Source organism: Streptomyces sp. NPDC040432, assembly GCF_055595445.1.
This window is the reverse complement of the sequence record NZ_JBVIVP010000001.1, coordinates 1-55,373: the sequence shown is the minus strand read 5'-3', so window position 1 is coordinate 55,373 and position 55,373 is coordinate 1. Positions and strand designations below refer to the sequence as shown.

Sequence of the window (55,373 nt, the reverse complement as noted above, 5' to 3'; positions counted from 1 at the left end):
GCGACCGTCCGCGCGGGTCGACCACCCTGCTGCTCGACCTCGTGGCGGACAAGGCGGCCTGGCCGCTGCTCAGGGAGCACGGCGGCCCGCCCGGCACACCCACCGTCGACGTGTACGGCGTCGTCCGCCCACCCGGAACCGTCGGCGGCGGCACCGCGGTGAGCAGCTACACGCGGAACTGGATCGACCAGCTCCACAGCAACCCCACCCGGCCGGACCACCTGCGCCTGCACACCCTCGCCGTGGGCGCCGCCGCGCTCCCGCCGGGTTCCCTCGTCCTGCCGACCGCCCGCGCGTTGGGCGCGCACCCCCGGCCGGCCGGACCGCCCGCGGCCGGGGCGCGCGGTACCGGTGCGGACGCGTGGGTTCCCGTACCGCCACCGGCGGCCGATCCCCCCGTACCCGAGCGGGATCCGCGCGCCCGGATCCACGCCCTGGCCACCTCCGGCCGGCACCCGGAGGCGGCCGACCTCGCCCTGCAATGGGAACAACACGTCCTGCGGACCCGCGGATCGACCTCCCACGAGGCACTCGAATGGCTGGAGATCCGCGCCGACCTCGCCCGGATGGCGGGCGACTTCCCGCTCGCCACCCGACTGTGGCTCACCGCGGGCCGCACCCGCCTGACCCGACAGCCCGCCGGCGCCCCCGAGGTCCGGGCCGCCGCCGCCGGGGCGCTCCACTGCTGGACCCGCCTCAAGGATCCGGACACGGCCACCGGAGCCGGACTCGAACTCCTCGACCTCCTGCGCTCCCTGCCGCACCCGAACCCCGACCACCTGCGCCTCGCGGAGCAGCGCATGCTGCTCCTGAACCGGCCGTCGAGCCGTACCGGGGCGGGTGGTTGACCCCCGTGGGAGCGGAGCCGGCGCCGGTCGCGGAGGGTGTGACGACGCCAACGGGGTGACCGGCGGGCGCGTCGACGCCGTGGCTACTGTGGGAATGCCGCGCAGTCGCGCAGGTATCGGCCCGCATTCGATTCAGGGGGAATGGAATGTCATCCCAGCCCACGGTCGTCGACCTGCTGGATCTCAGCCCGGACTTCGTCCGCGACCCCTACCCGGTCTACGCGAGCCTGCGCCGGCGCGGGCCGGTCCACCACGTCAGCACACCCGACCGACGGGACATGTGGCTGGTCGTCGGACACGACGCCTGCCGCACCGCCTTCACCGATCCGCGCCTGAGCCGTGATTGGCGCGGGTCCGGGGACCTCAGCCGGATCATCAACACCGCCCAGGACCAGCCTGGCCTCGCCCACATGCTGATGTCCGACCCGCCGGACCACACCCGGCTGCGTCGCCTGGTGGCAAGGGAGTTCACGACCCGCCGCATCGAAGCACTCGCGCCGCGCATCCAGCAGATCGCCGACGAACTGCTCGACGCCATGGAGGCGAACGAGCACCGCGGCGCCGACCTGGTGGCGTCGTTCGCCTTCCCGCTGCCGATGACCGTCATGTGCGAACTGCTCGGCGTCCCGGAACTGGACCGCGGCGCGTTCGGCGCGTGGTCCAACGAAATGGTCGCCCGCACCAGCCCCGAGGCCGAGGCGGCCGCCTACGAGGAAATGCCCCGCTACCTTGTCTCCCTCATCGACGCCAAGCGCGCCGCACCCGGGGACGACCTGCTCAGCGGCCTCATCCACACCGTCGACGAGGGCGGGGACAGCCTCTCGCCGGACGAGCTCATCGGGATGAGCCTGCTCCTGCTGATCGCCGGCCACGAGACCACCGTCCACATGATCGGCAACGGTATGCGGGCCCTGTTCGCGCACCCCGACCAGCTCGCCGACCTCCGGGCCGACCCGGGCCTGTTGGACGGCGCGATCGAGGAGATGCTCCGCTACGACGGCCCGGTCGAGACGTGCACCGAACGGCTCGCACTGGAGGACGTGGAGATGGGCGGGGTCGTGATTCCCGCCGGTTCGGCCGTCCTCATCGCCATGGCCGACGCCGACCGCGATCCCGCGCGCTTCCGGGAGCCGGACCGGTTCGACATCCGCCGCGACGCCCGCGGCCACATCGCCTTCGGGCACGGACTGCACCACTGTCTCGGCGCCCCGTTGGCCCGGATGGAGGGCCGCATCGCGCTGCGCTCCCTGCTGGCACGCTTCCCCGGACTCACCCGCGACACCCGGGCGATCGAACCGGACTGGCTGCCCGGCATGCTGCTCAGGGGAGTCAGGGAACTGCCCGTGCGCTGGTGAACCGCGCGCCCCCTGCCGTCCGGTCGGCCGGGGCGGGTACGCCCGTCGGCCGGCCGACGACGACGCCGGTGTCAGCCGCTCGGCTTCGCACGCACGTGCATGCGTTCCCCCTGCCGGCCGAACAGGCTGAGGAGCTCCACGGGCCGTTCGTCCGCGCTGCTGAACCAGTGGGGGAGCCGGGTGTCGAACTCGGCGGCCTCACCGGGCCCGAGGATCAGGTCGTGCTCGGCGAGGACGAGCCGCAGCCGACCGTCGAGCACGTACAGCCACTCGTAGCCCTCGTGCGTACGCAGCTCCGGTTCGCTTCCCCGGTGGGGGACGAGCATCTTGTACGCCTGGAGCGGACCCGGCGTGCGGGTCAGCGGAACGACCGTCCCGCCGTTCGGCAGCGGGCGGGGCGTCAACCGCACCCGGGGGTCACCGACCTCCGGGGCGCCGACCAGGTCGTCGAGCGGCACGTGGTAGGCGGAGGCCAGCGGGAGCAGCAGCTCCAGGCTCGGTCGGCGCTGCCCGGACTCCAGCCGGGACAGCGTGCTCTTGGAGATGCCCGTCTCCTCGGAGAGGGCGGCCAGGGTGAGGCCGCGCTGGGTGCGCAGCCGGCGGAGCCTGGGGGCGACCTCGTCGAGGACCGCGCGGTAGGGGGCTGGGTTGTCCATGAGGGCATTTCACTCCGCCGTCCCGAAAACAGCAACATTATTTGCCGTCGGGCTCCGGTGGGGTGCAGGCTCCGGCACATGAGCACCCACAGCGCTTCCGGACCCACCCACCGGCACGGCCACGGCCCCGGCCACGCCCCCGACCGGGGCCACGCCCACGGTCACGACCACGGCACCGACGTCGACTGGGCGGCCATGGCCGTCCAACTGGAGACCAACGGGGAGATCCAGCTCCCGGTCCTGCGCGGTACGGCGAACCGCCTCGGGGAACTGCTCGCCGACTCCGGGACGCGGGTCCGGCGCGTCCTGGACGTCGGCAGTGGCCCCGGCGTGATGACCTGCGTCCTCGCGGAGGCCTTCCCGGAGGCCGAGGTCGTCGCCGTGGACGCCACCCCCGCACTGCTCGACCACACGCTGGCCCGCGCCGAGCGGCTCGGGCTCGGCGGGCGGGTCACCGTCCGGCACGCCGAACTGCCCGAAGGCCTCGACGGCCTCGGCGCCGCCGACCTCATCTGGAGCAGCAAGGCCGTCCACCACCTCGGTGACCAGCAGGCGGCACTCGACGGGCTCGCGGCCCTGCTGCGGCCCGGTGGCGTGCTCGCCGTCGCGGAGGCCGGGCTGCCGATGCGCTTCCTGCCCCGCGACATCGGCCTCGGCGCACCGGGTCTCCAGGCCCGCCTCGACGCCGCCCTGGAGTACTGGTTCTCCGTCATGCGCGCCGAACTGCCCGGCAGCGCCGCCCTGATCGAGGACTGGCCGGCGATGCTCCGCCGCGCCGGCCTCGGCCCGGTGGGTGCCTTCACCACCCTCCTCGACCTCCCCGCCCCGCTGGCGGCCCCGGCCCGAGCCTTCCTCCAGGACCACCTGAGCCGACTGCGGGAGAAGATGCTGGACTCCCTGGACCCCGAGGACGGCAGGACGCTCGGCGTCCTGACCGACCCCGCCTCGGAGGCCGGGATCATGAGCCGCCCCGACGCCTTCCTGCTGTCCGCCGGGACGGTCTTCACCGGGGTGCGCCCGACCCGCTGACCGCGCCACCGGCCGGCTGCGCGCCCGGTGGGTCGGTCAGCCCGGTGCGGACCGCCGGACCGTGCCGATGCGGGCGGTGAGGAGGGCGATGTCGTCGTCGGCGGAGGCCGGCACCAGATGGGTGATCAACGTGTCGCACAGGTGGTCGAGCGGCTGCTCCGGTTCGGTGAGCAGCCGTGTCAGCTCGCCCAGCCGTTCGTCGATGTCGTGGTTGCGGGCCTCCACCAGGCCGTCCGTGTAGAGGACGAGGAGGCTGCCCAGGGGCACGGTGAAGTCGGTCGTCGTGAAGTCGACGCCCCCGACGCCCAGCGGCACCCCGGGCGGGGTCTCGACGAGGTAGACGGTGCCGTCGGGCTCCGCCACCGCCGGTGGCGGGTGCCCGGCCCGGGTGACACTGCAACGACCGGTGGCCGGATCGCACACCAGGTACAGGAACGTGGCCAGCATCGGCTCGGCGAGGTCCGCGAGCGTCGCCTCCAGCTGGTGGAGCAGTGCCGTCGGCTGCATGTCGAGGCGGGCCAGCGCACGGACCGTGGCCGACAGTCGCCCCATGACGGCCGCGGCGGCGATGCCGTGGCCCATGACGTCACCGATGAGGAGCGCGGCCCTCCCGCCGCTCAGCGGCAGGACGTCGTACCAGTCCCCGCCGACCTCGTTGACGTCGCTGGCCGCGAGGTAGCGGTGGGCCGTCTCGATGCCCAGCGGCGGGGAGACGTGCTGCGGCAGCATGCTGCGCTGCAGGACCACGGCCGTCTCGTGCTCGTGCCGGTACAGCCGCGCGTTGTCGATGCTGATGGCGGTCCGGGCGGCGAGCTCACCCGCGAGGGTGACGTCGTCCGACCCGAAGGGCCCCACCGGCCGGGTGCGGTAGAAGGTCGCGACCCCGAGGACCACGTCCCGGGCGGTGAGCGGCACCATCATGAAGGAGTGGACGCCCGCCTTGAGCAGCTGCTCGGGCTTGGGGGAGTGCCGCGCGGCCGGGGCGATGGACCGCTCGTCGAACCGGGCCACCAGGAACGGCTGCCGGGCCCCGAGGGCCTGCGTGTACGGGGCCGCCGAGGGGAAGGTGAGGGTCCTGCCCAGCGGGGCCAGGATGTTGGTGACCGCGGACGCGGTCAGTGGCGCCTTGCCCAGGCGTCGCAGGGCCACGCCCCCGGTCAGTCCCATGCCCGGCTCGTGGCCCCCGGCCAGTGCGTCCAGGACGTCGACGGTGACCGCGTCGGCCAGGTGCGGGACGGCCAGGTCGGCCAGCTCCTGGGTGGTGCGCTCCAGGTCCAGGCTGGCGCCGATGCGGGCGCTGGCCTCACTGAGCAGGGCGAGCCTGCGCCGCCCGGCCTCCGCCTCGGTGTGGTCGCGCTGCTGCTCGGTGATGTCGAGGAGGGACGCGATGACACCGATCGGCCGGCCACCGGGATCCTCCACCCGCACGTACGAGCACGACCAGACGTGGTCGTGCTCCGGGTCGGCCGGCGTACGACCCGTGCGGCGACGGTCCAGCACGGGTTCGCCCGTGGCCAGGACCCGGCGCATCGCGTCCTCCATGTCGCCCGCGTTCACCTCGGGCAGCACCTCGGCCAGCCGCCGGCCGACGTGCGCGGACTCCGCCAGCCCGTTCATCGCCTCCAGGGCCGGGTTGACCTGGAGGAACCGCAGCTGGGTGTCGAGCACGCCGATGCCGACCGGCGAGCGCGCGAACAGCCCGTCCCAGACGGCCGACGACCCCCTGATGCGGCGCGCTGCGTGCGCGTCGGCCGCGAACACGAGGACCGCCGAGGCGCCGTCACGCCGATCGGGCACGGGACAGGCCCAGATCTCCAACTCCAACGGATGACCGTCGCGGTGCCACGCGGTGACCGTCCCCATCACGCCGTGCCCGCCGGCCGCCGTCTCCCACAGGGAACGGCCCAGGCTGCGGTCGGCCCCCGGGTGCAGCAGATCGGCGATGTGCCGTCCCAACACCTGGGGCGGCAGGTATCCCAGCAGGTGCTGCGCCCCCTGGTTCCAGCGCACGATCGTCCCGTCGCCGCTGGTCGCCAGCAGGGCCACCTGCAGGGCACCGAGCCATCCGCCCGCGTCCTGGGCGGCGTGGCTGATCAGATCCGCCAGTGGCTCCTCGTGCATTCCGTACCCGCCCTCTCGGGCAGCCTCAGCCCCGTGTCGCACCGACCCCCTTCGATGGCGTGCCGCACCCCACCGCCCGGCCGGTCGCCGGATCCGGTCCCGCGGGCCGCGTCCTCCTTCACACTCCCCATGGTCGCGCCGACGGCCGGGGAACGCCCCTCGGCCGTCGGCGCGGCGGTCAGGCCTGCCGGACCGCCGACACGTCGAACTCCAGGACGACCTTGTCGCCGACGAGGACGCCGCCGCCTTCGAGCGCCGCGTTCCAGGTGATGCCGTAGTCCTTGCGGCTGATCGGTACGGAGCCCTCCAGACCGACGCGCTGGTTGCCCTGCGGGTCGGTCGCGCTGCCCTGGAACTCGAAGTCGATGTCGATCGACCGGGTGACGTCCTTGATGGTGAGGTCGCCGGTGACGCGGAAAGTGGTGTCGTCCAGCTGTTGCACCGCGGTGGACACGAAGGTGATGTGGGGGAAGGTCGGCGCGTCGAGGAAGTCGTTGGTGCGCAGGTGGCCGTCGCGCTGCTCGTTGCGGGTGTCGACGCTCGCCGTACTGATGGTGACGGACACCGAGGACCTGGACGGATCCCCGCCGTCGAGGTGGGCCTTGCCCTCGAACTCGTCGAACGAGCCGCGGACCTTGGTGACCATGGCGTGCCGGGCGACGAATCCGATCCGGCTGTGGACGGGATCCAACGCGTAGTCGCCCGTCAGGGACGTGAGGGAGGTGGCGGTGCTCATGAACCGGCTCCGGAGGTGGGGGGCTGGGGGCGGGCGGACGTCAGACCGTGGCGAGCTGCGGGATCAGGCGCAGCGCGTTGTCGTGGTAGATCCCCCGGAGTTGCTCGGGGGTGAACGCCGGATCGGCGTCGAGGGCCGGCAGCGCCAGGTCCGTGACGGTGTCGCCGGGCGCGGCCGGCCAGTCGGTGCCGAACAGGATCCGCTCGGGGGACACGTGCGCGAGGAGGGTCGCCGCACTCGCCATCGGGCCGGCCGTGTCGTAGTGGAAGCGGCCCAGGTAGTCGCGTACGGCACCCGGGTCGACGGGCGGGTCGCAGAACCGGCCGAGCGCCTGGAGCCGCGTCGCGATGTACGGCAGGAAGCCGCCCGCGTGCGGCAGGATCACCGAGATGTCCGGGAACCGGTCCAGCGTCCGCTTGCTGATCATGTTCACGGCAGCCCGGGTGGTGTCCAGCAGGAAGTCGCACATGAAGTTGGGGATCCCCGGCACGGTCGCCGGCCCGGGCGGGCCGTCCGGCAGGTTGTGCGGGTGGGTGTCGACGACCGCACCGAACTCGTTCAGCTCGGAGAACACCTTGTCGTAGGACGGGTCCCCGAGGTAGACGCCGCCGTAGTTCGCCGTCACGTTGACGCCGACGGCGCCGAGCTGCCCGAGTCCGCGCCGGATCGCCCACGAGGAGGCGTCCTGGTCGTCGAGGAAGAGCGGGACGTAGAAGGAGAACCGACCCGGATGGGAGGTCGCCACGTCGATCATCGACCGGAGCGTGATGGTGATGGCCTCGCGAAGCTGCGCGGACGAGTGGTAGCGGGCGGGCAGCATGGGCTTGAGGACGGCCGTCACGATCCCCGCGCGGTCCATGAAGGCGACGGCGGCTTCGGTGCCGAGCCGCGTCCACGGCGGGAGCCGCTTCGGGTCGACCAGCTCGTGGCGCACCGCCCACTCCAGCCACTCCGGCGCGCAGAAGTGGTGGTGCATGTCGATCTTCGACCGGTTCGCGTGGGGCGTCCCGGTACCCGGTGCGGAGAGTTCTCCGCCGGGGCCGGGGCGCACGTCCGAGGTCGCTCCCAGCAGGAGCGGCCCGGTGGTGCTCGCGGTTTCAGGCATGCCGATTCACCATCCGTTGAGGGGTCTGGTCAGTTGCCGGGTACGACGACGGCCGGCGCGATCGGCGTGATCGGCGTGCCGGCCACCTTCGGCGGGGCCCCGGCCGCGCGCTCCGTCGGGGACGCCGCGGGCTCCAGGACGAGCCGCAGCCTCTCCAGCCCGCGGAACGCCGCCACCGGACCCTTCAACCGGGCCGCCTGCGCCTCCTCCTCGGACTCGGCCAGTTCCATCTCCGGGAACTCCCGCAGCAGGCAGGACAACGCGATGTCGAGTTCGAGCCGCGCCAGGGGCGCGCCCAGGCAGTAGTGCGTGCCGTGGCCGAAGCCCAAGTGCATGCCCTGGATTCCCTCGCGGGTCACGTCCAGGACGTCGGGGGCGCCGAACTGCTCCGGGTCGCGGTTCGCCGACGAGATGGCGATCTGCACGAGGGAGCCCTTGGGGATGAGGGTGCCCCGGACCTCCGCGTCCTCGGCCGCGTACCGGAAGGTGGACGTCTCCACGGAACCCTCGAACCGGACGAGTTCCTCCACCGCGCCGGGAATCAGCGCCGGATTCAGCCGCAGCCTCTCCAATTGGTCGGGACGCAGCAGCAGGTCGAGGACGGAGTTCCCGATCTGGAAGGCGGTGGTCTTGTGCCCCGCGAAGAACAGCACCCACAGGGAGGAGACGAGCTCCGCGTCGTCCAGCCCGTCCTCGGCCCGGATGAGGTCGCTGAGGAAGGAGTCCGAGGGGTGGTGCCTGGTGTGTGCGATGAGGCGGTTCAGCCGGGCCTGGAGCCACTGCTCGGCAGCCCTCAGTTCCGCTTCCATCCGGGGATCGAAGCGGGCCCGGGTCACCACCGCGAACTGTCCGAGGATCTCCGGACGGTCCTCCTCCGCGATGCCCATCAGTTCGCACAGCACCGTGATGGGGAACGGGAACGCGAACGCGGGGATCAGGTCGACCGGATCCGTCTTCGGGCAGGCGCGGAGCAACCCCTCCGCGATCTCGGTGATCCTCGGCCGCATCCCCTCCACCCGCCGGGGACTGAAGGCGGTCCTCAGCGCGCGGCGCAGCCGCGTGTGGCGCGGCGGGTCCGAGTTGAGGACGTTGTCGTCGAGGTCGTCGAAGAAGCTGCCGTACACCGCGTGGTAGGTGTCCAGGGCCCCGCGCAGGTCCTTGCTGAAGCGGGGATCGGACAGCGCGTCACGGGCGTCGTCGTACCGGGTGATCAAATACGTGTCGACGCCGTGGGGCGGCGTCAGACGGCACACCGGGGCCTGCTCGCGCAGTGCCGCGTAGACGGCGTGCGGGCACGTCCGGTACTCCGGTGCGCCCCGGGACACGGACGCCACGATGTCGCCCAGCGGTTCGCCGCCGTTCGGTGCCGCATTCTCCTGCGCCATGTCCGATCACCCTCCGTGATGCTCGCGTTCGGCGACTCACGGGTTCCCTGCGGCGCCCCGCCGCGAAACGGGCCGTGGCTCGTTCGGGTGAGGCCGTCGCGCCCGCGCACGGGGCCGCCGGGGGCCGGGCCCGCCCCGCCCGGACGAGGGAGGGGGCCCGTCCGGTCGGGGCGCGCCGCCGCGGCCGGTGTCGGCCGACCGGCCGTCAGCCGTCCGATCGGACCCGGTGGGGGGACGCCCCGACCGGGGAAAGGCTGCTCGTGCAGCCGCCCGCCGCCGGGGCGCGCCGTCACGGCCCCGACCGGACGGCACTCCTCGGACGACGCCCCCAGGAGTTCCCACATGCCCCGAACCCTCACCCTGGCCCTCGCCTCGGCCGCCTCGCTCGCCACCCTGACGGCCTTCGCCGCGCCCGCCGCCACCGGCGTCGACACCGCCAGGGCGGCAGCCGACCGGGCCACCACCTACCGGGCCACCGCGCCGTTCCAGCGGCACGCGAGCGCCGTGAAGGCGGGCTACGTACCGGACAAGTACTGCGTGGAACGCGCCGGGGCCGGAGCCCTCGGCTACCCGCACTTCAACCACGGCCACGACAACTCCATCGACCCGGCGAAGCCCGCCGCGCTGTTCTACGAGGACGACGGGCGAGGCGGCAAGCGCCTCATCGGGGTCCAGTGGACGGTCTTCGACCGCGACCAGGACGTGACGACGGACGACGACCGCCCCACGCTGTTCGGCACCCCCTTCAAGGGCCCCCAGCGCGGGAACTTCCCCGGCCAGCCGGTCCACTACGCACTGCACCTGTGGCTGTGGAAGAAGAACCCCGCCGGTACCTTCGAGACCTTCAACCGGGCGGTCACCTGCCTGCCCGGCACCACCCGCCCCAAGCCGGCCGCCTGAGCCGGTCGGGCGACCCCGGGCACGGCGGACGGGGGGCGAGGACGGGCGCGCGGCCGACCGGGGCCGCGTCGCAGCCCTCCGCTTCAGGACCCTGACCGAGGTCCGACCGGATGGGGCCGCCCGGCGGCCCCGCCGCCGCGCCCGGTCCGCGCCCGCTCCACCAGCCGGTCGAGGACGGCCAGCGTCGCGGGGAAGCCCGCCGAAGTCTCCCGGAGCATCCCCGGCCCGGTCAGGAAACGGCCGTCGACCACCAGCGCCGGCACCCCCTGGATGTCGTACGCCCGCAGTGCCTCGTCGGCCTGGCGGGTGCGCGAATCCACCTCGGCCGAGGCGAACGCGGCGGCGAACGAGGCCGTGTCCATGCCCTGTTCCGACGCCCAGTCGAGGATCGCCTCGTCGGTGTTGAGGTACTCGCGCTCGCGGTGGATGGCGGTGAAGGCGCGTTCGTGCCAGCCGGGGGTGCCCAGGGCCTCCAGGGCGAAGTACAGACGTTGCTGCGGCTTGAAGTTCTGGCGGCTGCCCGCCGTGCGGTCGAAGTCGGCGGGGATCCACCGGAACGCGACGCGGTCGGCGTTCCCGCGCCGCCACGCGTCGAGGGCCGGCTGGAGCTCGAACGAATGCGAGTCCGCGTACCAGAAGAACGCCTCGACGGTGACCGGGCCCGTACCCGCACCGGCCGGCGCGGGGCCGCTCACGCGGGTGTGGTCCTGGCCTTCGACAGCCATGGGTGGCTCCTCCGTCTCGTTCGTGCCGGACCCCTGCCGCCCCGGCGTCGCGGTCGCCCGGCCGGGTGTACCTCGGGAGCGAACGCCGTGCCGGGACGGTCTCGTTCCGTCACCCGCCGGAGGTGCTCAGGACGGAACGTATGTGTCCGCCCAGCGGTCGCGGAACGCCGATCCAGGCCACCCCCTGGCCGGAAAACACCCATGGGTGGGGGCGGTTCGTCGGATGCCGCGTGTTACTTCCGGTACGTCTCCTCGCGCGGGGCCCTGCGCCCGTTCCCGCGGCCCACCGAGGGCCCGCCCGCAGCGCCTACGCTGGCGCCGTGAACAGAGCACAGCCCGGCCGTCGGCAGGTCCTGGGCGCGGGCGTCGGGGCTGTCGCCGCCGCGCTCGCCGGATGCGGGGCCGACTCCGGCCCGGAGCGGCGGCTCCGACTCGCGACGGGCCCGCCCGGCGGCCCGTACAACGCCTTCGGCGATGCCCTGGCCCGGGCCGTCGCCGCGAGCGGCACCGGGACGCGGATCGCGCCCGTGAGCACCGCCGCCAGCGTCGACAACCTGCGGAAACTGGAGGACGGCACCGTCGACCTGGCGCTGACCATGGCGGATGCCGCCGAGGACGCGGTCCTGGGGCGGGAGCCGTTCGCCCGGCCCGTCCCGGTGACCGCACTGGCCCGCGTCTACGTGAACTACACCCACCTCCTCGTTCCCGGCGACGGGCCCCTCCGCTCGGTGGAGCAGCTCGCCGGCCGCCCGGTCGCGGCCGGCGCGGCCGGGTCGGGTGTACGGGTGGTCGCGGGCCGGGTGCTCCGGGCGGCAGGCGTGGGCACGGACGTCCCCGGCGCGCGGGAACGGGAACTGGGCCTCGCCGCATCGGTGTCGGCGCTGCGCGAAGGCACGGTCGACGCGCTGTTCTGGTCCGGTGGCGTCCCCACCCCGGCCCTGTCGGAACTGAGTCGGCAGCGCCCCGTCCGGTTCCTGCCGCTGGACGGCCACGTCGGCGCGCTGCGGGAGCGCCACGGCCCCGTGTACACGACCGTCACCCTCCCGTCCGGGGCGTACGGACTGACGGAGCCGGTCGGGACCATCGGCGTCGGCAACTACCTCCTGGCCCGCGCCGACCTGCCGCCCGGTGCGGTCCGGGACGTTCTGCGGGTGGTGTTCGACCGGTGGCGGGACCTGCTGCGGGAGGTCACGGCCGGGGCCCGGTTGGAACCCCGCTTCGCCATCTCGACCGGAGCGGTTCCCCTCCACCCGGGCGCGGTGTCCTACTACCGCTCGGTGTACGGCTGAGCCGCCCGGCCGGGCGGCTCAGCCGGGCGGCAGCCGGAGCTCGGTCAGCAGCCCCCGCGGCACGTTGCCACCCACGTCGAGCCGGCCGCCGCTGATACGGGCGATCTCCTCGGCGATGGCCAGCCCCAGCCCGCTGCCCCGGACGTTCTGGTGTTCGGGGGACCGGCCGAAACGCCGCAGCAGCACGTCCTGTTGCCCGGGCGGCACCCCCGGGCCGTCGTCACGGACCCGGACGAGGACCGTGCCGTCGTCCTCCCGCGTGACGTCCACCTCGACCCGGCCGCCCGCCGGGACGAACTTCACGGCGTTGTCCAGGAGCGCGTCCAGGACCCGGCCCGCGGCATCGGGCAGCGCGCGGGCCCGCAACCCCTCCGAAAGGCAGACGCAACCCAGTTCCAGCCCGGCCCCCGCGAACACCGGGGTCCAGGACCGCACCCGGTCGCGCACCGAGGAGGCCACGTCCTGCTCGCGCAGCTCCGCCGTGCCGGACTCCACCCGGGCGAGGGCCAGCAACCCGTCGAGGAGTTCCTCCAGGCGCTCGGCCTCGTCCAGGGCCCGCGCGTGTTCGGCCAGACCGGGGCCCGGGGCGACGTACGGCTCCACGTTCTCCAACTGGAGCACCAGGGTGGCCAGCGGATTGCGCAGCTGGTGCGAGGCGTCGGCCACGAAGTCGCGCTGCCGGCCGATCGAGTCGGCCATCGCCTCCGCCATCGCGTTGAAGTGCATCCGCAGCCGGCGGAGTTCCGGCGGCCCCGCCGCGGAGACCGCCCTGGCGCGCAGGCTCCCCGCCGCGAGGCCCGCCACGGCCCGGTCCAGGTCGAGGACCGGCCGCAGCAACCACCGTGTGATCCCGACCGCGACCAGGGCCGCGGCGGTGAAGGCGGCCAGCGCCCCGGCGCCGATCAGCGCCCAGCGGACCGAGACGTCCCGCCGGGCCGTGTCGGTCGGCAGCGCCATCAGGACGGCGCCGCTGACCCGTTCGTCCCGGCCCACCGGCTCCGCCAGCACGACCCCGCCCGGTCCCCAGGGACGCAGCGTGGGGAGCCGGTCGGTGGACCGGCCGGTGAGCGCACGATCACGGGCTTCCACCGCCCCGGCGGCGGCGTCGGCCCGGGATCCGGCCCGGGCGACCGGCGTCCCGGCCGTGTCGACCACGACGACCCCGGCACCGTACAGCTGGGCGTACCGGCCGATCTCGGCGGACAGCTCCGCCCGGTCGGCTTCCGTCCGCATCCGCTCGGCGAGATCGGCGAACCGCACCGCCTCCGAGCGCCGTTGCAGGAGCAGGTGCTCGGTCCGGCCCCGGGCGTAGGCGTCGGCCTGCGGCACGCACAGCAGCAGGGCGGCGGCCCCCATGAGGACCATCAGCACCACCAGGAGCCGTCGCCTCATCGGGCGCCGCCGCCCGGACCGCCCGGGTCGGGCTCGACCGCGGCGGGAGGGGCGCCGAGCTGGTAGCCGAAGCCGCGGACGGTGCGGACCAGCAAGGAGCGGCCGGTCTTGGCCCGGATCCCCGCCACGTGGACGTCGAGGGAGCGGGACACCCCGAGGAAGGCGTCGCCCCAGATCCGGTCCAGGATCTCCTCGCGGGGGTGGACCTCGTCGGGGCGTTCGGCCAGGAAGGCGAGGACGTCGAACTCCCTGCGCGTCAGCCGGACCTCGGTGCCCGCCACGGTGACCGTGCGTCGCGCCAGGTCGACCTCCACGTCCCCGCTGCGGACGATCCGGTCACCGCCCGTGCCGAGAACCCCACCGGAGGGATACGAGGAGCCGGAACGGGCGGCCGAACGGCGCCGGACGCTGTCGACGCGGGCCATCAGCTCGGCCATCCGGAACGGCTTGACGACGTAGTCGTCGGCGCCCGCCCGCAGCCCCTGCACGATGTCCCGCTCCTCGCAGCGCGCCGTGACCACGATCAGCGGGGCGTCGCAGATCGTCCGCAGCCGGCGCAGGAGCTCCAGCCCGTCGAGGTCGGGAAGCCCCAGGTCGAGGAGGACGAACTCGGCCTCGTGCACGTGCCGCAGCGCGTCCAGGGCGCGCCCCACCCGGCGGACGCTGTGGCCGCGCCGGGCGAGGGCGGTCCCGAGGGCGTGGGCCATGCGGTCGTCGTCCTCGACGAGCAGAGCGTGCATGGACGGTTCCCTCGTGACGCGTGACCGGGGGCAGCAGCCTACGGGAGAGGCCGGCCCCGGTCACCGGGGCCGGTTCAGCGCGCGGCCGCGGCCGGGGCCGTCGCCGGTCGGGCCCCGCCCTCGGCGGCCGCGTCGGCATCGGCCTCCGCGCGGCTGAGCGCGGTGTTGCGGGTGTCCGGCATCAGCACGTAGGTGACGAGGGAGACCAGCGCGCATCCGGAGACGTACCAGAAGAACATGCTCTCGTGGCCACCGCTCTTGAACCACAGGGCGACGTACTCCGCGGTGCCGCCGAACAGCGCGTTGGCGATCGCGTAGGGCAGCGCCACCCCCAGGGCCCGCACCCGGGTGGGGAACAGCTCCGCCTTGACCGCCGCGTTGATGGAGGTGTAGCCGGTGACGATCACCAGGGCGAGCAGGGACAGTCCCAGCGCGGACCAGTACGACGACGCCGACCCCAGCGCGGTCATGATCGGGTAGGTGCCCACGGTGCAGCCCACCGCGAAGGTGATCAGCAGCGGCCGGCGGCCGATCCGGTCCGACAGCATGCCCGCGAAGGGTTGCAGGACCGCGAACGCGGCGAGCGCGGTGAAGCTGACCAGGGTCGCGGTCGTCTTCGGCATGCCGGCGCTGCCGACGAGGTACTTGGTGAGGTACGTGGTGTACGTGTAGTAGGCGACGGTCCCGCCGAGGGTGAGCGCCATGACGAGGCCGGCCTGCCGCCGGTGCTGCCACAGCACCTTCAGCGTCCCGCGCGCGCTGTCGTCGTGGCCGTCGTCGCCCGACGACTCCTCCTTGAACGCGTCCGTCTCCTGGAGCCGCCGCCGCAGCCAGAAGACGACCACGGCGAACAGGGCCCCGAGCAGGAACGGGATCCGCCAGCCCCAGCTCTCCAACTGGGCCGTGGTGAGGGTGTGCTGCATCGTGATCAGGATGCCCAGGCCGAGGAGTTGCCCGCACGTCATCGACACGTACTGGAACGACGAACCCAGCCCGCGCCGGTTCCGGGCCGACGCCTCCGTCAGATAGGTCGCGCTGGCCGCGTACTCGCCGCCGATGCTCATGCCCTGGAGCAGCCGGGCGAGCAGCAGCACCAGCGCGCCGAAGTATCCGGCCTGTCCGTAGGTCGGTGCCACGGCGATCAGCAGGGCGGCCACCGACATCATCGTGACCGTCAGGGTGAGCGCGCTCTTTCGGCCGTGCCGGTCGGCCGCGCGCCCGAGGATCCACCCGCCGACGGGACGCATCAGGAAGCCGACGGCGAAGATCCCGGCCGTGTTCATCAACTGCGTGGTCGGATTGTCGTTGGGGAAGAAGGAGTCGGCGAAGTAGATCGCGAAACTCGCGTAGACGAACCAGTCGTACCACTCGACGAGGTTGCCCAGGGACCCGCCGATCAGGGCGAGACGGCGCTTCTTGCGCTCGTCCGCGGACGAGGGCGGTTCGGGTACGGCGGCGGACGCGGACATGGCGGCTCCAAGGGGGAAGTCCCTGAGGGGGAGGGGGAACGCCCCGGTGGTGGGGGAGTGCCCAGAGCATGCGGTCGCCGTCATCCCCGGACAAGGTCCGCCGCGCAGATCTAACGTTCCGCTAAGGAAGGCGCACGCGAACGGGCCGCGCCGTCCGACGGAGGCCACATTCGGCCGGGCTCCCGGCGTCGCGCGGCCCCTGGAGCCCGGTGCGCGGCAGACTGGGCGCGTCAGCTGCCCCCGACGCGGAGGACCCGCCCCGTGCCCGTACCGATGATCATCGACTGCGACCCCGGCCACGACGACGCCCTCGCCATCATGCTGGCGGCCGCCGATCCCGCGGTGGACCTGCTCGCCATCACCACCGTGGCCGGCAACCAGACCCTGGACAAGACGACCCTCAACGCCCGTCGGGTGTGCACCCTCGCCGGGATCACCGACGTGCCCGTGGCCGCGGGCTGCGACCGGCCGCTCGTCGAGCCGCTGGCCGTCGCCGCCGACGTGCACGGCGAATCGGGCCTGGACGGACCGCGGTTCCCGACGCCCACGGTCGACGTGGTCCCCGAGCACGCCGTGGACCTCATCCACCGCGTCCTGCTGGAACACCCCGAGCCCGTCACGCTCGTGCCGACCGCCCCGCTGACGAACATCGCCCTGCTGCTCACCCGCCACCCCGACAGCGCCTCCCGGATCCGGGAGATCGTTCTGATGGGCGGCTCCACCGGGCGCGGCAACCGCACCCCGGCCGCCGAGTTCAACATCCACACCGACCCCGAGGCCGCGGCCGTCGTCCTCGGCAGCGGGGTACCCGTCACGATGTGCGGCCTCAACGTCACCCACCAGGCCCTCGCCACCCCCGAGGTACTGGCCCGCTTCGAGGCACTCGGCACCGAGTTGGGCCGCACCTGCGCCGAGCTGCTCGCCTACTTCGCCTCGGCCTACAACCGCCTGTGGGGCATGCCGCACCCGCCGCTGCACGACCCCGTCGCCGTGGCCCGCGTCATCGATCCGTCGATCGTGGACTGCGTCGAGGCGAACGTCACCGTCGAACTGCACGGCCGGCACACCCGCGGGGCCACGGTCGTGGACCTCCACCACTACCTGGGCCGCCCCGTCAACGCCCGGGTCGCGGTGGGGCTGGACACCGAACGCTTCTGGGACCGCATGGTCGGCGCCGTCGAGACCCTCGGCTCACGCCGGCCCTGAACCGGCGCGCGGGGGCGCCGGGCCGTCGTCCGGCCCCCTGCCGGCGCGCCCGGCAACCGCCCCGCCGATCGGTCTATTCGGTCCCGTACCGCATCCGCCCCAGGGCGGTCATCGGCCGGTCGTGTGCCGCGACCGGAGCCGGGAGACAGGTGGTGCCGGTCAGGTACCGGTCGACCGCCGCGGCCGCCGCCCGGCCCTCCGCGATGGCCCACACCACCAGGGACTGCCCCCGGCCCGCGTCGCCCGCGACGAACACCCCGGGGGCCCGCCCCCCGGCGGCCGCGAAACCGGCGTCGCGGGCGAAGTTGCCGCTCGCGTCCCACTCCAAACCCAACTGCTCCCGCAGGGCGCCCGCCCGCTCCGGACCGGAGAAGCCCAGCGCCAGTAGCACCAGCCCGGCGGGCAGCACCCGCTCCGTGCCGCTCAGTGGCGTGCGGCCGGCCGGTTCCACCGAGCTCAGGTGCAGGGCCCGTACCCGACCCGAGGCGTCCCCCTCGAAGCACAGGGTGGCGCTGGCGAAGAGCCGTGGGTCGTGACCGGCGAGCCCACGCGCCTCGGCGTGCGCGTGGGAGATCCGGTACACCTTCGGGTACGTCGGCCAGGGCTCACCGTCCGCACGGGCGGGCCCGGGTTCCGGATTGATGTCCAACTGCACCACGGAGAGGGCGCCCTGCCGCAACGCCGTGCCCAGGCAGTCCGAGGCGGTGTCGCCACCGCCGACGACCACCACGTGCCGACCTTCCGCGGTGACCCCCGGTACCGCGAGGTCGCCCTCCCGGACCCGGTTGGCGAGGGTCAGATAGTCCATCGCCTGATGGATCCCGTCCAGCTCCCGCCCCGGAACCGGCAGCTCCCTGCGCTCGCCGGCCCCGACGGCGACGACCAGCGCCTCGTACCCGCGCCGCAGGTCGCCGGCGCGCACGGCCCCGCCCACGTCCGATCCCGTCACGAAGGCCGTGCCCTCGCCCCGCATCTGCTCGATCCGCCGGTCCAGGTGCCGCTTCTCCATCTTGAACTCGGGGATGCCGTAACGCAGCAGCCCGCCGATCCGGTCGGCCCGCTCGTGGACGACGACGGAGTGACCGGCCCGTGTCAGCTGCTGCGCCGCGGCCAGGCCGGCCGGTCCGGAGCCTATGACGGCCACCTTCCGGCCGCTGTGCCGCTCCGGCGGGCGGGGCGCCATCCGGCCGCGGCGCAGCCCTTCGTCGGCTATCGCCTGCTCGACGTTCTTGATCGTCACCGGATCGGAGTTGATGGTCAGGACGCAGGCGTCCTCGCAGGGCGCCGGGCAGAGCCTGCCGGTGAACTCCGGGAAGTTGTTGGTGGCGTGCAGCCGCTCGTACGCCGCGGCCCAGTCGCCGTGCGCGGCGAAGGCGTTCCACTCCGGTACCAGGTTCCCCAGTGGGCAGCCGACGTGGCAGAAGGGGATCCCGCAGTCCATGCAGCGATCGGCCTGGCGGGAGACGAGCGGCAGCAACGCCTGTCCCGCGTGGACCTCGCGCCAATCACGCAGCCGCTCCTCGACGGGGCGCGCCGGGACGGGCTCGCGGGGCATCCTGAGGAAGCCGAACGGATCGGTCACGCACCGCCTCCCTGCATCGTGCGCGGCGTGCGCGCACCGCACGGGGTACCGGGTGTTCGTGGCGGGGCGGGTACCGGAGGCGTGAGGTGTGCGGCGTTCCATTCAGCGTACGCCGCACCGCGCGAGGCTTCCGCTCGGTGCCCTGGGCCCCGACGGCGGCGGGCCCCGGTCAGGGGGAGGGGCGAGGGGACGGCCCTCGGTCTCCCGGGGGGAAGTCCTCGCTCCCCAGGGCGGCGACGATCTCGTCCGTGGTGCTGACCTTGCCGATGCGCGGGAAGATCCGGCCGAAGCTGTGGGCGTGCGCCTCGGGGTCGGTGTCGGCGGTGGCGTCCTCGGCGAAGACGAGGCGGTAGCTGTGTTCCCAGGCCGTGCGGGCGGTGGATTCGACGCCGATGCTGGTCGAGATGCCGCCCAGAACGATGCGGTGGACGCCGCGGCGGCGCAACTGCAGGTCGAGCTCGGTCCCGGTGAAGGCGCCCCAGTGCCGCTTGGTGACGACGACGTCCGCCAGGGCGGCGAGCTCGGCGGGGATCTCGGAGAAGGCGGCGGGCGGTGCGGTCGCCGGGCCGGGGCGGTCCACTTCGAGGGTGGGCAGGTCGCCGCCGTCGGGCGACCACGCGACCTTGACCAGGACCACCGGAAGCCTGCGGGCCCGGAAGGCCTCGGCGAGCCGGATGCCCTTGCGCAGGACCTCGTCCGAGGGCCTGGTGGTGGGCAGGGCCAGGATGCCGTTCTGCAGGTCGATGAGGACCAGCGCGGTGTCGTCCTTGAGTGCCAGGGCGTCGCTCATGGGTGCGGGGTGTCCTTCCGGCGTCGGTCCGGGGAGGTGCGTGCGGGTGGGTGCGCGGGGTCGAGCCGGCTCGGGCTCAGGCTTCGGCGAGCCGTCGCAGGAGCGGGAGGGCCTCGGCGACGGTCCGCTGTTCGGCCGGGGCGAGGCGGCGGGCCATGAGGTCGGCCAGCCGGCCGCGGCCCGCCTCCTGGCGTTCCGCCACGGTGTGGCGGCCCCGGTCCGTCAGGGCGATCACCTTGCGACGACCGTCGGTGGGGTGTGCGGTGCGCTCCACGTATCCGCCGGCCTGGAGCGCACCGACCGTCGCGTTGAGGGACTGCGGGCGGACCTTCTCGGCACGGGCCAGATCGGTGATCGTACGGGGCCCTTCGCGGTCGAGGCGTTTGAGGACGGAAACCTGCCCCAAGGTCACCCCGCTGCCGACGGAGGCCATGCGCAGGTGCCGCCCCATCAGGCTCACCACCAGCTGGAGTTCTTCGGCGGTGTCCCGGAGCCGCTGCGCGGCATCGTCCGGGTCCGACGGTTCCGAAGGACCCAATATGTCCATGAATCGACGATAACGGCCGTTCGGAACGACTGCAAAGCAACCCTTCGTACCCCGGGCGCACCGGCAGCCGGGCCGTTGGATCACGTACCGCTGGGGTCGCCGGCCGGCCGCGCCGGCACGCTCCGCGGCGGTAGCAGTTGGGCGACGGCCGCCAGCAGAATCCCGGAGAGCAGCAGTGCGTTCCCGCCGAAGAAGCGGACCTCCCAGGACAGGCCCGGCAGCAGACCGAAGTGGTGGAGGCCATGGAGGAGCGGGGAGGCTCCCGCGAGGACGGCGCCGAGGCCGTGGAGCGAGGGCCGGGTGACGTGGGGACGTGCCATGGGGAGGACCCACCCCGTGCGGAGCGCCGCGATCCCCAGGAGGACCGAGGCCAGTCCCACCGCCATTCCCATCCCCACCAGCCACACCATGGGGCCACTCCACTTCCATCGGTCGAGGTCCGGACGTGGTCGACGTCCGGTTCACAGCCGTCCCATGGTCGTCGATCGTGATCGTCCCCGGTCATGCCGGAACCGGGCAGTCTCCACGCCTTGAAACTGCCGCCCCGGCGCCGGGGCGGCAGGTCGCGGGGCCGGATGTCAGGGGCGGTCGAGGCCCCAGGTCTGGAGCTCGTAGGGCCGGCCCTTCTCCTCACCCTTGATCAACGGGACGTCGAGGAGTCGGAATCCGGCCCGCGTGGCCACGCCGACGCTGGACGCGTTCTCGGCCTCCAGCTCCAGGATCACCTGCGCCACGTCCAACTGCTCGAAGGCGTACGCGGCCATCACCCGCACCGCCCGCGCGGCCAGACCCTGCCCCCGGTGGGCCGGGCCGACGGCGTAGCCGAGCTCGGTCCCCTCCGGGGCGCGCTTCAGCATGATCTCGCCGAGCGCGGCGCCGCCGTCGACGGTGATGGCGAGCAGGACGGCCGTGCCCTCCGTGCGCAGCTTCCGGGCCCGCTCCAGGCGGGTGCGGGCGGCCTCGTCGTCGAAGGGGGAGACGATCGGGGTCCAGTGGGCGATGTCGGGGTGGTCGAACAGCTCGGGCATCGAGGCCAGGTCGGCCTCCGTCCAGTCGCGCAGGACCAGACCCTCCCCAGTCAGCTCGATCCGATCGGGGAAGGACGGCGTGCTGCTCATGGTGGAGGACCTCCGTGGCCGGTGCGGGAGGAGGCAGGATATCCGGCGACCGCACATCGGATCACCGGATTATCCCGCCCGTGGTGACGCCGGTCGCGCCCTACCCGCGTCGGTCGGCGGGGGCGGTGGCCCGCAGGCGGGCCGCGGCTGCCTCCGCCTCCCGGACGACCCGTTCGGTGTCGACGTCGACGAGCCGGCCGGCGAGTTTGAGCGGCCGGCCGTCGACGAAGACCGCCTCGACGTTCTCCGGCCGGCCGTTGAAGACGATCTGGCCGACCGGGTCGAAGCGCGGGGCGAAGTTCAGCGTGCCGGGATCGAGCACGATGACGTCGGCCCGCTTGCCCGGGGTCAGCGACCCGACCCGGTCGGCCTCCCCGATCGCCTCTGCGCCACCGAGCGTCGCGGCCCGCAGCACGTCCTGGACCTGGGGGAACACCGACGCGTCCAGGGAACGTGCCCGCTGGAGGCCGATGGCGCTCTTCATCAGGGCGAAGAAGTCGCTGGAGTCGTTCGTGCCGCCGTCCTGCCCCAAGCCGACCTTCACGCCCCGACGCCCGAGGTCGGGAAGCCGCATCACCCCCGAGGCGAGCCGCATGTTGCTCAACGGGCAGTGCGCGGCGCGGACGTCGTGCGCCGCGACGGCGGCGACCTCGTCATCGGTGAGGTGGACCGCGTGGTTCATCAGCAGCCGGGGGCCGAAGGCCCCCATGTCGGTGAGGACTCCCAGCGGATCGTCCGCGCGCTGCTCGGCGCGCTCCAGGACGTGGCTGTTCAGCATGACGCCGAGCTCCTGGGCGATGTCCCAGTGGACCCGGTTGAGCCCCTCCAGGGCCCGCGCCGCGTGCGTGGCCACCTGTGCCGAGGCCAGTGGCAGCGGGTCGATGAGCTCCTTCTTCACCCGGGCCAGGAGCGCGGACCGCGGTTCCGCCTGGAACATGGCGTACGTGAAGCGCACCCCGGTGTCGGCCAGGGCCCGCACGTACCGCTCGACGGTGTCGTAGGGGAGGGCGTCCACCCAGTCCACCAGGGTGGTCACGCCCGACTGGACGGAGTCGAGGGCCGCCAGGCGAACGAACCGGTACATGTCGGCCGCCGGGATCCGGGAGAACGTCGGTCTGTTGCATTCGGCCAGCCAGCCGAAGAGGTCGCGGCCCGTGCAGCCGCCCCGCATCGAGGACTGCCAGAGGTGGGTGTGGACGTCGACGAAACCCGGCATCAGCAGGCGGCCGGAGGCGTCGATCACCCTGGTCCCGGCCGGTACCGTGAGCCGCCGTCCGACCGCGGCCACGGCCCCGCCCCGCATGAGGAGGTCCGCCCCCTCCATCGCGCCCAACGGTCCCTCGCCCAGGGACGGGTCCATGGTGAGCACCAGCGCGGCGTTGCGCAGGACGGTGCTCCGGCCCGTCGGACCGCCGGCGGCGGCGGGATCCTCGCTCGGGGTGGTCCGCCCCGCGCCGAGCAGGAAGGGACTCGCGGCCGCCATGCCCAGACCGGCCAAAACCCGGCGGCGAACGGGGTGCGGGGGCGTGACCGCCGCGGGGAGGGCCTCCGGGGGGCGTACGTCCTGTCCGGGGCGTACGACAGGGATGGGGGGTGCGGTCCGTACGTGGTGCAGGGCCTCTGCGTGGGGTGCGGCCTGTACGTGGGGTGCGGCCTGTGCTGCCTCTGGTGCCGGTGCGGTGGTGCCGGGACATTCGCTGAGCGGGTCCATGTCGTGCTACCTCCCGACGGAATGGCGCGGGGCGCTCCTGCGGACTCACGGATCGTCAGGCACGTTCGGTTACGTACGGGTTCGTATCCGGATGGTGCGCCGGCGCGGGCCGTCCCGATAGGGCCGCGTCAACAGTTTGTTTCAAAACCCGGGTGCGGGCGGCGCCGTTGCCGGGACGTCGAGCCCAGCGGGCCCGTGGATCCTGCCTGGTGACACCGGTTCAAGGCGCGTGTGCGGGGTATCCGCACAGGGACGTTGCGCAGGATGACGCTCTGGAGGAGCCATGCCCGGACTGTTCGCGAAGATCAAGGAGTTCAGTCGTAGCCCGCAGGGGCAGCGGACCATCGCCTCGGCCCGCCGGGCCGCGGCCGACCCGGGGAAGCGGGCGGCGGCCCGTCGGATGCTCACCCGGCTGCGCGGCGGCAGGCGCTGAGGACCGCCGGGAGGCGGGGCGCGAGGGTCTCCCGCGCGAAGGGGCGTCCACCCGGACGGGGTGGACGCCCCTTCGCGCGGCCGGGCACGGGCGGGCCGGTGCGAGCCGGTGCGAACGGCGGGCGCGCGGACTACTGCGGCTTCGTGGCGATCTGGATCAGGTTGCCGCAGGTGTCGTCGAACACGGCGGTGGTGGTGGGTCCCATCTCCAGGGGCTCCTGCGTGAAGCGGACGCCGAGGGCGGTGAGCCGCTCGAACTCGGCCGCCACGTCCTCGACGGCGAACTGGGCGAGCGGGATGCCGTCCGCGACGAGTGCGTCGCGGTACGGCTTCACGGCAGGGTGGCCGGACGGCTCCAGGAGCAGTTCGGTGCCGCCGGGGTCCTGGGGCGAGACAACCGTCAGCCACCGGTCCTGCTCACCGCACGGAATGTCGTACTTCTTCACGAACCCGAGGATCTCGGTGTAGAACCGCAGGGCCTCGGCCTGGTCGTCGACGAAGACGCTGGTCAGATGGATCTTCACGGGGTGCTCTCCTCGGGTCCGGGGGTGTCGGGCAGGGGCCATCGTTCGGCGATCCGCCGCAGCGGTGCCGTGTTCAGGTCGTGGAACTTGTACCGCCCCTCCCGTCTGGTTTCGACGAGCCCCGCCGCCTCCAGCAGTGCGAGGTGCTGGGAGACCCCCTGGCGCGAGATGCCGAGCCGGTGCTTCATGCTCAGCCGAGCGCAGATCTCGAACAGGGTCTGCCCGGACTTCTCGGTGAGCTCGTCGAGGATGGTGCGGCGCGTGGGGTCGGCCAAGGCTTTGAAGAGGTCATCGGCCACGGGCACAGAATAGGCAAACGTTCACTTGCCTATCAAGTCGAGGGACGCCGACCCGGGAGGTCCCGCCCGTTTTGCGCCGAGCAGGACGCGGTACCGCTCATGGGCCGTGAAGTCCGCGAGGCTCCACAGAGCGGGGCGGCCCACCTCGGCGCTCAGGTGGAGGACCGAGTCCGCGCCGATCCACACACCGAGGTGCGCCCCGTACGGGTCCGTCGCCGCGTTGAAGAACAGCAGGTCGAGGAAGTCGGGCTCCTCGACGCGGACGGTGTGCAGGGTGTCGTTCCACAGTTCGCCGGAGCGCAGCGGTGGCACGTACCTGCCGAAGTGCCGCAGTACCTCGTAGGCGAAGAGCTGACAGTTGGCACCCGGGGCGAGGCCGGGCAGCCGGCTCACCGCGGGGGAGCCGGGGTAGCGGGAACCCGCGTAGGGGACGGCCCGGAAGGCGTCCGGCAGGGAGGCGAGACGAGGATCCATACCGTCATCCTGCCCGGCGGGCCGGTACACGGGTCGCACCGGCCGGTCCGTGCTCCGGGCCCGATCCGGACGGGGTCGCGCAGACTGTCACGATGGACGAGTTACGGAGCACCCCGCATCGGACCACCCGGCACCGGACCACCCCGGGTGGGAGGACCCGGTGGTGGACGACATCACGTCGGACGGCATCGTGTCGAGCCGCATCGTGTCGGACGGCATCACGTCGGACGGCATCACGTCGGGCCACCGCGTGAGCACGCCCCGCGGCAGCGAACTGCCCCTGCACCGGCTCGACGTACCGCTGCCGCACCTGCTGCCCTTCGCCATCGGATCCTTCGACTCGATCGGGCCGCTCTCCCGGGCGGCATTCCCCCACCGCCACGCGTTCTACGAGATCGTCCTCGTCACCGGGGGCCGCGGTGCGCACGTCCTCGACCTCGCCCATTGGCCACTGGACCCACCCCACCTGTGCGTGATCACCCCGGGCCAGGTCCACCACTGGGAGGACGCCGACGACCTCACCGGACACGTGATGCTGTTCAACGAGGACTTCCTGCTCGCCCACCCGGAGGACGTCGCCGCGCTGGATCTGCTCGCCGCCCGGCCCTGGCTGCGCCCCGACGGCGACCGGGACGGCATCGCGGCACTCTTCCAGGAGATGGAGCGCGAGTACCGCGACCTGCGCGAGGGGTACGCGGGAGTGCTGCGCTCCTACCTGCACATCCTGATCGTGCGGGCCCTGCGGGCCTGCGAAACCGGCCCGGGGCGCAGCCCCGCCCCGGCCGGCCGCGCCGTCGAACTGGCCGCCGCCTTCACGCGGCTGATCGCCTCCCCGGACGGTACGGGACGCTCGGTGGCCGACTGCGCGAAGCTGCTCGGGGTCACCTCGGGGCACTTGCACGCACGGGTGAAGGAGGCCACCGGGCAGACCCCGGGCGGCCTGATCCGTCGTAGGCGCACGCTGGAGGCGAAGCGGCTCCTGGCCCGCACCGACCTGACGATCCGGCAGGTGGCGCGGGGCGCCGGCTTCGGGGATCCCGCCTACTTCTGCCGGTTCTTCCGCCGCGAGACCGGCCTCACACCGGGTGACTACCGGGCCGGGATCGCCACCGGCGCGGCCTCCTCCGGCACCGGAGGAATTCACCACGATCCCAGGATCCGGTCCATCGCCGCGGCCGGGCCGCGAACCATAGCGTGACGCCGACGGAACCGGCCGGGGCGGATCCGTCACCACCCACCCGGGCCGCGCCCCACCGCGGCCCGGAACTCCGCCCCGGCACCCGGCACATCCCCCCACACGAGCACGAAGGAGTCGACGCGTGCCCACCGACGAGAACCGAACCACCGGCGAGAACCGAGCCTCCGACCGGGACCGGGCCACCGGCGAGAACCCAGCCTCCGACCGGGACCGGGCCACCGGCGAGAACCGAGCCCCCGACCGGGACACCGGCCGGTCCCTCCCCACCCCGCCCGAAGGGCTCCGCGCCATACCCCGCACGGACGGTCGTACCGGCCCCGGCGGCCGTCTCAGCCGCAAGAACTTCCTCAAGGCAGCCGCCCTCGCGGGAGCCACCCCACTGCTCCTCGGCGGTGGCGCGGCCCTGGCCCGGGACCACGGGACGGCGAACGGGTCCGGGCCGGAACTCACCCCCGCCTGCGACGACGGGGACGACCCCACAGTGCCCCAGACCGAGGGCCCGTACTTCAAGCCGAACTCGCCGAGGCGCACCTCACTGGTCACGGCCTCCACCCCCGGCACCCGCCTCACGATCAGCGGGTTCGTGTTCGGGCGGGCGTGCCTGCCCGTGGCCGGAGCCCTCCTCGACTTCTGGCAGGCGGATGTGAACGGCGCCTACGACAACACCGGTTACGGCTTCAGGGGTCACCAGTTCACCGACGCGACCGGCGCCTTCCGGCTCACCACCATCGTCCCCGGGCTCTACCCGGGGCGCACCCGGCACGTGCACGTCAAGGTGCAGGCCCCCGGCCGGCCGGTGCTGACCACGCAGTTGTACTTTCCGGGGGAGCCGCGCAACGCCACGGATTCGATCTTCGATGCCCGTCTGCTGATGACCGTGCGCCAAGCCGGCCCGGCCAAGGAGGGCACGTACGACTTCGTCCTGGACGTACCGCAGACCCCCGGTCCCACACCCACACCCACACCCACACCGACGCCCACGGCAACGCCGACCGGTGGTGCTTGGGCGCCGGGGACCTCGTACCGTGCGGGCGACCGGGTCACCTACGGTTCGACGGCCTACACCTGCCTCCAGGCGCACGTCGCCGTGCCCGGCTGGGAGCCCCCGAACGTGCCCGCCCTCTGGCGCAGGTCCTGACGGCGGGAGCGGTACGCGTCCGGCCCCTCGGTCGGAGGACCCCCGGGTGCCGGCCGTCTACGGGGCGATCGGGAGCTGCCGCTTGTGCTCGGTGAGTCGGTAACGGCGGGCGATCGTGTCGAAGGCCTGCTCGCCGACCGGCTTGCCCTCCAGGAAGTCGTCGATGTCGTCGTAGGTGACACCGAGCGCGTCCTCGTCGGCCTTGCCCGGGTCGAGGGTCTCCAGGTCGGCCGTCGGAACCTTCCACACCAGTTGCGAGGGGGCGCCCAGCGCGTCCGCGACGGCACGCACCCGGCGCTTGGTCAGGCCCGTCAGCGGCACGAGGTCGGCGGCGCCGTCACCGAACTTCGTGAAGAAGCCGGACACCGCCTCCGCCGCGTGATCGGTGCCGACGACGAGGCCGTCGTGCGCGCCCGCCACCGCGTACTGGGCGATCATGCGCTGGCGGGCCTTGATGTTGCCCTGGACGAAGTCCTGGTGGGCGGCGTCCCGGAAGACGGTGCCACCGGCCACGGAGGCCTCCAGGGCGGCGTCGCTCGCGGGCTTCACGTCCACGGTCAGGACCCGGTCCGCGTTGATGAACCCGAGCGCGAGCTGGGCGTCCTTCTCGTCGGCCTGCACGCCGTAGGGCAGTCGCATCGCGAAGAACGTCGCCTCGTGGCCGGCCTCGCGGGCCCGCTCGACGGCGAGCTGGCACAACCGTCCCGCCGTGGTGGAGTCCACGCCGCCGCTGATCCCGAGGACGAGGGAACGCAGGCCGGTGGAGGTGAGCCGCTCCGTGAGGAAGGCCACCCGGCGCTCGATCTCCCGCTGGGCGTCGAAGGTCGGCGACACCTGGAGTTCCCGGGCGATCTCCTGCTGCAGGGCGGTGGACGCCGGCTGGCTCACGGCTGCTCCTCGTGTGGTCGTTCGTCGTGCGCCCCGTGGCGCGCTGTCCGGTCGACCCTAGTCGAAACGGCCGGCACCGGATCCGCCGGTGCCGCGTTCCGACGCAGGGGCCCGCGGCGGGCCTCAGAACGAGCCGCGCCGGCGCATTCCCATCGGACGGCCGTCCGGGTCGACGAGCAGCCGGTACAGGGGCAGCGACCACGCCCTGGTCGTGCGGGACAGTTCCGGCGGCCGGTACGCCCGCAGCCTGCCCGGCGGCCGCGGCCCGCGGCGACCGCCCTCGTACCAGGCGTCCAGGGCCGCGGCCGACGAGGCGAAGAGCTCGAACGCGCGCACCGGGTCGCAGAGCGGATCCGGGGCGCCGGGTGCTCCGTGCGCGGCCGGTCCCGGGGCCGGTTCGGCGTCGAGGTGTTCCCGCGAGAGCTCCAGCCGCAGGTCCCGGGCGAAGCGCCGCGCGCCGTCCCCCAGACCGGCTGGGTCGCGGGGCTCGCGCGGGTCCTTCGCGGCGTCCAGTACGGCGCAGTTGAGCTCCGAGTCGTGGGTCCAGGACCGCAGGTTGACGTTGTCCGAGCCCACCGACGCCCACACGTCGTCGATCACGCACACCTTGGCGTGGACGTACACCGGTGTACCGGCGTGGTTCTCCAGCCCGTACACCGCGACCCGGTCCCCGCCGCCGCGGCGCAGCCGCTCCAGCGCGGTGATCCGGCCGACCAGGTTCATCGGCAGGGTGACGGGCCCGTCCTGTTCGGGAACGGTGGGGATGACGGCCACCAGCCGCAGCTCGGGGCGGGCGGCCAGCGCCCGCGCGAAGTGCTCCACCACCTGCGGGGACCACAGGTACTGGTCCTCCAGGTAGATCAGGCTCCGGGCCCGACGGAGCGCCTTGAGGTAGCTGCGCGCGATGCTGCGTTCGCCGTCGGGGGCGAAGGGGTAGCCCCGGAACAGCCGGTTCGGATAGGTGCGGAGCACCTGTACCGTCCCGGTGCCACACGGTTCCGGATCGGGCGCCTGCGGCGGCAACCGGTCGGCGTGCTCGTCCTCGCGGTGGGCGCGCTGCCGCAGCCGGACCAGAGGGCTCCGGGTCAACGGGGCCGGGTCCTCCCACCGCTCGCGGAATCCGGCCTCCAGGTCGCCGACGGCCGGGCCGCGCACCGCGAGCTGGACGTCGTGCCAGGGCGGTCGCGGGCCGTACGCGTCGGCGAACGGGATGGCCTGCGGGTCGCCGTCGTGTGCGGCGTCATCGTTGCGGCCGTGGCACAGGTCGATCCCGCCGACGTACGCGACGTCGAGCTCGGGGCGGCCGGGGTGGCGCAGTACGACCAGCTTCTGGTGGTGGGAGCCGCCCGGCCGGACCCGCATGTCCAGCAGGAACTCGCCGCCGCCCGCCTCGACCTCCTTGCCGAGGTGACGGTTCTCCGTCGCGCTGAACTGGAAGCCGTCCAGGTGGGACCGCCACACGAGGCCCTTGACGATCACGCCCCGCCCGGCGGCCTCGCGAAGCACCCGGCCGATCTCGGTGCCCTCGCCCGCGAGCCGTTCGTCGGGGTCGCCCCGCCAGTCGGTGAACAGCAGCAGGTCCCCGCGCTCCTGGGCGCGGATACCGGCGAGCAGCTCCCGGAAGTACGTGCTGCCGTGCACCAGGGGTCGTACGTCGTTGCCCGCGGCCCAGGCCGAGGCGTCCGGACGGCGCGCATCCAGGCGCGTCGCCGGATTGCCGCGGTCACGCGTGGTGAGCAGCCAATCGGAGACGTTCACTTCACAGCCCTCCCTCGTCGGGCGCCTACCCCCACGGTGCCCGCGCATGCGGACGGCGGGTCCTACGGCGTGGCCCCCCGGACGTTGGCGATCATGCGGCGGAGGACTTTGAGGGCGGCGGCGTAGTCCTCGTCGTCCACCCTGTCGTGGACCACCGAGCGCAGTTCGGTGACCGTCGCGCGCAGCCGGGACCGGGCGGACTCCCCGGTTTCGGTGAGGTGCAGGCGCTGCCCGTCGTCGGCGCTCAACCAACCGCGGTGGAGCAACTGGTCCACGGGCCGGGCCACCTCGTGGTGCGCGTCGGCCGGTGGGGTCAGCCGGACGACGACCTCCTCACGGGTCGGGCCGGGGGTTTCCATGATCATCGAGCTACCGCCGGGAACGTGTCGCGCGGCCGGATCGCGATCGTGCGCGGGATCACCTCCCGCGCCGTACGGTCCGCCGCCCGCGCGGGCGGCGGACCGTATCCCCGTCAGGCCGCCCTCGGCCGGGCCCCCGCGAGCGTGCCCCCGCGGGGACGCGGTACCTGCCGGTGGGTCGGGTGCCCCGTGCCGGTCGGCTCCGGCGGGCTGTCCGTCAGGAGCGCGGTCAGGGAGAGGCGGGCGCGGGCCACGCGGGAGCGGACGGTGCCGACCGGGCAGCCGATGGCGGCTGCCGCGTCCGCGTACGGCAGCCCGAGGAGTTGGGTGAGCACGAAGGCCTCGCGGCGCTCGGCCGGGATGCCGGCCAACAGCTCGGCCAGCGCGATGCCGTCGTCGAAACCGGGCACACCCCGCGGCTGGGCCTGCTCGGCGGCAGTCTGCCAGTCGGTGCGGTCCGCGGTCCGGGGCCTGGCCGCGGCGTGCCGGTGGCTGTCCACCACCGTGCGGCGGGCGATCGACAGCAGCCACGTACGGGCCGAGGAACGGCCCTCGAACCGGGGGAGCGCGCGCAGCGCGCGCAGGAACACGTCCTGGGTCAGGTCGTCGGCGGCCTGGGCGTCGGAGCTGAGGTAGGCCACGTAGCGCCACACGTCACGGTGGAGCGCGCGCACGAAGCGGTCCGTCTTGACCGGATCGCCGTCGCGGGCCGCGAGCGCCAGGCGGGTCACCGCCGCGTCGGAGTCGGGAGTGTGCGGTGTCCTCGTGCCGACGGGACGGGGCACGGTGGGCAGGGCATGGGTCATCGCCACGGGTCCTTAGGCAAGGGATCCGGCACCGCCGGGAGCGGCGCCGGTGAGGGGTACGGCCGGCCGGACGGCACGGCCGATGCCCGAGGCACGGCGCGGGCGCGTACGGAAGGGCCGCGGGCCGCGTGCTCGGGGAACCGGCTGTCAGAGGACAGCGGTTCCCGCCGGGGGCCCCCGCGAGGTGATGGCGTGGACGAGGAACAGCCGGCGCGGGCGCCGGTGTCGGTGGGAGCGGCCCACCCGGGCCGGAGGTCGGTGCGCGGGCCCGACCGCGCGCAGCAGGAGGCGCATCGGGGCCCGCAGGCGGGCAGCGACGCACCGCGCGATGCGGAAGGCGGCCCGCTCACCGTGGGCGAGCCACAGACCGCACAGCACGGCCGCCAGCAGGTGGGCCGCCGACATTCCGGCCGGTGACATCCCGGCCATCTCGTGTCCGCCGGCCACCACTTGTGAGGCGGCCGGGGAGTACGCGGCGTGTGCCGCGTCGCGCAGGGCGTGGTGCGCGTGGGCCGCCACCGCCGGTACGTCGCCGCCGGACGCCCCCGGGAACAACACCGCGCCCGGACCACCCGGCCCGACAACCCCGGCCGACGCCGGGTCGGCGGACAGCCCGCCGCAGGTCAGGTACTGCGCCCACTGCCGGGCGAACGGCGTGCCCGTCGGCAGGGTGGGGTGGGCGATGGCCTGCACCAGGGAGAACGCCGCGTGCAGCCAGGCCTGGACGGCCACGGCCGCCGCGGTCACCCGGAGCGGCCCGCGCTCCCGGGCGGCGAGGAACCATCCGGCCGCCGCGGGGGCGACCGGCGCGAGCGCCAACGCCCACCACGGCACTGCCGTCCCCGACATGAGGAGGTGACCGGTGGCGGCGAGCAGCACGCACAGGGCCGCGAACAACGCGGCCCGCAAGGCTCGGTGACAGTGGCCCGGCTTCATGGCGGGCTCATCCTCGCACCGGCCTTTCGAGCCGCGCAGCGCGCTGCGCACATCCCGACAAGTTCTCGTGCCAGGTGGATCCGGCCGCTCCGGAGCACCGTGTGCGCCGGGAACCGATCCACCGGCGCACCCGACTGCCTACCCTGTCGACCGGGACGTTCAACATGCGCGGACGGGGGATTTTCGTGGCGGCGGAGGAAACCGAGGCGATAACGGAGAACTGGCAAGTCAGTTTGCAGGAAAGACAGTTGGTGGCGCTTCTCACCTGCGCCATGGGTTTCTCCATGCTCCAGCTGTTCGTCCTCGGGGCCCTCGGCCCCCGCCTGGTGGCGGAGTCGGGCATCTCGCCCGCCGTACTGGGCCTGACGACGACCATCGGTTTCGGGACGGCGGCGGCACTTTCCCCGGCCGGCGGCCGGATCGTGGACCGGATCGGTCCGCGCCGGTCCCTGGTCGCCCTGCTGTTGCTCTCCGCCGCCGCGCTCGCCCTGATCGGCGCCGCACCCGGCACCGCCCTGCTGCTCTGCGCCGTCGCGGTGGGCGGCGTACCGCAGGCGCTGGCCAACCCGGCCACGAACAAGGCCGTCCTGCGGTCGGTACCGCCCGCGCGGCGGGCATCGGTGACGGGGATCAAACAATCCGGGGTCCAACTGGGAGCCTTCGTCGCCGGGTTGCCGCTGACGGTGCTCGCGGCCGGGATCGGCCTGCGGGGCGCCGTGTGGACCGCGGCCGGCACGGCCCTGCTGGCAGGCCTGTGGGCGCTGCGCACCCTGCCCGGCGACCCGCCCCCGGCTCCCGCCGTGCCGCACGGCCCGCTCGTGCCGCGCGGCATGGTGGCCTGGCTGGCCGTGTTCTCGCTCTTCCTGGGGGCCGCGATCGCCTCCGTCAACACCTACCTCGCCCTGTTCGGGGCGCAGCGGATGGGCTTCGGCCCGACCACGGCCGGGGCCCTCGTCGCGGTACTGGGCGTGGCGGGCATCGCCGGCCGCGTCGGATGGTCGAAGGCGGCCCGGCCCGGCCGCGCCGAACGGCTCCCGGGATGGCTCGCGTGCGGATCCGTCGCGGCGGCCGCCCTGCTGGGCGCCGCCCTCGTCGTGGGTCCACTGGTGTGGGTCGGAGCCGTGGCCGTGGGGGTGTTCGCCGTGTCCGGCAACGCCGTCTCGATGGTCCTCGTCGTGCAGCGGGCCGCGCCAGGCCGGGCGGGACAGGACTCGGCGCTGGTCGCCGCCGGGTTCTTTGCCGGATTCGCCCTGGGACCGCCCCTGTTCGGGCTCCTCGCGCAGAGCGGCCGGTACGGGGCCGGCTGGCTGCTGGTGGCCGCGGAGTTCGCGACGGCGGCAGCGGTCGCGTTCACCTGGGCCCGGCGCGACCGCGCGGGGCGTGTCGCGTGAGCACCCCCGAACCCGCTCGGCGGGCCGAGGAAGCGCTGCACCGCGTCCTGGACCGGGCCGCCGTCACCGGGGCGACCGTCGGCGACCGGTTCCCGCTCCACGCCGAGCCGACGGACGGCACCTGGACGACGACCCGCAACGGTTCCTGGACCGGCGGCTTCTGGGCCGGACTGCTGTGGCTCCGTGCCCGCTCCACCGGCGCCGCGACCGACCGGCGGGCGGCGTCCGCGTGGTCGGCCCGGCTGGCGCCCTGGGCGGAGGCCGACACCGCCACCCGCGGCCTGATCCTCTGGTACGGCACCACCGCGGCCGATGAGGATCCGGCCGCAGCCGCCCTGCGCGCCCGGGCCGCCCGCGCCTGCCTGTCGGCCTTCGACCCCGAACTCGGGATCGTGCCCTGGGGGGACGCGTTCGGCGGACCGCGGCTCCTGGCCAGGGCCGACGCCGTACCGGGGATGGTGCCCCTCCTCGCCTCGGCCGGCCCGGCCGGGGCAGCCGCCGCCTCGGCCCACCTGCACCGCCACCTGGACCTCTGCCTGGGCCCGGAGGACGCGGGACACCCCTTGGGGCCGTCCCGCGAACCCGAACACGGCGACGTGGCCGGCGATCCCCGCCGCGGCCCCGCCGCCCGCGACCCCCACGCCCCGCCGAGCCCCCCGCGCCCGCCCGCCTGGCGCTTCGACGGGGAGCCGGCGGGCTGGCGGCCCTGCGCGGAACCGGCGCCCGGCTGGAGCCGGGGCGACGCCTGGCTGCTCCTGGCGGTGGCCGATGCCCTGCTGCTCCCCGACGTCGCGGGCCACCGCCCCGGCCGGCTGGAAGCGGCCGCCCGCAGGCTCGCCGAGCCGGCCCTGCGGCCCGGGCCGCTCGTCCCCCCGGCCCGTGTCGGACGGCCGGACGACCCGCTCGACACGTCGGCGGCAGCCATCACCGCCGTCGCCCTGCTGAAGCTCGCCCGGTCACCCGGCCCCCGGGCCGCCCGGTACGCACACCGGGCGGAGGAGATCCTGGAGCACCTGGTGCGGGAGCACGTCACCGGTCCGGGGACCGGCAGACCGGCCGGCATGCTCCTGGACGGCTGCTACGACGCGGGCCGCGCCCTCGCCGTGCGGCACGAACTCATCTGGGGCGACTTCTTCCTGGCCCTGGGCCTGGCCGCCCGCAGCGGCCTCGTCGACCTCACCCACCCGTAAGGCCCGCGAGCCCGTGGGCGGGTGGGCCGCTCCGGCCGCTCCCTTCTTCCCGTGGCGTGTCGTGAAGGCCTCGCCCGGCCCGCGACGCCCGGCACCGCACCGCACCGCGCCGCAGGGCGGAGACGCCCGCCCACATCCGGTGGGCGGGCGTTCCTCCGCCTTGCGATGCACGGCACCCGACGCCGCGGGCCGCGCCCCCTCGGGCACCCGACGCCCCTTCACAACACGCCCGGGCCCCCGCCCCGCACGGCTCACCCCTCCGGGGCCGCCGGAGCGGGCCGTGTCCCGTCCCGCCCCGGGGCGTAGCCGCGCAGGACCCGGCGGGCCACCGACGTGACGTGCAGCTCGTCGGGGCCGTCGAGGATGCGGGCGGCCCGCCCGCTTCGGAAGAGGGCCGGCAGCGGGGTGTCCGGGCCGAGCCCGGCGGCGCCGTGGACCTGGATCGCGGAGTCCGTCACCTGTTGCAGCATGCGCGCCGCGGCGACCTTGGCCAGCCCCACCTCCGTACGGGCGTCCTGCCCGGCGGCGATCAGCGCGACCGCCTCGTGGGCCAGCAACCGGGCCCCGCGCAGCGCGAGCAGCGCTTCGAACACGTGCTGCTGGACCAACTGGTGCCCGGCGAGCGGGCCCCCGGTACCGCCGCGCCCGGCGGCCCGGGCGCACATGAGGTCGAAGGCGCGTCCCGCCTGGCCGATCCAGCGCAGGCAGCGCAGCGTACGGCCGAGTTGGAGCCGCTCACCGGCGATGGACAGGGCGTCGCCGCCCGCGCCGACGAGGTGGTCGGCCGGCACCCGGACCCGGTCCAGGCCGATCTCGTACTGCCCGGTCGCGCCGAGCACGGGGAGCTCCCGCAGGACGCGGAATCCCGCGGAGGCGGTGGGCACGAGCAACAGGGACAGCCCCTCACGGTCCCCGGGCGAGCCGCCCGTACGGGCCAGGACGGTCACCAGGTCGGCCCGCCCGGCGCCCGAGGTGAACCACTTGCGGCCGCTGACGAGCCAACTGCCGTCCGGGTTCCGTTCGGCGCGGGTGCCGGTCAGTGACGGCTCGCTGCCCGGGACGTCCGGCTCCGTCATGGCGTAGCAGGCCCGCAGCTCTCCCGAGACCAAGGCGGCGAGGTACTCCTCGCGGACCCGCGGCGCCCCGTGCCGGGCCAGCATCGTGACGTCGAGCAGAGGAGCGGAACCCATGGCGGCCGGCCCGTGGTCGCTCGCACCCTCCGCCTCGGCCAGCGCGGCGTACTCCCCGAAGGACAGCCCGCCGCCGCCGAGTTCCGCCGGGAGCGGCAGCGCCCACAGTCCGTCCTCCCGGGCCCGCGCCCGCAGGGAGGCGAGCGCGGCTTCCGCCGCCGCTCCGCCGGCGTCCAGCACCGTCTCGTACGGGATCACCCGCTCGGCGACGAACCGGGCGACCCTCTCCTGCAACCCCGTCGGGTGGGGGGCGGGGCATGCCGCTCTCCCGGTGGGGGCCTCCGGATCCGTCACTGCATTCCTCCTGTGTCCCGGGAACCCGTACGAACGACTGTCCGACTGTCTGTTCGTGGAACTGGTCGGGCGCACGCGCCACCGGGTTCCCGCTTCCCGCCGACACCCCGGCGCGGGCCACCGCCGCGCCAGGAGAGGAGAGGCATGGCGTCACCAGCAACCGCGCGGACGGACAGGCCGCTCGACACACTGCGCTTCGACACCTCGGGGCCCCCACGGATCGCGGGCGTCGTCGCCGAGCACCTGCGCGGACTCGGCGCGCGCCCCCACCCCACCGACGGCGCGCCGCCCTCGACCGGCCCGGCCCGGACGACCCTCGCCGGAGCCGACTTCGCGACGGCCCGCGCGCTCACCGCCTGGGGACCGCCCGGCAGCGGCCTCGTCGACGAGGCCACCGTCCAGGCCGCCACCGGGATCATGTCCGTGCACGGCCGCCGCGACGGCGCCCCGCGCGGCCTCGCGGTCGACTACGTCGCGACGGCCACCGCCGTCCTCACCGTCCAGGGCCTGCTCGCGGGGCTGGTGGGGCAGGCCCGTGGCGGCGCCGCCGCCGAGGTCACCACCACAGCGGACCGGGCCGGACTCCTCGCGGTGTCCCAGTACCTCGCCGCCACCGGGGCCGATGAGGCCGAAGCCGCCGAACTCGCCCCGGGAGGACCGCCCTTCACCTCCTGCGACGGGATCGTCTTCGAGCTGGAGACCCTCGACCCGCAAGCCTGGGCGGCGTTCTGGCGGGCCCTGGGCGCACCGGCCGACGCCCTGCGCGCCGGCTGGCGACCCTTCCAGTTCCGCTACGCCACGGCCTGCGCCCCCGTCCCGGCCGCCCTCCACACGGTGACGCGGGCCCACTCCATGCGGGCCGTCATGCGGGCCGCCGCCCTCTCCGGCGCCCAGGTGTGCCGCCTGCGCACCCTCGCCGAACGCGCCGGGGAGCACGACGGCGCCGCCCCCTGGTCGCTGGGCCCCCTGGACCCCGCCGCGGCCCCCGGCGCCGCACCGCCCCCGACCACCCCGGGGGCGGGCCCCGCTCCCGGCCGGCCACTCGCGGGACTGACGGTCCTGGAAGCGGGCCGCCGCATCCAGGCACCCCTCGCCGCCCACCTGTTGGGCCTCCTCGGAGCCGACGTCATCCGCATCGAACCGCCCGGCGGGGACCCGCTGCGCGGCATGCCGCCCGCCTGTTCGGGGGTCTCCGCGCGCTGGCTCGCCCTGAACCGGGGCAAGAGCGCCGTGGAGATCGACATCAAGGCCGCCGCCGGTCGCCGCCGACTGCGGGGACTGGTCTCGGCGGCCGACGTCTTCCTCCACAACTGGGCTCCCGGCAGGGCCTCCGCGCTCGGCCTGGACGCCGACGACCTCGCACCGGTCAATCCCGCACTCGTGTTCGCGTACACCGGAGGCTGGGCGGGGCGCCTCGACGACGCCCCCATGGGCACCGACTTCATGGTCCAGGCCCGCACCGGCGTCGGCGAGGCCGTCCGCCCCGAGGACGAAACCGCCGCACCCTCGCTGATGACCCTGCTCGACGTGCTCGGCGGGCTCCTCGGTGGCGAAGCCGTCCTCGCCGGCCTCCTGCTCCGGGAACGCACCGGCCGCGGCGTCCGGGTGGACTCCTCCCTCCTCGGGGCCGCCGACCTCCTGACCGCCCCGGCACTGCGCCGCGCCGCCCACGGCGGGAACCCCCGCATGCCCGCCGGGTTCCGCCGCCCGCTGCGCACCGAGGACGGCTGGGTGGCGCCCTCCGACGACGACGCCGAGGCCGCGGCCCGGGCCGCAGGCGACCTCCGCGACCGCTCCACGGCCGACGCCCTCACCCGTCTCCGCGAGGACGCCCTGTCCGCGACGGCCGTCACCACCGACCTGTCCGCCCTGCACGGCGACCCGCGCTTCACCGGCCCCATCGGCCGCGACCCGCACGGCGCCCCCGCAGTCCCCGACCCCTGGAGCTTCGCGTGACCGCCACCGGACCCGCCCTGCACGATCTGCTGCCCGCCGAACTGCGCCGCTCCTGGGTCGTCGACGGCACCTGCCCCGACCTCGACCTCTACAGCCTCTTCCGGGCCCGTCAGATCGCCGACCTGCACCGCACCGCCGTCCTCGACGCCAAGGGCGCCCTCTGCTACACCGCGCTCGACCGGAAGGTGCGATGTCTCGCCGCCGGTCTCAGAGCCCTCGGAGTCCGTCCCGGCGAGGTGGTCGGCGTGCAACTCCCCAACGACCGCGGCGCGGTCATCGCCGACCTGGCACTGGCCGCCCTCGGCGCGATCGCCCTGCCCTTCCCCGTCGGCCGGGGCACGCTGGAGGCCGAGTGCCTGCTGCGCCGGGCCGCCGCCGTGGCCGTCATCGCCGTGACCGACCACCGCGGCACACGGCACGCCGCCGACCTGCTCACCCTGGCGGACGCCCTGCCCGCCCTGCGCCACGTCATCGCCGCCGGCCCCGGGACCGCACCGGAGGGCACGGTGCCGCTCCGGGAGCTCATGCGGTCGGACCCCGGCGGCTTCGTCCCCGCCCGACCGGACCCCGACAGCGCCGCGCGGATCCTCGTCTCGTCCGGTTCGGAGGCCGAACCGAAGATGGTCGCCTACTCGCACAACGCCCTGGCCGGCGGGCGCGGCAACTTCCTGGCCTCCCTCATCCCGGACCGCGCCGTGCCGCCGCGCTGTCTGTTCCTCGTACCGCTCGCGTCGGCGTTCGGCTCCAACGGCACCGCCGTGACGCTGGCCCGGCACGGCGGCACCCTCGTCCTGCTCGACCACTTCACCCCGGACGCCGCGATCGAGGCGGTGCGCGCGCACGAACCGACGCATGTCCTCGGCGTCCCCACCATGATCCGCATGATGCTCGAACGCCTCGACGCGACGGGCGGGCAACTGCCCGCGCCCACCGCCCTGGTCCTCGGTGGAGCGCCCCTCGACGAGACCACGGCGGCCGCCGCGGCGAAGGCCTTCGGCTGCCCGGTCGTGAACCTCTACGGGTCGGCGGACGGCGTCAACTGTCATACGGGTCTCGCGCACACGGTTCCGCCCACCGACGGCGGGGGAGTCATCGCCGGCCACCCCGACCCCCGCGTCGCGGAGATCCGCATCGCCGACCCGGACACCCACGCACCCCTGCCCGAAGGGGAGTTGGGGGAGATCATCTCGCGCGGCCCGATGACCCCGCTGTGCTACGTCGCGGCCCCCGAACTCGACGCCCGCTACCGCACCCCCGACGGGTGGGTCCGGACCGGCGACCTCGGCTTCCTCGACCCCGAGGGGGCCCTGCACGTCGTGGGTCGACTCAAGGACATCGTCATCCGCGGCGGAGCCAACATCAGCCCCGCCGAGGTGGAACGCCAACTCACCTCGCACCCGGACGTGCGGGACGTGGTCTGCGTCGGAGTTCCCGACCCGCTGATGGGGGAGCGGCTCGCGGCCTGCGTCGTGGCCCGCGGAGCCCGCCGTCCCACGCTCGCCTCGCTCGCCGAGCACCTGACCGCCCGCGGTCTGGGACGGTCCAAGCACCCCGAACGGCTCCTGATCGTCCGGGAACTGCCGCTGACGGCGGCCGGGAAACCCGATCGCGCCGCACTGTGCCAACTCCTGCTCGCGGATCGGGCCATGGACAGGGACGACGAGGGCGACACGGTCCCGCTCGCGCAGGCGGGATGACACGAAGGGCCCGGCGGCCGATCGGCCGCCGGGCCCCGGGAACGCTCCTCGTCCCGGACGGGGTTCAGGAACCGGACATGGCCTTCTTCAACTCGGCCGCGGCGTTCCGGTACACCGGCAGGAGATCGAGGTCCTCTCCCGGATAGTTCACGATCGTCACCTGCTTGGCCCCCGAGTCGGGCAGCACCGTACCGGTGGACATGTGCGCGTTGTCCAGGACGAGCGCCGGCTTCTTCGCGGACAGTTCGGCGAGCTGGGCCGGGGTCACCGCCTCCGGCCCGTAGGTACCCACCGTCGTGGCCCCCGCCAGCTTCGCCGACCAGCCGGTGAAAACCTGCGTCACGACCGAGGGGCTCCGGCCGGCCGGCCAGGCCGCCCGGACCTCCTCGTTCAACCGCGCGTAGGAGGTGTCGAACCCGGCCTTCCAGCGCGAGGCCGCTTCCTCCGTACCGAAGAGCCGGCTCAGCTCGTCCACCTCGGCGCGCACCGCGTCCGGGTCGTTGTCGAGGTTGACCTCGACCAACTTGGCCTTGGAGCCGGCCGCCTCCTTGATCTTCGCCGCGTACGGCTCGAAGGGCGCGTACAGCACGAAGTCGGCCCGGGCCACCGCGGCGAGGTCGGAGGGCTTCGGATCGTAGTCCGGGGCGTGGTGCACGGATTGCGGCACGATCACCTTGATGTCCTCGGCGCCGGCGGCCTTGGCGAACGCGCCTTCCCACGTGGTCGTGACGACCACGACCGGCTTCCCGCCGCCGGACGGCGCGGCCTCCCCCGCGGAACCACCGCTTCCGCAGCCGGCGCTCAACAGGAGGGCCCCGCTCAGTGCGAGGAGGGAAGGGACTCGGGCGAGCTGGTGGGGCGCCATGAGCTGATTCTCCGTTCGGGGATGAGGTGCACGGCGAGGACGACTGCCCCCGCCGTCAGGACGAGGACCGGGCCGGGGGGCCAGTCCAGCCACAGGGCCAGGACGAACCCGGTCAGGTTCACCACGACGCCGATGCCGACCGCCCACAGGGTGATCGACTTCAACGAGCCGCCCAGCCGGCGCGCGGCCAGCGCCGGCAGCAGCGTCAGGGCGTCGACGAGCAGGGCCCCGGTGAGTTTGATCGCCCCCGCCACGGCCACCGCCACCAGGACCAGGAGCGCCACGGTCAGGGCCCGTACGGGAACCCCCGAGCATGCGGCGAGCTCGCGGTCGTACAGGAGCAGCCCGATCTCGCGCCGACGCCACCAGAACAGCCCGGGCACCAGCACGGCCAGTGCGCCCAGGACGACGAGGTCGGCGGGTCCCACGGACAGGATCGAGCCCCACAGCAGGGCGAACGCCCCGGACGCGTTGACCCCCGACACGGCCAGGAGGAGGAGCGCCGCCGCGATGGCCAGGCTCATCAGCAGCCCCATGGCCCCGGACAGGCCGTCCGGCGTCCGGGCCAGCGGGGCGACCCCCACTCCGGCGAGGGCGCACGCGACGAGCGCGCACAGCATCGGGTCCAGGCCCGTCAGCAGGCCGACCGCGATGCCGAGCAGGGCCACGTGCATCATCGCGAACCGCACGGGCATGATGTCGAGGCCCACGATCACCACCCCGATGACCGGCAGCCCGACCGCGGCCAACAGCAGCGCCAGGCCGGCCCGTTGGACGGCCAACAGCCCGAGCAGTTCACCGAGGTCGGCGCCGGCGAGGGTCACCGGACCTCCCGCAGGCGGCCCGCGGCCATCTCCAGCACCCGGTCGCACCGCCCGGCCATCGCCCGGTCGTGCGTCACCACGATCAGCGTGACGGGCAGCGACGTGAGGACGTCGGCCGCCCGGGACTGACCGTCGAAGTCGAGGGCCGCGGTCGGCTCGTCCGCGAGGACCACCTGCGCCCCGGCGGCCACGCAGCCGATCGCCCGGGCGAGGTACATGCGCTGCAACTGGCCGCCGGACAGGGTGTGCAGGGGCCGTTCGGTCAGCGCGCCCACCCCGAGCCGGTCGGCGGCCTCCGCGGCCTCCGCCCCGGCGGCGCCGGCGGCGAGGAGCTCCGATCCCAGGAGCGGGAACCGGCCGGCCGCCGGTTTCTGCGGGATCCAGGCGCAGGCCCGCCGCCGCCAGGCCCACTCCGCGGCCGAACCGGTGCCCCGGCCGCCGACCAGGATCGAACCCGTCACCTGGCGGTGCAGCCCGAGCACGGCCCGCAGCAAGGTGGTCTTGCCGGAACCGTTGGTCCCGGTCAGCGCCACCCGCTCGCCCGCCGCGACCTCCAGGTCCACGTCGGCGACCGCCTCGACCCGTCCGTGCCGGCAGGCCACTTCCCGCATCCGTACGTCCAACCCGCCCATCGCGCGTTCCTCGATCCTCCGTAGCAGGGAGTGGGCCGGGCCGGGTGTCCGCCCTCCCACACCCCAGGAGTCGGACGCCGGGCACACCGGGTTCCCGCCACCCGCCCGCGGATCGCGCGCATCCGGCCGAAACCGTACGGGCCCCGCCCCGCGGACCGGGCCGGGCTACGGCCAACCCATCTCGGAGTACGCCTCACCCCGTCCGATCGCCTCGATCGCGACCCGCGCGTACGGAACGATCGGTTCGGGGAGGTCGGCCGGATCGTGCCAGGACCACTCCAGGCACTTGTCCGGCTCCCGGACCTCCGGGACGCCCGACCAGGCGTGCGCCCGGAACACCATCTGCATACGGGGCGGTCCCCCCGCACCCGGGTGAAGTACGTGGACGGTGTGCACGAGCTCGACGTCCCCGGCCGCGATCGAGAGCCCGGCCTCCTCCATGGCCTCCCGGATCAGACAGCCCAGGGCGCCCTCGTCCTCGCAATGGCCCGCCAGGAAGTGGTGGCTGCCGCCCGCGTAACCGACGTCGGGGTGGCGCAACCCGAGCAGGATCCGGCCGTCCTCGCGCCGCAGGTACAGGTGCACTCCGACAATGTTGGGCCGGGCCCCGCCGTACTCCCGGGCAGCCACCGGGGCGTCACGGCGCGCGGGAACCTCGGCGGAGCCCGCGGCGGCGGGCGCGTCGGTGGGTGTGTCGGTCATCCGGTTCTCCTCCGGGTGGGCGGCCTGGCCGTGAGCCTCCGACGATGCCGTGGAGCGCGGCACCCCGCGGGCCGTTCGCGGTGCGCGGCACCCGAAAGGGGACCGCCGTCGTTCCCCGTCGCTCCCGGCCCTGTGGTCATTCGGGAGGCAGCGGTATCCTCCTCGTCATCCCTACCCGAGACCGGAGCACCGTGATGTTGGCGCACGAGTACGGCTACCAGGTGTTGCCCGGTACGGCCCTGGAGACCCCCGGGGTCGAGGAGGTGCTGCGGCGTCGCGAACGGGGTTCCATCCGGGCGGTGTCGGCCCTCACGGCGGAGATCGCGCTGCTGGTCGCCGTCGTGCTGCTCGTCGGCCCGACGTCCACGGCGGCCGTGGTGACCGCGGCGGTGTTCGCCCCCGTCCTCGTGGTGACGGCGGGCCTGTGGCTCCTCTGGCGCAGGGCCCGCCGCAAGGAACGGCTCGCCATGAGCACCTACGGCTGGCAGGTGTGGCCCTGCCGTGCGCAGGAGGTTCGAGTGGTCGCCGGTGAGGGGCGGCGCGCACAGGGTCGACGGTGGGGGACGGACGGTCGCGTCGTCCTGCTGGGACCGGACGGCAGCAGCCACTGCTCGTTCCCGCAGCCCTGGGACGGCTGGGACGGGCCGAGCGTGACGCCCCGACAGGACTCCGACCGTATGTGGTTCGCGGGCGACCCCCGATTCGGGGGCATGCTCGCGGCGCCCGGCGGCCTTCCGTTCCGCTACGTCGTCCGCACCACCCCGGGCACGCGCCGCGGCTCCGCCGCCGAGGACGAGGCGGCCCGCCGCAGCGGTCTCATGCCGCGCCGTTGGACGCCCCGCTCCTGACGCCGCAGCAGGTCCCGATGTCCTGAGTACGCGCACTCAGGACATCGGGACCAGGGGGCTGCGACCGTCGAGCCATGGAAGAGAAGACCCACCGCGTCGTGGGCAGGGCCCTCACCGGCGCTTTCACCGGGTTGCTCGCGACGGTCCTGTGGCGGTCGGCGACGTACGCGGACGAACAGGCCTGCGCGGGACAGCGTGTCCCTCTGCATACCGGGCTACGGCTTCGCGGGGCTGGGCCTGTGGCTGGTCCTGTGCCCCCTGGTGTTCTTCCTGGCGCTGCGGCCCCTGGGCGTCGTGCCGCGCGGGTCCGCGGTCGCCGCGTGCTTCTTCCTCCAGGGCTGCACGCCGGCGGTGCTCGTCCCCCTGTCGGTGCGGGAGTACCCCGATACGTCGGTGGTGAAGGTGGCCCTGCTCGCGCTGGGACCCGCCCTCGTCGCCGTCTGCACGGTCCCTCCGTGGCGCCGGGTGGGCGGGGCGGGTTTGGGCGTGGGCGTGACGTACCTCGCCCTCCTCTACGCGACGGCGTCCTGACCCCGCCGACGTGCCGGTGGCGACGCCCCCGACCGACGGCTCAGGAGATCGCGTACCACTGGCTGGCCCAGCCGGTGTTGATGGTGCTGGTGGACTGGTCGGCGAGGTTCACGGAGGTGGGGAGCGAGGTCTGTCCCGTCAGCAGGGTGCTGTAGCGCAGCTCCGGAGGAGTGAGACCGGCGTTGACGGAGATGCCCGCCCCGGTCGCCTTCAGGGTGAGGGCGTTGGTGGCCCAATTGCCGTTCAGCAGCAGGGCGATGAAGTAGGTGCCGGGAGCCGCGGTGAACGGCTTGGTGAGGGGCAGCGGCTTGGCGATCGCGTCCGTCATCAGCAGGGGCGAGACATCCGCCGTCGACGAGAGCAGGGAGCCGCGGGCGTCGTACACGCCGAGGTAGCAGTTCGACAGCTGCGCGTTCGGATCCACCCCGGCGAGGCCCAGCCAGATGTTCGACCAGGTGATCTGCTCGCGCAGGACGATCCGCACCAGCGTGACCCGGCCGCCCACCCCGGCCGCCGACTGGGCCGTGACGTGCCCGGCGTCGTTGGGGTCGCCGGTCCAGGCCAACAGGTTCTGGTCCCGGGGGAGCGGCCCGTCGAACCCGGCGCCGCCCCGCGCGGCCGACGGCGCGGGCGTCGGAGCCGCGGAACTCTTCGCCGCGCCCGGTCCGTCGCCCTGCGCCGTACAGCCGGTCAGGACGAGCAGCGTCGACAGGACGGCGGCCAGACCGGCCGTGACGGTGGTGGTGCGGGTGCGCATGGTCCCCCCATGACGTGCGTGTGTGTCGGGGGACATGGTCACACGGCTCCGCGAGGGCCCGGCCACCGGATCCGCGCGGTACGCGGACCCCGATCGATGGGCTATCGTTGATCTTGTGCTCGCGGCCGTGATCCACGGCGGTGGGAACTCGCGTTGGTGGTCCAAGGAAAGACACCCCACTTCCCGTGGGGGAATGCAGGTGCAAGGCCTGCCCAGCGCTCGATCCAAGGCCCCGGCCTCCTCAAGGAGACCGGGGCCTTCGTGCGTCCGGGACGGGGGCGAGCCGGATGGGCTCGCCCGTGCCTCAGACGGTGCGGTGCATGCCGACGGAGGCGGGCGTGGTCAGGCGGAACCCGTACTTCGCGTACAGGTGGCGGGCGTCACCGTCGGCGATCAGCGAGACGTACGCGCCGTCCGGGGCCCGCTGCTCCAACTCCCGGACCAGCTCCTCCATGATCCGTTTGCCCAGGCCCCGGCCCTGGTGCTCGGGCAGGACGCACATGTCGACGATCTGGAAGAAGCACCCCCCGTCGCCCACGACCCGGCCCATCCCGACCGGTTCGCCACCGTGCAGCACGGTCACCCCGTGCCAGGTTCCGGGCAGTCCGGCACGGGCCATCGCGGGCGTCTTGGGGCTCAGTCCCGATCCGGACCGCAGCCTGAGGTAGACCTCCACCGAGGGGGTTTCGGCCTGCAATGTGTAAGAGTCACTAGTAGTGGTCACCTGCTACATGCTACGGACGACGCCCGACGATCACCAAGCGCGCCCGCCCGGGCAGGGCGGTGGGCCGGTGACCGTCGGGGACGCCGGTCAGGCGCCGACGTACGCCGCGAGGTGCTGACCGGTGAGGGTGGAGCGGTCCGCGACGAGGTCCGAGGGGGTGCCCTCGAAGACGACCCGGCCGCCGTCGTGACCGGCACCCGGACCCAGGTCGATGATCCAGTCGGCGTGCGCCATCACGGCCTGGTGGTGTTCGACGACGATGACGGACTTCCCCGACCCGACGAGCCGGTCGAGCAACCCGAGGAGCTGCTCGACATCGGCGAGGTGCAGGCCGGCGGTGGGTTCGTCGAGGATGTAGACGCCCCCCTTCTCCGCCATGTGGGTGGCCAGCTTCAGCCGCTGCCGCTCGCCGCCCGACAGGGTCGTGAGGGGCTGACCGAGGCTGAGGTAGCCGAGGCCGACGTCCGCCAACCGCTCCAGGATCCTGTGCGCGGCGGGCGTGCGCGCCTCGCCCGCACCGAAGAACTCCTCGGCCTCCGTCACCGACATCGCCAGCACCTCGCTGATGTCACGGCCGCCGAGGCGGTACTCCAGGACCGACGCGTCGAACCGCTTGCCCTCGCACTCCTCGCAGGTGGTGGCGACACCGGCCATCATCGCCAGGTCGGTGTAGATGACGCCGGCGCCGTTGCAGTTCGGGCAGGCGCCCTCGGAATTCGCGCTGAACAACGCCGGCTTCACACCGTTGACCTTGGCGAACGCCTTGCGGATCGGATCGAGCAACCCCGTGTACGTCGCCGGGTTGCTGCGCCGCGAGCCGCGGATCGCACCCTGGTCGATGGACACCACGCCCTCGCCCGCGGCCCCCGGATGCCTCGGCAACGAACCGTGCACGAGCGAGCTCTTGCCGGAACCGGCGACCCCGGTGACGACGACGAGCACGCCGAGCGGGATGTCCACGTCGACGTCGCGCAGGTTGTGCGTCGCCGCGCCCCGGATCTCCAGGGTGCCGGTCGGCTTGCGCACGCTCTCCTTGAGCGCGGCCCGGTCGTCGAAGTGGCGCCCGGTGATCGTGCCCCCGTTCCGCAGTCCCTCCACGGTGCCCTCGAAGCAGACGGTGCCGCCGCCCGCGCCGGCGCCGGGTCCGAGGTCGACGACGTGGTCGGCGATCGCGATCGTCTCCGGCTTGTGCTCGACGACCAGTACCGTGTTGCCCTTGTCGCGCAGCCGCAGCAGCAACGCGTTCATCCGCTGGATGTCGTGCGGGTGCAGACCCGTGGTGGGCTCGTCGAAGACGTAGGTGGTGTCGGTCAGGGACGAGCCGAGGTGGCGGATCATCTTGACGCGCTGCGCCTCACCGCCCGACAGGGTGCCCGAGGCGCGGTCGAGCGAGAGGTAGCCGAGCCCGATCTCCACGAACGAGTCGAGGGTCTGCCGGAGCGTCGTGAGCAGCGGCGCCACCGAGGGCTCGTCGAGGCCCGCGACCCAGACCGCGAGGTCGCTGATCTGCATCGCGCACGCCTCCGCGATGTTGATCTTCTTGATCTTCGAGGACCGCGCGCCCTCGCTGAGTCGGGTGCCCCCGCACTCGGGACAGGAGGTGAAGGTGACGGCCCGGTCCACGAACGCCCGGATGTGCGGCTGCATCGCCTCCCGGTCCTTGGACAGGAACGACTTCTGGATCTTCGGGATGAGTCCCTCGTAGGTGAGGTTGACGCCCTCGACCTTCACCTTGGTCGGCTCCCGGTACAGGAAGTCCTGCATCTCCTTCTTCGTGTACTTGCGGATCGGCTTGTCCGGGTCGAGGAAGCCCGATTCCGCGTACAGCCGGACGGTCCACCAACTGTCCGACTTCCAGCCGGGAATGGTGAACGCTCCCTCGGAGATCGACTTGGTGTCGTCGTACAGCTGGGTGAGGTCGATGTCGGACACCGATCCCCGGCCCTCGCAGCGCGGGCACATGCCGCCGGTCCGACTGAAGGTCTGCTTGACGGTCCTGGTGCCCGCGCCCCGCTCGACCGTGACGGCGCCGCTCGCCCGGACTGAGGGCACGTTGAAGGAGTACGCGTTCGGCGAGCCGATGTGGGGCCGCCCGAGGCGGCTGAAGAGGATGCGCAACATCGCGTTCGCGTCGGTGGCGGTGCCCACGGTGGAACGCGGGTCGGCCCCCATCCGCTGCTGGTCGACGATGATCGCGGTCGTCAGGCCTTCGAGCACGTCGACCTCCGGCCGAGCCAGGGTCGGCATGAACCCCTGCACGAAGGCGCTGTACGTCTCGTTGATCAGCCGCTGGGACTCCGCGGCGATCGTGCCGAACACGAGCGAGCTCTTGCCCGATCCGGAGATGCCGGTGAACACGGTCAGCCGGCGCTTCGGGAGCTCGACGCTGACATCCTTGAGGTTGTTCACACGCGCGCCGTGGACGCGGATCAGGTCGTGACCGTCGGCAACGTGCGACGCGGACGCCGGGGCGTCCGACCTCTTGGCCTTGCTCATCGTGTCTCCCTGCTGGTGCGTACGGGGCCTGCGGCGCGGACCCCGTCGGCCCCGGGCGCGGCGCCGGCGTTCATGACCGTCACGTTAGCCCGGGCGGGCCGAGCGGGGCTTCTCGATTCGTGACCGGTCGCGGACGGGTTCCCGGGACGCGCGACGGGCTCCCGCGGGCCGTGCGAGGGTGGGATCATGACCATCGAGGTTCGTCCGGCCTCGGTCTTCGCCGACGTCCGGACCCTGCTCGGCCCGAAGTCGGCCACCGCCAATGTGTGCTGGTGCCTGAGCTACCGCATCCCGTCGAGGCTCAACAACGAGCTGCGCGGCCCCGCCCGCGGCGAACACGTCGCCGAGCTCTGCCGTGCGCAGGTTCCTCCCGGGGTCCTCGCCCACGACGGCGACGAGCCGGTCGGGTGGGCCGCCGTGGCACCCCGCGCGGACACCTCTTTCGCCCGCAGCCGCACGATTCCGCAGGTGGACGACCTGCCGGTGTGGTCCTTGTGGTGCATCCGGGTCCGGCCCGGCCACCGCGGGAAGGGCATCTCGCACGCCCTCATCGCCGGCGCCGTCGCCTTCGCCCGCGCCCATGGGGCGCCGGCGGTCGAGGCCTACCCGCTCGACAGCGGGGAGGCTCGGGTCGATCTCACGATGGCGTACCCGGGGATCCGGAAGAACTTCGAGCGCGCGGGGTTCTCGCACGTCGCCGACACCACCTCGGTGCTGGCGGGCCACCCGAGGATCCTGATGAGGCTCACCCTCCGGTGACCGATATGCCTGATTTATGCATATTCTGGGAGTGGCGGCCGATGAGTGGTAGCGGCCTCCCGGCCGCCGGGCCCGGCCCGGGGCACACACCCCTCCCCGTTTTCTGTGTCCCGTGGGCCGGGTTTTCCCGTGCGCGGCCCACGGCTGCACCCTGCCGAGCTCGTCCCTCACGGCACGGCGGCGGGGCCCCGACTCGTCGAGTCGGGGCCCCGCGCGAAGGCCTGTCGGCCGGAATGCTCGTCGGTCGGGATTACAGGGGGCGGCCGAACGGACCGCCGATGCCGTAGTAGATCCCGATCTCCTCGCGGTACTGCGGGCTCGTCAGGTGCTGGTCCCGGTGGAACTCGGGGGCGTCCTTGACCTGCGCCCGTGTCCGGTCCACGTAGATCCGCTCCTCGTCCGCGTTGATGCTGATCACCGTGCTCGCGGGGAGCAGCACCTCCTTGCCGAAGATCCAGACGCCGGTGTCGACCACCAGGTAGGCGTCGCCGGCCTCGTCGTTGTGCTTGTCGACCTTGCCGATGCTTCCGTCCGTGGCCTCGACCTTGTAGCCGGACAGATCGGCGCCCGTGAGGTGGCCCGACGTCGAACGGTAGTTCCACATGTTCTCGGTCACGCGAAAACAACTCCTCCGGTTTGCTGGTGCGGCCGAACTCCCGCCGCGCCCGTGTATCGGTGGTCCTTCGAAACGATGTCCATCCGTTCCGAGTCCTCGCTTGCCCGGGGTGTTGGGTCGTACACGTCGCGTCCGACGGAAATCCGAAAGTTCGAAGGCTCGGACAGGGGGGCGGCGACGGAGGGGCGTGGGGGAGGTCAGTCGACCTGGAGTTCGCCCATCCGGCTCCAGCCGACGGCGCCTTCGATGGTGGTGCTGACGATGTCCGGCGTACGGGCGACCAGCGGGCGCATGGTCTCCAGGGCGGTGCGGAAGTGCTCCGACGTGACGTGGGCCTCCGCCGCGTCGTCCCGGAACGCCTCCACGAGGACGTACGTGTCGGGTTCCTCCAGGCTGCGGGACCACTCGAACCACAGGTTCCCGGGCTCGGCCCGGGTGGCGCGGGTGAAGTCGGAGACCAGCTCGGGCCACTGGTCGACGTATGCGGGCTTGACGGCGAATTTCACCACAATGAAGATCATTTGGTCATTGTAGGCGGGGACGTCAGTGCATCCACTTCCGCCGCGAACAGTAGGGCCGGGTCCAGTCCCATGCCGGTGAAGTGGCCCGCCAGTTCCAGGGAGAGCGCGCCGTGCAGGCGGCTCCAGAAGGCCAGGGCCGTGCGGAGGGCGGCCGGCGCGGCGTCCGGATGGTCGGCGGCCCATTCCCGGTGCCCGGCCAGGTGCGCGTCGAGGTCGTGGGCCCCGACCCCGGTACCGGTCCCGGGATCCGTTCCGGCGTCGCCCCCGACGGCCGTGGCGCAGGCGTCCAGCAGGACGGACATCATCTCCGACGCGATCACGGTGACGTCGTCCGGAGCGTGGTAGCCGGGGATGGGGGTTCCGTAGATGAGGAAGTAGCGGTGCGGGTCCTCCAGGGCCCAGCCACGCAGGGCCGCCGCCAGCCGGGCCAGACGCTCCCGACCGGTGCCGCCGTCGGTCACGGCGGCGAAGGTGTCGGCGAGGCTGCGGTACGCGTCCGTGACGAGCTCCGTGATCAGTTCGTCGCGGCCGGCGAAGTACCGGTAGAGCGCGGGTCCGCTCATGCCCATCTGCTTGGCGATCGCGTTGAGCGACAGGGCGGAGGCGCCGGACCCGGCGATCTGCTGCCAGGCCTTCTCCTTGACCTCGGTGCGGACCTGCTGGCGGTACCGCTCGCGCGGGGTCGTGGTGCTTCCGGTCATGGCCGTCGCCTCTCCATCCAGTCGTTGGTTAGAACGTATCACCAACGACATGACCTATCGCGTTCGATGGGGGCCATCGCTTGACAGTGCCGCTGTGGACCTTCACTCTGGTTATAGCTTCTAACGAACACGAGAAGCGCTAACACACGGGAGATCTGCATGAACACCGCCGAGCGCGTCGAGGTCCTGCTGCCTGGCAAGGTCGAGCCGGAAGGGCTGGAACTGCACCGCGGGCCCGTGCCGCGGCCCGGTGCGGGACAGCTGCTGATCGCCATGGAGGCGACCGGCGTGTCCTTCGCGGAGCAGCAGATGCGCCGCGGTCGCTACTACGACCAGCCCGATTTCCCGTTCGTCCCCGGCTATGACCTGGTGGGAACCGTGCAGGCCGCCGGACCGGGCGCGGACCCGGACCTGCTCGGCAGGAGGGTGGCCGTCATGACGAAGACCGGGGGCTGGGCCAGCCATGTCGTGGTGGACGCCGACGACGCGGTGGAGGTGCCCGTGGGCGTCACCGCCGCGGAGGCGGAGACCGCGGTCGTCAACGGCATCACGGCCTGGCAGATGCTCCACCGCAAGGCCGGGGTCCGCGCCGGGGGCACCGTCCTCGTCCACGGGGCCAACGGCGGCGTCGGATCGATACTGGTCCAACTGGCGCGCGCCGCGGGAATCCGGGTGATCGGCACCGCGTCCACCCGCCACCACGACGCGCTGCGGGCCCTCGGCGTCGAACCGGTCGACTACCGCTCGGGCAACGTCGCCGCCCGCGTCCGCGCACTCGCTCCCGCGGGGGTGGACGCGGTCTTCGATCACGTCGGCGGCGACGGGATCATCGACTCCTGGCGGCTCCTGGCCCCCGGCGGGACCCTCGTCTCGTACGGCAGCGCCGCCACCCGGGACGACGAGGGATCCGGCTCCTGGCCCGTCCTGCGGCTCCTGGGTCGGGTGTGGTGGTGGAACGCACTGCCCAACGGTCGCAGCGCCTACTTCTTCAACGTCTGGGCCGGCCGCGCCTACGCCAAGGACCGCTTCCGGGCCCGCCTGCGCTCCGACCTCACCCAGGTGTTCGCGGCCCTCCAGCGCGGCGACATCACCGCGAAGGTGGCCGCCGAGATCCCGCTCGCCCGCGCCGCCGAGGCGATGCGCCTGGCCGAATCCGGCACCGTCGCCGGCAAGGTCGTCCTCGTGCCCTGAGGTGCGGGTGGTCCACCTCAACGCCCTTGCTCACCTCGGGGTTTCGGGGCTCGTGGGCCCGTCGGCCCGAAACCCGCCGCCCGCGCCCCCGCCCCGTCGGTCCGTGCTCCTCGGCCCGACCGGCCATGTGCGTGACGTTTGACCCGGGTTGTCCCTGATCCGATCCTGCGGGCTTCCTTAAGGGAACGTGAAGTACCCCTTCCAGGCGCTCCTTTGGCTGATCACCGCCCTAGTCTCGAACGCACCACCCCCTCCCCTCTCTCTGTGAGGTGCTAAAGGCATGAGTCGCAGCCGAACTCCCGCAACGCCGTCCCGGACCGACGCACGACGGAAGAAGACGGTGCGCACCCGCATCGTGCTGTCCGTCACCGCGGCGTCGGCGGCCGCGGCGGTCGCGGTCGGCGTCGCCGTGGCCGACTCCGACGGCGGCGCACGTGTGGACCGTGCCGACGGAACCTCCGGTCGGCAGGCCGCGACGACGGCCCCCGGTGACGTTCCCGGCGGCAGCGGGGCGTCGGCGTCCCCCACCTCCACCCCGGCCTCTCCCTCCCCCTCCTTGAGTGCCGAGGCCGCCGCCGCGACGGGCTCGCTGCCCCCCGCGCCGCCCACGGCGGACGCCGCCGACTCCACCGCCCCCGCCAAGCCCACGGCAGCGGCCGACGCGACCCCGCCGGCCAAGCCGAAGGCTCCCGAGACCCGCAAGCCGACGCGTACGACCGCCCCCACCGGGGGCGGCGGTACCTCGGGCGGCTCCGGCGGCACCTCCGGCGGAAGCGGCGGGTCGGGCGGATCCGGTGGCAGCACCTCCGGGGACTCCGAGTCCGCCGTCCTCGCACTGGTCAACAAGGAGCGGGCCACGGCCGGCTGCGGCCCGCTGACCGCGAACTCCAAGCTGAACGCCGCCGCCAGGGCGTACAGCGACACCATGGCGAGCAGCGGCGTCATGTCCCACACCGGGCCCGACGGGTCCACCATGACCAGCCGGGTGGAAGCCGCCGGCTACGCCTGGTCCCGCCTGGGCGAGAACATAGCCCGCGGTCAGGCCGACGCCGACGCGGTCATGAAGGCGTGGATGAACAGCTCCGGTCACCGGGCCAACATTCTCAACTGCGCGTTCCGGGAGATCGGCATAGGCGTGCACAAGGGCGACGGGGGCCCTTGGTGGACGCAGAACTTCGGCGCGCCGAAGTAGGAAGCGTCCCGGCGGCCGTCAAGCCCCCAGGTACGGCCGCCGCGCGGCAGACGTCCCCCGACCCGATCACGGGCCGGGGGACGTCTGCGTTCGCGCGGCCCCGTCCGCCCGGTGGTCCGGGTGCGGGGCCGCGCACGAGGGCACGGCCGGTGCGGAAGGGGGGAGGCGGTGACGGGAGGCCCGAGCCGTCGGCCACTATGGGGCCGTGCCCCGAATTCCGCGCTACCTGTTCATATGGCTGTCGTGCACGGCCACCAGCGTGACCGCCGTGCTCGCCACCGTCCAGTTCGTGGTCGGCTCGACCCGGCACACGCCCCCGGTCGCCCGGTCCGCCCCGACCGTCGTCGAGTCCCCGCCCGCCTGGGAAGCGGTGACGGCCCCGTCGAGCGGCCCGCCGTCCCCCTCCGCTTCCGTGTCACCGTCCGGGAGCGGCTCGCCCTCCGCGTCGGAGCGGCCGTCGCCCTCGGCGTCCCCCTCCTCCACGCCGAAGGCCCCGCCGGCCACCACCCGGGCTCCCGCGCCCAAGCCCGCCGTCGACTGCCAGGAGGGCGGCCCGGGGCTGCACACCATTCCCTCGCAGGGCGGCAGGGCGACGGTCCGCTACGGCGCCCGTGGCGTGTGCCTGATCTCGGCGGTTCCCGGCCGGGGCTTCAAGGCGACCACGTCACAAACCTCCGACGACACCCTCACGGTCACGTTCAGCGGCGGGGACCACCGGTCGGTCATCACGGCGACCGTCGACCCGGTGGCGAAGGCGAGCGTCCGCGAAACGTCGTTCTGACCACGGCCCCACGGCCCCACGGCCCCAACGCCCACCGCCTCAGCGCACCGCCGATCCATCGCCGCACCGACCGGCCCCGCACCGCTCACCCCACCGCGCTCCCCGACCCCCGCCGCCCGGCACGTGAGCGGCCCCGCCGCGCCCGATCCGCACCATCCGCCTCTCCCGTCACCTTCGCCCCAGTGGCGGCATACGCACGCCGATCGACGGGTTCCGCCGAAGCGGAAGATGAGCTCTTCCTTAGGGCAACCTCAAGATCGGACCGGGACGCCCCACGAGTCGCCGCCGAGCCCTAGGCTCGCGTCAGCCGAGCGGCCTCGGCCTGCCGGGCGTGACGGCCCGGAGATCCGTCGGGCCGCTGGTTTCACCGAGTCGGGAGGCGTCGCCGTCCCTCCCGCCGTCCGAACCGTGCCTTGGGGTGTCTTCGCCATGAGTCCTCGCCCGCTCCGATCCGTCCGCGCCCACCGGGACGCACAGCCGGGAACCCCCGCCCGTCCCGCGGCGCGCCTGCCGCTGGTCGCCGTGGCCGTGCTCGCCGCGGGGCTGACCGCAGCCTGCGGTACGTCCTCGCCGCCCGTCGGCGCCGCCGCCGCGTCCGTCGCCGGATCGTCCCCGCAGACCCCGTCCTCCGACACCCCGTCCTCCGAAAGCCCGTCGGTCGACGCCTCCGTGTCGGCGTCCGCGTCCGGGCCTGCGTCCCCGAGCACGTCGCCCCCGGCCGCGCCCTCCACTTCCGCGAGCACCCCGGCCGGCTCCTCGCCGACCCCGTCCAGGACCAGGACGGCCACCCCCACCCGCGCCCCCTCCCAGCCGCCCCGGACCTCCGCCGCCCCCGCGCCCGCCCGGATACCCGGGCCCGGCTACGACAGTTCGGTCGGACAGGCGCAGGTGGACGCCGCGTTGCGCGCGGCCAAGGCCGACGGGAGGATGGTCCTCCTCGACTTCGGCGCCAACTGGTGCGGCAACTGCAAGGCGGCCGACAAGGTGTTCGCCCAGCCGCAGACGGCGGCCCTCCTCGGGGAGTCGTACCACCTGGTCAAGGTCGACATCGGTGGCAGCAGCTCCGCGGCCTCCGCGCTCCTGGGCAAGTACAGCCCCGGGGGCGGCAGTTACAAGATGCCCGTCCTGGTGGTCCTCTCGCCGTCCGGGACGGTGCGCACCGACACCCACACCACGGGCAATCCGCCCCTGACCGCGGAGGGCATCAACTCCTTCCTGCGCCGGTGGGCGTCATGAGACGGCCGCGCACGAACCCGTCCCGCCGGGTGTGGCGCGTCCGTCGGGCACGCACCGCCGCAGCCCTCCTCGCCCTGACCGCGCTCACCGCCTGCGGCGGACAACCCTCGACGGCGGACGCCCCCGCGCCCGTGACCCGCTTCACCCGGAACGGTGTCACCGTCACCCTCTCCGTGTCCGACTGGCACGCCTCGAAGGGCACCCTGACCGCCGTGTTCACTCCGGAGGACGGCTTCCACCTCTACAGCACGGACCTGCCGGCCACCGGCATCGAGGGCGTGGGCAGGCCCACCGCGATGAACGTCACCGGAGCCCTCGCCGCGGAGGGCGGGCCGAAGGCCGCCGCCGAGGTGCGCGACATCACCCTGCCCGGCGTCGACGCACCCGTTCCCGTCTACCCGGACGGCCCGGTCACCGTCGCCCTGCCCGTCCGCGCCGACGCCGACGGGGCGGCGACCGTCCTGTTCGGTTACGCGAGCTGCAGCACCCGGGAGGGCTGCACCATCCCGGTCACCGACCATCCCGTGCACCTGCGCGTCACCGGCGACGGGCCGACGCTCGCCGCGCCCTGACCCGTGGCGCGGCGATGGTCCGGGTACCGCCCGCCGGGCGCCCGCCGGCTGCCCACAACCTCCCGCGGCCCAGGGCCTGTCGTCGAACTCCCGTCTGCCTCGCGGTGTCCGGCACGCACTCCCGCCGCGCCGGGCGGGGAGAAAAAGAAAACCCAAAACAAAAGCGGCCCCAAAAACACACAAGGCAAAAA

General features: G+C 73.7%; 55 protein-coding genes (1 of these 55 running past the window's edge). 21 read left to right on the top strand and 34 right to left on the bottom strand.

The window, feature by feature from the left end:
- Both ACZ58N_RS00275 and ACZ58N_RS00270 read left to right on the top strand, forming a co-directional pair.
- A protein-coding gene (locus ACZ58N_RS00275) for a hypothetical protein (protein ID WP_471153689.1) crosses the window boundary here: on the top strand, window positions 1–848 show its 3' portion. It extends 370 nt beyond the left edge of the window; 848 of the gene's 1,218 nt are visible here — the last part of the coding sequence; its start codon lies off the left edge, out of view; it ends in the stop codon at window positions 846–848.
- 146 nt (window positions 849–994) lie between these two features.
- Window positions 995–2,203 carry a cytochrome P450 family protein gene (locus tag ACZ58N_RS00270; protein WP_471153686.1) on the top strand — a complete coding sequence of 403 codons (1,209 nt, stop codon included), beginning with the start codon at window positions 995–997 and terminating at the stop codon, window positions 2,201–2,203.
- A 71-nt stretch (window positions 2,204–2,274) separates the two neighbouring features.
- Here the strand turns inward: ACZ58N_RS00270 and ACZ58N_RS00265 are convergent, their stop codons facing one another.
- Complete coding sequence (locus tag ACZ58N_RS00265; RefSeq protein ID WP_471153683.1) at window positions 2,275–2,859, bottom strand: helix-turn-helix domain-containing protein; 585 nt, start codon at window positions 2,857–2,859, stop codon at window positions 2,275–2,277.
- Between the two features lie 78 nt (window positions 2,860–2,937).
- Between ACZ58N_RS00265 and ACZ58N_RS00260 the strand changes: the two genes are divergently transcribed.
- Complete coding sequence (locus ACZ58N_RS00260; protein ID WP_471153681.1) at window positions 2,938–3,888, top strand: class I SAM-dependent methyltransferase; 951 nt, start codon at window positions 2,938–2,940, stop codon at window positions 3,886–3,888.
- 36 nt (window positions 3,889–3,924) lie between these two features.
- On the opposite strand, the gene ACZ58N_RS00255 is transcribed toward ACZ58N_RS00260, so the two are convergent.
- The 4 genes from ACZ58N_RS00255 to ACZ58N_RS00240 form a co-directional block, all read right to left on the bottom strand.
- A complete protein-coding gene (locus ACZ58N_RS00255) occupies window positions 3,925–6,009 on the bottom strand; it encodes a SpoIIE family protein phosphatase (RefSeq protein ID WP_471153678.1) in 2,085 nt (694 codons plus the stop codon).
- Window positions 6,010–6,187: 178 nt separating this feature from the next.
- Window positions 6,188–6,745 carry a YceI family protein gene (locus tag ACZ58N_RS00250; RefSeq protein ID WP_471153675.1) on the bottom strand — a complete coding sequence of 186 codons (558 nt, stop codon included), beginning with the start codon at window positions 6,743–6,745 and terminating at the stop codon, window positions 6,188–6,190.
- A 40-nt stretch (window positions 6,746–6,785) separates the two neighbouring features.
- A complete protein-coding gene (locus ACZ58N_RS00245) occupies window positions 6,786–7,850 on the bottom strand; it encodes an amidohydrolase family protein (protein WP_471153673.1) in 1,065 nt (354 codons plus the stop codon).
- Window positions 7,851–7,879: 29 nt separating this feature from the next.
- Window positions 7,880–9,235, bottom strand: coding sequence for a cytochrome P450 family protein (locus ACZ58N_RS00240; protein ID WP_471153670.1), 1,356 nt, complete (start codon window positions 9,233–9,235; stop codon window positions 7,880–7,882).
- A 342-nt stretch (window positions 9,236–9,577) separates the two neighbouring features.
- Between ACZ58N_RS00240 and ACZ58N_RS00235 the strand changes: the two genes are divergently transcribed.
- Window positions 9,578–10,135 carry a hypothetical protein gene (locus ACZ58N_RS00235; protein WP_471153667.1) on the top strand — a complete coding sequence of 186 codons (558 nt, stop codon included), beginning with the start codon at window positions 9,578–9,580 and terminating at the stop codon, window positions 10,133–10,135.
- Window positions 10,136–10,218: 83 nt separating this feature from the next.
- On the opposite strand, the gene ACZ58N_RS00230 is transcribed toward ACZ58N_RS00235, so the two are convergent.
- Window positions 10,219–10,860, bottom strand: coding sequence for a thiol:disulfide interchange protein DsbA/DsbL (locus tag ACZ58N_RS00230; protein WP_471153664.1), 642 nt, complete (start codon window positions 10,858–10,860; stop codon window positions 10,219–10,221).
- Between the two features lie 320 nt (window positions 10,861–11,180).
- Here ACZ58N_RS00230 and ACZ58N_RS00225 point away from each other — a divergent pair, with 320 nt between their 5' ends.
- Window positions 11,181–12,149, top strand: a complete 969-nt coding sequence (locus ACZ58N_RS00225) for a TAXI family TRAP transporter solute-binding subunit (RefSeq protein WP_471153662.1) — start codon at window positions 11,181–11,183, stop codon at window positions 12,147–12,149.
- A gap of 18 nt (window positions 12,150–12,167) precedes the next feature.
- Here the strand turns inward: ACZ58N_RS00225 and ACZ58N_RS00220 are convergent, their stop codons facing one another.
- The 3 genes from ACZ58N_RS00220 to ACZ58N_RS00210 form a co-directional block, all read right to left on the bottom strand.
- Window positions 12,168–13,541 carry a sensor histidine kinase gene (locus ACZ58N_RS00220; RefSeq protein WP_471153659.1) on the bottom strand — a complete coding sequence of 458 codons (1,374 nt, stop codon included), beginning with the start codon at window positions 13,539–13,541 and terminating at the stop codon, window positions 12,168–12,170.
- On the bottom strand, window positions 13,538–14,281 hold the full coding sequence (locus tag ACZ58N_RS00215; protein WP_471153656.1) for a response regulator transcription factor: 744 nt from the start codon (window positions 14,279–14,281) through the stop codon (window positions 13,538–13,540). The genes ACZ58N_RS00220 and ACZ58N_RS00215 overlap by 4 nt, the downstream gene beginning before the upstream one ends.
- Window positions 14,282–14,355: 74 nt before the next feature.
- Window positions 14,356–15,750, bottom strand: coding sequence for an MFS transporter (locus ACZ58N_RS00210; protein WP_471153654.1), 1,395 nt, complete (start codon window positions 15,748–15,750; stop codon window positions 14,356–14,358).
- Between the two features lie 261 nt (window positions 15,751–16,011).
- Between ACZ58N_RS00210 and ACZ58N_RS00205 the strand changes: the two genes are divergently transcribed.
- Window positions 16,012–16,956 (top strand): nucleoside hydrolase, encoded by a 945-nt coding sequence (locus ACZ58N_RS00205; RefSeq protein WP_471153651.1) that lies wholly within the window; start codon window positions 16,012–16,014, stop codon window positions 16,954–16,956.
- 73 nt (window positions 16,957–17,029) lie between these two features.
- Here ACZ58N_RS00205 and ACZ58N_RS00200 read toward each other — a convergent pair whose 3' ends face one another.
- The 6 genes from ACZ58N_RS00200 to ACZ58N_RS00175 all read right to left on the bottom strand — a co-directional run bounded on the left by ACZ58N_RS00200 (window position 17,030) and on the right by ACZ58N_RS00175 (window position 22,476).
- Entirely contained in the window at window positions 17,030–18,538 is a 1,509-nt protein-coding gene (locus tag ACZ58N_RS00200; RefSeq protein WP_471153649.1) for a glutamate synthase subunit beta, read from the bottom strand.
- A gap of 169 nt (window positions 18,539–18,707) precedes the next feature.
- A complete protein-coding gene (locus tag ACZ58N_RS00195) occupies window positions 18,708–19,328 on the bottom strand; it encodes a hydrolase (RefSeq protein WP_471153646.1) in 621 nt (206 codons plus the stop codon).
- Window positions 19,329–19,404: 76 nt separating this feature from the next.
- Window positions 19,405–19,875, bottom strand: coding sequence for a MarR family winged helix-turn-helix transcriptional regulator (locus tag ACZ58N_RS00190; protein WP_471153643.1), 471 nt, complete (start codon window positions 19,873–19,875; stop codon window positions 19,405–19,407).
- Between the two features lie 80 nt (window positions 19,876–19,955).
- A complete protein-coding gene (locus tag ACZ58N_RS00185) occupies window positions 19,956–20,285 on the bottom strand; it encodes a hypothetical protein (protein ID WP_471153640.1) in 330 nt (109 codons plus the stop codon).
- Window positions 20,286–20,453: 168 nt separating this feature from the next.
- Entirely contained in the window at window positions 20,454–20,993 is a 540-nt protein-coding gene (locus tag ACZ58N_RS00180) for a GNAT family N-acetyltransferase (RefSeq protein ID WP_471153638.1), read from the bottom strand.
- A gap of 100 nt (window positions 20,994–21,093) precedes the next feature.
- Complete coding sequence (locus ACZ58N_RS00175; RefSeq protein ID WP_471153634.1) at window positions 21,094–22,476, bottom strand: amidohydrolase family protein; 1,383 nt, start codon at window positions 22,474–22,476, stop codon at window positions 21,094–21,096.
- A 511-nt stretch (window positions 22,477–22,987) separates the two neighbouring features.
- Here ACZ58N_RS00175 and ACZ58N_RS00170 point away from each other — a divergent pair.
- On the top strand, window positions 22,988–23,137 hold the full coding sequence (locus tag ACZ58N_RS00170) for a hypothetical protein (RefSeq protein WP_281209375.1): 150 nt from the start codon (window positions 22,988–22,990) through the stop codon (window positions 23,135–23,137).
- A gap of 130 nt (window positions 23,138–23,267) precedes the next feature.
- Here the strand turns inward: ACZ58N_RS00170 and ACZ58N_RS00165 are convergent, their stop codons facing one another.
- The 3 genes from ACZ58N_RS00165 to ACZ58N_RS00155 are packed head-to-tail and all read right to left on the bottom strand — an operon-like array spanning window position 23,268 to window position 24,433.
- A complete protein-coding gene (locus tag ACZ58N_RS00165) occupies window positions 23,268–23,660 on the bottom strand; it encodes a VOC family protein (RefSeq protein WP_471153632.1) in 393 nt (130 codons plus the stop codon).
- On the bottom strand, window positions 23,657–23,959 hold the full coding sequence (locus ACZ58N_RS00160; RefSeq protein ID WP_471153629.1) for an ArsR/SmtB family transcription factor: 303 nt from the start codon (window positions 23,957–23,959) through the stop codon (window positions 23,657–23,659). The genes ACZ58N_RS00165 and ACZ58N_RS00160 overlap by 4 nt, the downstream gene beginning before the upstream one ends.
- A 21-nt stretch (window positions 23,960–23,980) precedes the next feature.
- Window positions 23,981–24,433 carry a hydrolase gene (locus ACZ58N_RS00155; protein WP_471153626.1) on the bottom strand — a complete coding sequence of 151 codons (453 nt, stop codon included), beginning with the start codon at window positions 24,431–24,433 and terminating at the stop codon, window positions 23,981–23,983.
- 280 nt (window positions 24,434–24,713) lie between these two features.
- Between ACZ58N_RS00155 and ACZ58N_RS00150 the strand changes: the two genes are divergently transcribed.
- Window positions 24,714–25,631: an AraC family transcriptional regulator gene (locus ACZ58N_RS00150; RefSeq protein WP_471155165.1), complete on the top strand. Its 918-nt coding sequence runs from the start codon at window positions 24,714–24,716 to the stop codon at window positions 25,629–25,631.
- 289 nt (window positions 25,632–25,920) lie between these two features.
- Window positions 25,921–26,769: a dioxygenase family protein gene (locus ACZ58N_RS00145; protein ID WP_471155163.1), complete on the top strand. Its 849-nt coding sequence runs from the start codon at window positions 25,921–25,923 to the stop codon at window positions 26,767–26,769.
- Between the two features lie 57 nt (window positions 26,770–26,826).
- On the opposite strand, the gene nadE is transcribed toward ACZ58N_RS00145, so the two are convergent.
- The 5 genes from nadE to ACZ58N_RS00120 form a co-directional block, all read right to left on the bottom strand.
- Entirely contained in the window at window positions 26,827–27,657 is an 831-nt protein-coding gene (gene nadE / locus ACZ58N_RS00140; RefSeq protein WP_471153623.1) for an ammonia-dependent NAD(+) synthetase, read from the bottom strand.
- A gap of 123 nt (window positions 27,658–27,780) precedes the next feature.
- Entirely contained in the window at window positions 27,781–29,415 is a 1,635-nt protein-coding gene (locus tag ACZ58N_RS00135) for a phospholipase D family protein (RefSeq protein ID WP_471153621.1), read from the bottom strand.
- 62 nt (window positions 29,416–29,477) lie between these two features.
- Window positions 29,478–29,774 (bottom strand): hypothetical protein, encoded by a 297-nt coding sequence (locus ACZ58N_RS00130; RefSeq protein ID WP_471153619.1) that lies wholly within the window; start codon window positions 29,772–29,774, stop codon window positions 29,478–29,480.
- A gap of 113 nt (window positions 29,775–29,887) precedes the next feature.
- Entirely contained in the window at window positions 29,888–30,580 is a 693-nt protein-coding gene (locus ACZ58N_RS00125; protein ID WP_471153618.1) for a sigma-70 family RNA polymerase sigma factor, read from the bottom strand.
- 147 nt (window positions 30,581–30,727) lie between these two features.
- Window positions 30,728–31,516, bottom strand: coding sequence for a hypothetical protein (locus tag ACZ58N_RS00120; RefSeq protein WP_471153615.1), 789 nt, complete (start codon window positions 31,514–31,516; stop codon window positions 30,728–30,730).
- A 251-nt stretch (window positions 31,517–31,767) separates the two neighbouring features.
- Here ACZ58N_RS00120 and ACZ58N_RS00115 point away from each other — a divergent pair, with 251 nt between their 5' ends.
- Both ACZ58N_RS00115 and ACZ58N_RS00110 read left to right on the top strand, forming a co-directional pair.
- Entirely contained in the window at window positions 31,768–32,907 is a 1,140-nt protein-coding gene (locus tag ACZ58N_RS00115) for an MFS transporter (protein ID WP_471153614.1), read from the top strand.
- Complete coding sequence (locus tag ACZ58N_RS00110; RefSeq protein WP_471153612.1) at window positions 32,904–34,097, top strand: sugar ABC transporter permease; 1,194 nt, start codon at window positions 32,904–32,906, stop codon at window positions 34,095–34,097. Before ACZ58N_RS00115 ends, ACZ58N_RS00110 begins: the two co-directional genes overlap by 4 nt.
- Before the next feature lie 251 nt (window positions 34,098–34,348).
- On the opposite strand, the gene ACZ58N_RS00105 is transcribed toward ACZ58N_RS00110, so the two are convergent.
- Complete coding sequence (locus ACZ58N_RS00105) at window positions 34,349–35,581, bottom strand: acyl-CoA dehydrogenase family protein (RefSeq protein ID WP_471153610.1); 1,233 nt, start codon at window positions 35,579–35,581, stop codon at window positions 34,349–34,351.
- A 144-nt stretch (window positions 35,582–35,725) separates the two neighbouring features.
- Here ACZ58N_RS00105 and ACZ58N_RS00100 point away from each other — a divergent pair, with 144 nt between their 5' ends.
- A complete protein-coding gene (locus ACZ58N_RS00100) occupies window positions 35,726–37,537 on the top strand; it encodes a CoA transferase (protein WP_471153608.1) in 1,812 nt (603 codons plus the stop codon).
- Window positions 37,534–39,234 (top strand): class I adenylate-forming enzyme family protein, encoded by a 1,701-nt coding sequence (locus ACZ58N_RS00095; protein ID WP_471153607.1) that lies wholly within the window; start codon window positions 37,534–37,536, stop codon window positions 39,232–39,234. Before ACZ58N_RS00100 ends, ACZ58N_RS00095 begins: the two co-directional genes overlap by 4 nt.
- Before the next feature lie 64 nt (window positions 39,235–39,298).
- Here ACZ58N_RS00095 and ACZ58N_RS00090 read toward each other — a convergent pair whose 3' ends face one another.
- The 4 genes from ACZ58N_RS00090 to ACZ58N_RS00075 all read right to left on the bottom strand — a co-directional run bounded on the left by ACZ58N_RS00090 (window position 39,299) and on the right by ACZ58N_RS00075 (window position 42,257).
- Window positions 39,299–40,099, bottom strand: a complete 801-nt coding sequence (locus ACZ58N_RS00090) for a metal ABC transporter solute-binding protein, Zn/Mn family (protein WP_471153605.1) — start codon at window positions 40,097–40,099, stop codon at window positions 39,299–39,301.
- On the bottom strand, window positions 40,054–40,923 hold the full coding sequence (locus tag ACZ58N_RS00085; RefSeq protein WP_471153602.1) for a metal ABC transporter permease: 870 nt from the start codon (window positions 40,921–40,923) through the stop codon (window positions 40,054–40,056). Before ACZ58N_RS00085 ends, ACZ58N_RS00090 begins: the two co-directional genes overlap by 46 nt.
- Window positions 40,920–41,555 (bottom strand): ATP-binding cassette domain-containing protein, encoded by a 636-nt coding sequence (locus ACZ58N_RS00080; RefSeq protein ID WP_471153599.1) that lies wholly within the window; start codon window positions 41,553–41,555, stop codon window positions 40,920–40,922. The genes ACZ58N_RS00085 and ACZ58N_RS00080 overlap by 4 nt, the downstream gene beginning before the upstream one ends.
- Window positions 41,556–41,720: 165 nt before the next feature.
- Window positions 41,721–42,257, bottom strand: a complete 537-nt coding sequence (locus tag ACZ58N_RS00075; RefSeq protein ID WP_471153597.1) for an NUDIX hydrolase — start codon at window positions 42,255–42,257, stop codon at window positions 41,721–41,723.
- A 194-nt stretch (window positions 42,258–42,451) separates the two neighbouring features.
- On the opposite strand from ACZ58N_RS00075, the gene ACZ58N_RS00070 reads away from it, so the two are divergent.
- Both ACZ58N_RS00070 and ACZ58N_RS00065 read left to right on the top strand, forming a co-directional pair.
- On the top strand, window positions 42,452–43,105 hold the full coding sequence (locus tag ACZ58N_RS00070; RefSeq protein ID WP_471153595.1) for a hypothetical protein: 654 nt from the start codon (window positions 42,452–42,454) through the stop codon (window positions 43,103–43,105).
- Between the two features lie 195 nt (window positions 43,106–43,300).
- On the top strand, window positions 43,301–43,636 hold the full coding sequence (locus tag ACZ58N_RS00065; protein WP_471153592.1) for a hypothetical protein: 336 nt from the start codon (window positions 43,301–43,303) through the stop codon (window positions 43,634–43,636).
- 40 nt (window positions 43,637–43,676) lie between these two features.
- On the opposite strand, the gene ACZ58N_RS00060 is transcribed toward ACZ58N_RS00065, so the two are convergent.
- The 3 genes from ACZ58N_RS00060 to ACZ58N_RS00050 form a co-directional block, all read right to left on the bottom strand.
- Window positions 43,677–44,393: a hypothetical protein gene (locus tag ACZ58N_RS00060; protein ID WP_471153590.1), complete on the bottom strand. Its 717-nt coding sequence runs from the start codon at window positions 44,391–44,393 to the stop codon at window positions 43,677–43,679.
- 304 nt (window positions 44,394–44,697) lie between these two features.
- Window positions 44,698–45,117, bottom strand: coding sequence for a GNAT family N-acetyltransferase (locus ACZ58N_RS00055; protein WP_471153589.1), 420 nt, complete (start codon window positions 45,115–45,117; stop codon window positions 44,698–44,700).
- Between the two features lie 87 nt (window positions 45,118–45,204).
- Complete coding sequence (locus tag ACZ58N_RS00050) at window positions 45,205–47,613, bottom strand: ATP-binding cassette domain-containing protein (protein ID WP_471153587.1); 2,409 nt, start codon at window positions 47,611–47,613, stop codon at window positions 45,205–45,207.
- A gap of 186 nt (window positions 47,614–47,799) precedes the next feature.
- Here ACZ58N_RS00050 and ACZ58N_RS00045 point away from each other — a divergent pair, with 186 nt between their 5' ends.
- Complete coding sequence (locus tag ACZ58N_RS00045) at window positions 47,800–48,372, top strand: GNAT family N-acetyltransferase (RefSeq protein WP_471153585.1); 573 nt, start codon at window positions 47,800–47,802, stop codon at window positions 48,370–48,372.
- A 250-nt stretch (window positions 48,373–48,622) separates the two neighbouring features.
- Here the strand turns inward: ACZ58N_RS00045 and ACZ58N_RS00040 are convergent, their stop codons facing one another.
- From ACZ58N_RS00040 to ACZ58N_RS00030, 3 genes are all read right to left on the bottom strand, one after another.
- Entirely contained in the window at window positions 48,623–48,988 is a 366-nt protein-coding gene (locus tag ACZ58N_RS00040; protein WP_471153583.1) for a PRC-barrel domain-containing protein, read from the bottom strand.
- A gap of 197 nt (window positions 48,989–49,185) precedes the next feature.
- Window positions 49,186–49,509, bottom strand: coding sequence for a putative quinol monooxygenase (locus ACZ58N_RS00035; RefSeq protein ID WP_471153581.1), 324 nt, complete (start codon window positions 49,507–49,509; stop codon window positions 49,186–49,188).
- Window positions 49,506–50,210, bottom strand: coding sequence for a TetR/AcrR family transcriptional regulator (locus ACZ58N_RS00030; RefSeq protein ID WP_471153578.1), 705 nt, complete (start codon window positions 50,208–50,210; stop codon window positions 49,506–49,508). Before ACZ58N_RS00030 ends, ACZ58N_RS00035 begins: the two co-directional genes overlap by 4 nt.
- Window positions 50,211–50,369: 159 nt before the next feature.
- Here ACZ58N_RS00030 and ACZ58N_RS00025 point away from each other — a divergent pair, with 159 nt between their 5' ends.
- The 5 genes from ACZ58N_RS00025 to ACZ58N_RS00005 all read left to right on the top strand — a co-directional run bounded on the left by ACZ58N_RS00025 (window position 50,370) and on the right by ACZ58N_RS00005 (window position 55,182).
- Window positions 50,370–51,401 (top strand): medium chain dehydrogenase/reductase family protein, encoded by a 1,032-nt coding sequence (locus ACZ58N_RS00025; RefSeq protein ID WP_471153576.1) that lies wholly within the window; start codon window positions 50,370–50,372, stop codon window positions 51,399–51,401.
- 280 nt (window positions 51,402–51,681) lie between these two features.
- Entirely contained in the window at window positions 51,682–52,593 is a 912-nt protein-coding gene (locus ACZ58N_RS00020) for a CAP domain-containing protein (protein ID WP_471153574.1), read from the top strand.
- A 205-nt stretch (window positions 52,594–52,798) separates the two neighbouring features.
- A complete protein-coding gene (locus tag ACZ58N_RS00015; protein ID WP_471153572.1) occupies window positions 52,799–53,374 on the top strand; it encodes a hypothetical protein in 576 nt (191 codons plus the stop codon).
- Window positions 53,375–53,803: 429 nt separating this feature from the next.
- Complete coding sequence (locus ACZ58N_RS00010; protein ID WP_471153570.1) at window positions 53,804–54,610, top strand: thioredoxin family protein; 807 nt, start codon at window positions 53,804–53,806, stop codon at window positions 54,608–54,610.
- A complete protein-coding gene (locus ACZ58N_RS00005) occupies window positions 54,607–55,182 on the top strand; it encodes a hypothetical protein (protein ID WP_471153567.1) in 576 nt (191 codons plus the stop codon). Before ACZ58N_RS00010 ends, ACZ58N_RS00005 begins: the two co-directional genes overlap by 4 nt.
- Window positions 55,183–55,373 lie beyond the last annotated feature (191 nt).

Bases quoted from the DNA above. Each gene is read 5' to 3' on its own strand.
- ACZ58N_RS00120 (WP_471153615.1), bottom strand. From the start codon at position 31,516: ATGAAGCCGGGCCACTGTCACCGAGCCTTGCGGGCCGCGTTGTTCGCG.
- ACZ58N_RS00070 (WP_471153595.1), top strand. From the start codon at position 42,452: ATGTTGGCGCACGAGTACGGCTACCAGGTGTTGCCCGGTACGGCCCTG.
- ACZ58N_RS00010 (WP_471153570.1), top strand. From the start codon at position 53,804: ATGAGTCCTCGCCCGCTCCGATCCGTCCGCGCCCACCGGGACGCACAG.
- ACZ58N_RS00125 (WP_471153618.1), bottom strand. From the start codon at position 30,580: ATGACCCATGCCCTGCCCACCGTGCCCCGTCCCGTCGGCACGAGGACA.
- ACZ58N_RS00100 (WP_471153608.1), top strand. From the start codon at position 35,726: ATGGCGTCACCAGCAACCGCGCGGACGGACAGGCCGCTCGACACACTG.
- ACZ58N_RS00080 (WP_471153599.1), bottom strand. From the start codon at position 41,555: ATGGGCGGGTTGGACGTACGGATGCGGGAAGTGGCCTGCCGGCACGGA.
- ACZ58N_RS00005 (WP_471153567.1), top strand. From the start codon at position 54,607: ATGAGACGGCCGCGCACGAACCCGTCCCGCCGGGTGTGGCGCGTCCGT.
- ACZ58N_RS00180 (WP_471153638.1), bottom strand. From the start codon at position 20,993: ATGAGCAGCACGCCGTCCTTCCCCGATCGGATCGAGCTGACTGGGGAG.
- ACZ58N_RS00250 (WP_471153675.1), bottom strand. From the start codon at position 6,745: ATGAGCACCGCCACCTCCCTCACGTCCCTGACGGGCGACTACGCGTTG.
- ACZ58N_RS00190 (WP_471153643.1), bottom strand. From the start codon at position 19,875: ATGGACATATTGGGTCCTTCGGAACCGTCGGACCCGGACGATGCCGCG.
- ACZ58N_RS00235 (WP_471153667.1), top strand. From the start codon at position 9,578: ATGCCCCGAACCCTCACCCTGGCCCTCGCCTCGGCCGCCTCGCTCGCC.
- ACZ58N_RS00195 (WP_471153646.1), bottom strand. From the start codon at position 19,328: ATGAGCGACGCCCTGGCACTCAAGGACGACACCGCGCTGGTCCTCATC.
- ACZ58N_RS00220 (WP_471153659.1), bottom strand. From the start codon at position 13,541: ATGAGGCGACGGCTCCTGGTGGTGCTGATGGTCCTCATGGGGGCCGCC.
- ACZ58N_RS00060 (WP_471153590.1), bottom strand. From the start codon at position 44,393: ATGCGCACCCGCACCACCACCGTCACGGCCGGTCTGGCCGCCGTCCTG.
- ACZ58N_RS00130 (WP_471153619.1), bottom strand. From the start codon at position 29,774: ATGGAAACCCCCGGCCCGACCCGTGAGGAGGTCGTCGTCCGGCTGACC.
- ACZ58N_RS00270 (WP_471153686.1), top strand. From the start codon at position 995: ATGTCATCCCAGCCCACGGTCGTCGACCTGCTGGATCTCAGCCCGGAC.
- ACZ58N_RS00240 (WP_471153670.1), bottom strand. From the start codon at position 9,235: ATGGCGCAGGAGAATGCGGCACCGAACGGCGGCGAACCGCTGGGCGAC.
- ACZ58N_RS00210 (WP_471153654.1), bottom strand. From the start codon at position 15,750: ATGTCCGCGTCCGCCGCCGTACCCGAACCGCCCTCGTCCGCGGACGAG.
- ACZ58N_RS00075 (WP_471153597.1), bottom strand. From the start codon at position 42,257: ATGACCGACACACCCACCGACGCGCCCGCCGCCGCGGGCTCCGCCGAG.
- ACZ58N_RS00170 (WP_281209375.1), top strand. From the start codon at position 22,988: ATGCCCGGACTGTTCGCGAAGATCAAGGAGTTCAGTCGTAGCCCGCAG.
- ACZ58N_RS00090 (WP_471153605.1), bottom strand. From the start codon at position 40,099: ATGGCGCCCCACCAGCTCGCCCGAGTCCCTTCCCTCCTCGCACTGAGC.
- ACZ58N_RS00030 (WP_471153578.1), bottom strand. From the start codon at position 50,210: ATGACCGGAAGCACCACGACCCCGCGCGAGCGGTACCGCCAGCAGGTC.
- ACZ58N_RS00230 (WP_471153664.1), bottom strand. From the start codon at position 10,860: ATGGCTGTCGAAGGCCAGGACCACACCCGCGTGAGCGGCCCCGCGCCG.
- ACZ58N_RS00175 (WP_471153634.1), bottom strand. From the start codon at position 22,476: ATGGCGGCCGCGAGTCCCTTCCTGCTCGGCGCGGGGCGGACCACCCCG.
- ACZ58N_RS00050 (WP_471153587.1), bottom strand. From the start codon at position 47,613: ATGAGCAAGGCCAAGAGGTCGGACGCCCCGGCGTCCGCGTCGCACGTT.
- ACZ58N_RS00215 (WP_471153656.1), bottom strand. From the start codon at position 14,281: ATGCACGCTCTGCTCGTCGAGGACGACGACCGCATGGCCCACGCCCTC.
- ACZ58N_RS00245 (WP_471153673.1), bottom strand. From the start codon at position 7,850: ATGCCTGAAACCGCGAGCACCACCGGGCCGCTCCTGCTGGGAGCGACC.
- ACZ58N_RS00255 (WP_471153678.1), bottom strand. From the start codon at position 6,009: ATGCACGAGGAGCCACTGGCGGATCTGATCAGCCACGCCGCCCAGGAC.
- ACZ58N_RS00045 (WP_471153585.1), top strand. From the start codon at position 47,800: ATGACCATCGAGGTTCGTCCGGCCTCGGTCTTCGCCGACGTCCGGACC.
- ACZ58N_RS00035 (WP_471153581.1), bottom strand. From the start codon at position 49,509: ATGATCTTCATTGTGGTGAAATTCGCCGTCAAGCCCGCATACGTCGAC.
- ACZ58N_RS00020 (WP_471153574.1), top strand. From the start codon at position 51,682: ATGAGTCGCAGCCGAACTCCCGCAACGCCGTCCCGGACCGACGCACGA.
- ACZ58N_RS00185 (WP_471153640.1), bottom strand. From the start codon at position 20,285: ATGGTGTGGCTGGTGGGGATGGGAATGGCGGTGGGACTGGCCTCGGTC.
- ACZ58N_RS00155 (WP_471153626.1), bottom strand. From the start codon at position 24,433: ATGGATCCTCGTCTCGCCTCCCTGCCGGACGCCTTCCGGGCCGTCCCC.
- ACZ58N_RS00260 (WP_471153681.1), top strand. From the start codon at position 2,938: ATGAGCACCCACAGCGCTTCCGGACCCACCCACCGGCACGGCCACGGC.
- ACZ58N_RS00025 (WP_471153576.1), top strand. From the start codon at position 50,370: ATGAACACCGCCGAGCGCGTCGAGGTCCTGCTGCCTGGCAAGGTCGAG.
- ACZ58N_RS00265 (WP_471153683.1), bottom strand. From the start codon at position 2,859: ATGGACAACCCAGCCCCCTACCGCGCGGTCCTCGACGAGGTCGCCCCC.